Source organism: Streptomyces sp. NBC_00988 (assembly GCF_045162645.1).
GTDB lineage: Bacteria > Actinomycetota > Actinomycetes > Streptomycetales > Streptomycetaceae > Streptomyces.
On record NZ_CP108730.1, the window covers coordinates 3265270 to 3322114 of the forward strand.

49 protein-coding genes and 1 tRNA gene (1 of these 50 cut by a window edge) are annotated in these 56845 nt (G+C 70.3%); 29 read left to right on the forward strand and 21 right to left on the reverse strand.

Features of this window, described 5'->3' with window-relative positions:
• Window positions 1-164 precede the first annotated feature (164 nt).
• The 3 genes from OG496_RS14825 to metH form a co-directional block, all read right to left on the reverse strand.
• Window positions 165-1769: an ABC transporter substrate-binding protein gene (locus OG496_RS14825; RefSeq protein ID WP_405971176.1), complete on the reverse strand. Its 1605-nt coding sequence runs from the start codon at window positions 1767-1769 to the stop codon at window positions 165-167.
• A gap of 428 nt (window positions 1770-2197) precedes the next feature.
• Complete coding sequence (locus tag OG496_RS14830; RefSeq protein WP_405971177.1) at window positions 2198-2893, reverse strand: HAD family hydrolase; 696 nt, start codon at window positions 2891-2893, stop codon at window positions 2198-2200.
• 149 nt (window positions 2894-3042) lie between these two features.
• Window positions 3043-6558 carry a methionine synthase gene (metH, locus tag OG496_RS14835; protein ID WP_399397317.1) on the reverse strand — a complete coding sequence of 1172 codons (3516 nt, stop codon included), beginning with the start codon at window positions 6556-6558 and terminating at the stop codon, window positions 3043-3045.
• Between the two features lie 381 nt (window positions 6559-6939).
• On the opposite strand from metH, the gene OG496_RS14840 reads away from it, so the two are divergent.
• The 5 genes from OG496_RS14840 (at window position 6940) to OG496_RS14860 (ending at window position 12825) form a co-directional block, all read left to right on the forward strand.
• Window positions 6940-7713, forward strand: a complete 774-nt coding sequence (locus tag OG496_RS14840) for an IclR family transcriptional regulator (RefSeq protein WP_327405271.1) — start codon at window positions 6940-6942, stop codon at window positions 7711-7713.
• 413 nt (window positions 7714-8126) lie between these two features.
• The gene (locus OG496_RS14845; RefSeq protein ID WP_405971178.1) at window positions 8127-8906 is read left to right on the forward strand and encodes an MIP/aquaporin family protein; all 780 of its coding nucleotides are present in this window, start codon (window positions 8127-8129) and stop codon (window positions 8904-8906) included.
• 83 nt (window positions 8907-8989) lie between these two features.
• Window positions 8990-10528 carry a glycerol kinase GlpK gene (gene glpK / locus OG496_RS14850; protein WP_327405269.1) on the forward strand — a complete coding sequence of 513 codons (1539 nt, stop codon included), beginning with the start codon at window positions 8990-8992 and terminating at the stop codon, window positions 10526-10528.
• Window positions 10529-10537: 9 nt separating this feature from the next.
• Complete coding sequence (locus OG496_RS14855) at window positions 10538-12154, forward strand: FAD-dependent oxidoreductase (protein ID WP_405971179.1); 1617 nt, start codon at window positions 10538-10540, stop codon at window positions 12152-12154.
• A 110-nt stretch (window positions 12155-12264) separates the two neighbouring features.
• Entirely contained in the window at window positions 12265-12825 is a 561-nt protein-coding gene (locus tag OG496_RS14860) for an SMI1/KNR4 family protein (protein ID WP_328684361.1), read from the forward strand.
• Window positions 12826-12849: 24 nt separating this feature from the next.
• Here the strand turns inward: OG496_RS14860 and mtnK are convergent, their stop codons facing one another.
• Genes mtnK through OG496_RS14880 form a run of 4 tightly spaced genes read right to left on the reverse strand, consistent with a single transcriptional unit; the run spans window position 12850 to window position 17733 of the window.
• Window positions 12850-14010 carry an S-methyl-5-thioribose kinase gene (gene mtnK / locus OG496_RS14865; protein WP_405971180.1) on the reverse strand — a complete coding sequence of 387 codons (1161 nt, stop codon included), beginning with the start codon at window positions 14008-14010 and terminating at the stop codon, window positions 12850-12852.
• Between the two features lie 22 nt (window positions 14011-14032).
• Window positions 14033-15079: an ABC transporter permease gene (locus tag OG496_RS14870; protein WP_366495643.1), complete on the reverse strand. Its 1047-nt coding sequence runs from the start codon at window positions 15077-15079 to the stop codon at window positions 14033-14035.
• 25 nt (window positions 15080-15104) lie between these two features.
• Window positions 15105-16649 carry a sugar ABC transporter ATP-binding protein gene (locus tag OG496_RS14875; RefSeq protein ID WP_405971181.1) on the reverse strand — a complete coding sequence of 515 codons (1545 nt, stop codon included), beginning with the start codon at window positions 16647-16649 and terminating at the stop codon, window positions 15105-15107.
• Window positions 16636-17733 (reverse strand): substrate-binding domain-containing protein, encoded by a 1098-nt coding sequence (locus OG496_RS14880; RefSeq protein ID WP_405971182.1) that lies wholly within the window; start codon window positions 17731-17733, stop codon window positions 16636-16638. The genes OG496_RS14875 and OG496_RS14880 overlap by 14 nt, the downstream gene beginning before the upstream one ends.
• A gap of 582 nt (window positions 17734-18315) precedes the next feature.
• Between OG496_RS14880 and OG496_RS14885 the strand changes: the two genes are divergently transcribed.
• From OG496_RS14885 to mtnB, 3 genes are read left to right on the forward strand one after another with little or no spacing between them, the layout of a single operon-like run.
• Entirely contained in the window at window positions 18316-18915 is a 600-nt protein-coding gene (locus OG496_RS14885; protein WP_327405262.1) for a cupin, read from the forward strand.
• Window positions 18912-19637 (forward strand): acireductone synthase, encoded by a 726-nt coding sequence (mtnC, locus tag OG496_RS14890; protein ID WP_405971183.1) that lies wholly within the window; start codon window positions 18912-18914, stop codon window positions 19635-19637. The genes OG496_RS14885 and mtnC overlap by 4 nt, the downstream gene beginning before the upstream one ends.
• Window positions 19634-20242 carry a methylthioribulose 1-phosphate dehydratase gene (mtnB, locus tag OG496_RS14895; RefSeq protein ID WP_405971184.1) on the forward strand — a complete coding sequence of 203 codons (609 nt, stop codon included), beginning with the start codon at window positions 19634-19636 and terminating at the stop codon, window positions 20240-20242. Before mtnC ends, mtnB begins: the two co-directional genes overlap by 4 nt.
• 43 nt (window positions 20243-20285) lie before the next feature.
• Here the strand turns inward: mtnB and mtnA are convergent, their stop codons facing one another.
• Window positions 20286-21317, reverse strand: a complete 1032-nt coding sequence (gene mtnA / locus OG496_RS14900) for an S-methyl-5-thioribose-1-phosphate isomerase (protein ID WP_405971185.1) — start codon at window positions 21315-21317, stop codon at window positions 20286-20288.
• 309 nt (window positions 21318-21626) lie between these two features.
• Here mtnA and OG496_RS14905 point away from each other — a divergent pair, with 309 nt between their 5' ends.
• The 8 genes from OG496_RS14905 to OG496_RS14940 all read left to right on the forward strand — a co-directional run bounded on the left by OG496_RS14905 (window position 21627) and on the right by OG496_RS14940 (window position 30137).
• Window positions 21627-22679 (forward strand): BMP family ABC transporter substrate-binding protein, encoded by a 1053-nt coding sequence (locus OG496_RS14905; RefSeq protein ID WP_317770026.1) that lies wholly within the window; start codon window positions 21627-21629, stop codon window positions 22677-22679.
• The gene (locus tag OG496_RS14910; RefSeq protein WP_405971186.1) at window positions 22660-24183 is read left to right on the forward strand and encodes an ABC transporter ATP-binding protein; all 1524 of its coding nucleotides are present in this window, start codon (window positions 22660-22662) and stop codon (window positions 24181-24183) included. Before OG496_RS14905 ends, OG496_RS14910 begins: the two co-directional genes overlap by 20 nt.
• 1 nt (window position 24184) lies before the next feature.
• Window positions 24185-25252 carry an ABC transporter permease gene (locus tag OG496_RS14915; RefSeq protein ID WP_405971187.1) on the forward strand — a complete coding sequence of 356 codons (1068 nt, stop codon included), beginning with the start codon at window positions 24185-24187 and terminating at the stop codon, window positions 25250-25252.
• Window positions 25252-26124: an ABC transporter permease gene (locus OG496_RS14920; RefSeq protein WP_405971188.1), complete on the forward strand. Its 873-nt coding sequence runs from the start codon at window positions 25252-25254 to the stop codon at window positions 26122-26124. Before OG496_RS14915 ends, OG496_RS14920 begins: the two co-directional genes overlap by 1 nt.
• Window positions 26121-26879, forward strand: coding sequence for a nucleoside phosphorylase (locus OG496_RS14925; protein WP_366495653.1), 759 nt, complete (start codon window positions 26121-26123; stop codon window positions 26877-26879). The genes OG496_RS14920 and OG496_RS14925 overlap by 4 nt, the downstream gene beginning before the upstream one ends.
• A gap of 5 nt (window positions 26880-26884) precedes the next feature.
• Window positions 26885-28180, forward strand: a complete 1296-nt coding sequence (locus tag OG496_RS14930) for an amidohydrolase (RefSeq protein WP_405976628.1) — start codon at window positions 26885-26887, stop codon at window positions 28178-28180.
• An 85-nt stretch (window positions 28181-28265) separates the two neighbouring features.
• The gene (locus tag OG496_RS14935) at window positions 28266-28937 is read left to right on the forward strand and encodes a FadR/GntR family transcriptional regulator (protein WP_033283704.1); all 672 of its coding nucleotides are present in this window, start codon (window positions 28266-28268) and stop codon (window positions 28935-28937) included.
• Between the two features lie 198 nt (window positions 28938-29135).
• Window positions 29136-30137 (forward strand): PAC2 family protein, encoded by a 1002-nt coding sequence (locus OG496_RS14940; RefSeq protein ID WP_366495654.1) that lies wholly within the window; start codon window positions 29136-29138, stop codon window positions 30135-30137.
• A 78-nt stretch (window positions 30138-30215) separates the two neighbouring features.
• On the opposite strand, the gene mshC is transcribed toward OG496_RS14940, so the two are convergent.
• The 4 genes from mshC to OG496_RS14960 all read right to left on the reverse strand — a co-directional run bounded on the left by mshC (window position 30216) and on the right by OG496_RS14960 (window position 33674).
• Window positions 30216-31445, reverse strand: a complete 1230-nt coding sequence (gene mshC / locus OG496_RS14945) for a cysteine--1-D-myo-inosityl 2-amino-2-deoxy-alpha-D-glucopyranoside ligase (protein ID WP_366495655.1) — start codon at window positions 31443-31445, stop codon at window positions 30216-30218.
• Between the two features lie 94 nt (window positions 31446-31539).
• Window positions 31540-32358: an SCO1664 family protein gene (locus tag OG496_RS14950; protein WP_366495656.1), complete on the reverse strand. Its 819-nt coding sequence runs from the start codon at window positions 32356-32358 to the stop codon at window positions 31540-31542.
• Window positions 32322-32912: a DUF3090 domain-containing protein gene (locus OG496_RS14955; RefSeq protein ID WP_399397342.1), complete on the reverse strand. Its 591-nt coding sequence runs from the start codon at window positions 32910-32912 to the stop codon at window positions 32322-32324. Before OG496_RS14955 ends, OG496_RS14950 begins: the two co-directional genes overlap by 37 nt.
• Before the next feature lie 75 nt (window positions 32913-32987).
• A complete protein-coding gene (locus tag OG496_RS14960; RefSeq protein ID WP_399397344.1) occupies window positions 32988-33674 on the reverse strand; it encodes a histidine phosphatase family protein in 687 nt (228 codons plus the stop codon).
• A 62-nt stretch (window positions 33675-33736) separates the two neighbouring features.
• On the opposite strand from OG496_RS14960, the gene corA reads away from it, so the two are divergent.
• Window positions 33737-34735, forward strand: a complete 999-nt coding sequence (corA, locus tag OG496_RS14965; protein WP_405971189.1) for a magnesium/cobalt transporter CorA — start codon at window positions 33737-33739, stop codon at window positions 34733-34735.
• A gap of 3 nt (window positions 34736-34738) precedes the next feature.
• On the opposite strand, the gene OG496_RS14970 is transcribed toward corA, so the two are convergent.
• Together OG496_RS14970 and OG496_RS14975 are read right to left on the reverse strand one after the other, a co-directional pair.
• Entirely contained in the window at window positions 34739-35527 is a 789-nt protein-coding gene (locus OG496_RS14970) for a ferritin-like domain-containing protein (protein WP_405971190.1), read from the reverse strand.
• A gap of 236 nt (window positions 35528-35763) precedes the next feature.
• Complete coding sequence (locus OG496_RS14975) at window positions 35764-36819, reverse strand: LLM class F420-dependent oxidoreductase (protein ID WP_366499317.1); 1056 nt, start codon at window positions 36817-36819, stop codon at window positions 35764-35766.
• 186 nt (window positions 36820-37005) lie between these two features.
• On the opposite strand from OG496_RS14975, the gene OG496_RS14980 reads away from it, so the two are divergent.
• Both OG496_RS14980 and OG496_RS14985 read left to right on the forward strand, forming a co-directional pair.
• Window positions 37006-37989, forward strand: a complete 984-nt coding sequence (locus OG496_RS14980) for an aldo/keto reductase (RefSeq protein ID WP_366499316.1) — start codon at window positions 37006-37008, stop codon at window positions 37987-37989.
• Entirely contained in the window at window positions 37986-40289 is a 2304-nt protein-coding gene (locus OG496_RS14985) for a helix-hairpin-helix domain-containing protein (RefSeq protein ID WP_405971191.1), read from the forward strand. Before OG496_RS14980 ends, OG496_RS14985 begins: the two co-directional genes overlap by 4 nt.
• A 99-nt stretch (window positions 40290-40388) precedes the next feature.
• Here OG496_RS14985 and OG496_RS14990 read toward each other — a convergent pair whose 3' ends face one another.
• Window positions 40389-41111, reverse strand: a complete 723-nt coding sequence (locus tag OG496_RS14990; RefSeq protein ID WP_405971192.1) for a hypothetical protein — start codon at window positions 41109-41111, stop codon at window positions 40389-40391.
• 47 nt (window positions 41112-41158) lie between these two features.
• On the opposite strand from OG496_RS14990, the gene OG496_RS14995 reads away from it, so the two are divergent.
• Complete coding sequence (locus OG496_RS14995; protein ID WP_005485166.1) at window positions 41159-41347, forward strand: DUF5703 family protein; 189 nt, start codon at window positions 41159-41161, stop codon at window positions 41345-41347.
• Between the two features lie 89 nt (window positions 41348-41436).
• On the opposite strand, the gene OG496_RS15000 is transcribed toward OG496_RS14995, so the two are convergent.
• The 3 genes from OG496_RS15000 to OG496_RS15010 form a co-directional block, all read right to left on the reverse strand.
• The gene (locus OG496_RS15000) at window positions 41437-42519 is read right to left on the reverse strand and encodes a chaplin (RefSeq protein ID WP_405971193.1); all 1083 of its coding nucleotides are present in this window, start codon (window positions 42517-42519) and stop codon (window positions 41437-41439) included.
• 131 nt (window positions 42520-42650) lie between these two features.
• Window positions 42651-42884, reverse strand: a complete 234-nt coding sequence (gene chpH / locus OG496_RS15005; RefSeq protein ID WP_019059153.1) for a chaplin ChpH — start codon at window positions 42882-42884, stop codon at window positions 42651-42653.
• Window positions 42885-43082: 198 nt separating this feature from the next.
• Entirely contained in the window at window positions 43083-44408 is a 1326-nt protein-coding gene (locus OG496_RS15010) for a M20/M25/M40 family metallo-hydrolase (protein ID WP_405971194.1), read from the reverse strand.
• Between the two features lie 198 nt (window positions 44409-44606).
• On the opposite strand from OG496_RS15010, the gene OG496_RS15015 reads away from it, so the two are divergent.
• The 5 genes from OG496_RS15015 to OG496_RS15035 all read left to right on the forward strand — a co-directional run bounded on the left by OG496_RS15015 (window position 44607) and on the right by OG496_RS15035 (window position 51450).
• Window positions 44607-44691: transfer RNA gene (locus OG496_RS15015), tRNA-Leu, on the forward strand.
• 276 nt (window positions 44692-44967) lie between these two features.
• A complete protein-coding gene (locus tag OG496_RS15020) occupies window positions 44968-48831 on the forward strand; it encodes a Pls/PosA family non-ribosomal peptide synthetase (protein ID WP_405971195.1) in 3864 nt (1287 codons plus the stop codon).
• A gap of 80 nt (window positions 48832-48911) precedes the next feature.
• Entirely contained in the window at window positions 48912-50255 is a 1344-nt protein-coding gene (locus OG496_RS15025; RefSeq protein ID WP_405971196.1) for a M1 family metallopeptidase, read from the forward strand.
• A gap of 64 nt (window positions 50256-50319) precedes the next feature.
• Window positions 50320-51051, forward strand: a complete 732-nt coding sequence (locus tag OG496_RS15030) for a hypothetical protein (RefSeq protein ID WP_405971197.1) — start codon at window positions 50320-50322, stop codon at window positions 51049-51051.
• A gap of 18 nt (window positions 51052-51069) precedes the next feature.
• Window positions 51070-51450, forward strand: coding sequence for a YchJ family protein (locus OG496_RS15035; RefSeq protein WP_405971198.1), 381 nt, complete (start codon window positions 51070-51072; stop codon window positions 51448-51450).
• Window positions 51451-51464: 14 nt separating this feature from the next.
• On the opposite strand, the gene OG496_RS15040 is transcribed toward OG496_RS15035, so the two are convergent.
• Window positions 51465-52166: a FadR/GntR family transcriptional regulator gene (locus tag OG496_RS15040; protein WP_328684331.1), complete on the reverse strand. Its 702-nt coding sequence runs from the start codon at window positions 52164-52166 to the stop codon at window positions 51465-51467.
• A gap of 130 nt (window positions 52167-52296) precedes the next feature.
• On the opposite strand from OG496_RS15040, the gene OG496_RS15045 reads away from it, so the two are divergent.
• The 4 genes from OG496_RS15045 (at window position 52297) to OG496_RS15060 (ending at window position 56100) form a co-directional block, all read left to right on the forward strand.
• Window positions 52297-52815 (forward strand): gluconokinase, encoded by a 519-nt coding sequence (locus OG496_RS15045; RefSeq protein ID WP_405971199.1) that lies wholly within the window; start codon window positions 52297-52299, stop codon window positions 52813-52815.
• 75 nt (window positions 52816-52890) lie between these two features.
• Entirely contained in the window at window positions 52891-54288 is a 1398-nt protein-coding gene (locus tag OG496_RS15050; protein ID WP_405971200.1) for a gluconate:H+ symporter, read from the forward strand.
• A gap of 10 nt (window positions 54289-54298) precedes the next feature.
• Window positions 54299-55057, forward strand: a complete 759-nt coding sequence (locus OG496_RS15055) for an SDR family oxidoreductase (protein WP_405971201.1) — start codon at window positions 54299-54301, stop codon at window positions 55055-55057.
• Between the two features lie 17 nt (window positions 55058-55074).
• Window positions 55075-56100 carry an L-idonate 5-dehydrogenase gene (locus OG496_RS15060; protein ID WP_405971202.1) on the forward strand — a complete coding sequence of 342 codons (1026 nt, stop codon included), beginning with the start codon at window positions 55075-55077 and terminating at the stop codon, window positions 56098-56100.
• A 58-nt stretch (window positions 56101-56158) separates the two neighbouring features.
• Here OG496_RS15060 and OG496_RS15065 read toward each other — a convergent pair whose 3' ends face one another.
• Both OG496_RS15065 and OG496_RS15070 read right to left on the reverse strand, forming a co-directional pair.
• Entirely contained in the window at window positions 56159-56794 is a 636-nt protein-coding gene (locus tag OG496_RS15065; RefSeq protein ID WP_366499303.1) for a cytochrome b/b6 domain-containing protein, read from the reverse strand.
• Window positions 56778-56845 carry the 3' end of a molybdopterin-dependent oxidoreductase gene (locus tag OG496_RS15070; RefSeq protein ID WP_366499302.1) on the reverse strand. 676 nt of this gene lie beyond the right edge of the window, so 68 of the gene's 744 nt are visible here — the last part of the coding sequence; the start codon falls outside the window, past its right edge — the gene reads right to left on this strand; it ends in the stop codon at window positions 56778-56780. Before OG496_RS15070 ends, OG496_RS15065 begins: the two co-directional genes overlap by 17 nt.

Genomic DNA, 56845 nt, shown 5'->3' on the forward strand with positions numbered 1-56845 from the left:
TCCTGACAGGGGCGCCCTCTTCGTATGTGCGGGACCGGGTCGGCCCTCGGCGGGTTCCCGGAACCGGAACACCGCCAACAGGCCGGTGGCCAGTCCCGCCGTGTTCGGCAGGGCTGGCCACTGGTCTCTAGATCGTCACGCGTGGAACTGCGCGGTCGGGGCTGTCAGTTGCCCACGCCTCGGCCCAGCTCCCAGAGCTGGAGGGTCGAGGAGGAGTTGAGGACGTACGCCGTGCCCGTGACGTCGTCGCGAGCGGCGACGTACTGCTTGCCCTGCCACAGCGGGATCAGCGGGACGTCGGTGGCGACGATGTCCTGGATGGCCGTGAGGCTCTTGGACGCGGCGAGCCGGTCGGCCTCGCGACGCGACTCCGGGATCAGCGTGCTCCTGATCTTGGTGTTGGCGTACGGCGAGCCGAGGGTGTTGTCCTTGTCGAGGAAGGGCGCGAGGTAGTTGTCGGCGTCGGGGAAGTCCGGGAACCAGCCCATCCCGTAGACGTCGTACTTGCCCTTCTGCTCGGCCGGCCGGAACGTCGCCCAGGGGGTGCCCTTGATGCTGACGTCGAACAGGCCGCTGTCGTTGAGCTGCTTCTGGAGCTGCTCGAACTCTTCCTTGGTGGCCGAACCGTAGTGGTCGGTCGTGTAGTTCAGGGTCAGCTTCACCGGAGTGGTGATGTTGGCCCCCTCCATCATCAGCTTGGCCTTGGCGACGCTCGGGTCGCCGTACTTGTTGAAGAACGAGTTCGAGTGGCCCGTGATGGTCGCCGGGACCATGGAGTAGAGGGGCTCGGCCTCGGTGCCGTAGACCTTGGAGACGAGTTCGCCGCGGTCGATGATCTGGGCCATCGCCTCGCGTACGGCCTTCGTCTTCACGGTCGGGGCGTCGGTGTTGAAGCCCAGGTAGCGGATTTCGAGACCGGGCATCTCGACGAGGTCGACGTCGCCGTCCGTGTCGTCGCTGAGCTTCTGGATCTGCTCCGGCGACATGGTGCGCGTCATGACGTCGATGTCGCCCTTGCTGATCGCGCTGCCCATGGCATCGGCGTCGGCGAAGGAACGCATCTCGACCTTGTTGTTGTTCACCTTCAAGGCACCCTTGTAATTGGGGTTCTTGGTGAACGTGGCCGTGGTGATCGCGTCGTCCTTCTTGGACACCGAGAGGGTGTACGGGCCGGAGCCGTCGATGTCGAAGCCGTCGCGCAGCTTGTCCTTCTGGTAGTCGTCCGGATTCACGATGCCGGCGACGGGAGTGGACAGCTTGTACGGGAACGTGGCGTCGGCCGTCTTCAGGTGGAAGATGACCTCGCGGTCGCCCTGGGTCTCGACGGTGTCGACGGTCGACAACAGGGCGAACACGCCGCTGTCGGCCTTGATGCGCATCGCGCGGTCGATGGAGTACTTCACATCTTCCGCGGTGATCTTGTCGCCGTTGGCGAACTTCAGACCCTCGCGCAGGGTGCAGGCGTAGCGCTCGTTGCCGGTGTCGGTGAAGCCGCACTTCTCGGCGGCCTCGGGCACCGGGTCGCCCTCGCCCTTGGGCTGGATCATCAGGGTTTGGATGGTCTGGCGCAGGATGTTCCAGGTGCCGACGTCGTAGGCGTAGGCGGGGTCGAGCGGCGCCGGAGCGTCCTTCGTCGCCTCGAACCGGTCCGTGGTGCCGACGATTATCGCATCGTCGCTGGAACTCCCGCTGCCGGAGCCGCCACACGCGGCGAGCACCGGCGCGAGCAGGCCGACGACGGCCGACAGCACCAAAGTCTTGCGGTTCATGCGGGAGTTTCTCCAGAGCTGTTCGAGTCCGTGTAGCCGACATACATGGGGTGGTGATGTCGATCAACGGGGGTAAGGGCGATGTTCTCGCGTTGAGATTAGTCCGGACCCGCACGGGGGTTCACGGTCACCGTAGTTGAGTTCCCATCACGCAGCGGAACCGGCTGTGGACAGACCGAAAACCCGTCGAGGGAAGGATTAGTGCAGGCTTTCACCAATCGGGACACAAGGGTGCGTGATCGGCCTCAGAAATGGGGTGAACAGCACAGGGCGACGACGATGTCGACCCTCCCACACGTGGGGAACCTCACACGCTTCAACTCAGTTGGAGAGCAACGGAATTCGGCCGGTCGATCACGCCCGAATTCTTTTCCCTTTGGCCCCATTGGACTTTGCACGCTCGGTGAACGGCTGGCGCATTTCCGTCATCAGTCGGCCATCAGTCCGCGCAGAAATGCCAGGTCGACGACTTCCAGCGAGGTCACGACGGTGCGCCGGGCGGCCGGCGCGATGGGCGCCACGGACGGCACGGCCACCACCAGACAGCCCGCCGCCTCCGCCGCCGCGACACCGGTCGCGGTGTCCTCCACGACCGCACAGCGGGCCGGGTCGACGCCGAGTCCGGCGGCGGCGAGCAGATACGGGTCGGGGTACGGCTTGGTGCGCGTGACCTCGTCGCCGGCGACCGTCAGCGCGAAGTGCTGGGGGCCGAGCGCGGTCAGCACGCGGTCGATGATGCGCCGGTGCGAGGCGGAGACCAGGGCTGTGGGGATCTCGTACTCCGCCAGCTCGGCCAGGAGTCTGGCGGCGCCCGGCATCAGCGGCAGGCTCCGCCCGATGCGGTCCTCGAAGCCCGCGTTGAGCAGGACGGACAGCTCGGCGAGGGTGATGTCGGCGCCGGTGGCCTCGATAAGGAAGCCGGCGCTGCGGGTCATGGGGCCGCCGACCACGACATGGCGCCAGGAGTCGTCGAGGGTGTGTCCGAGGGCGGCGAAGACCTCGACCTCGACCTCCCACCAGAAGCCCTCGGTGTCCACCAGGGTGCCGTCCATGTCGAGGAGTACGGCCTGGAGTGCTGAGCCTTCGGCCGTACGGGTTCCGAGCGCGGGGACCGTGCTGGTCATCCTGGCGCACCTCCTTGAGGGACGATCAGGCCGGCCGCCCCTGATACCTACAAGGGCGACCGGCCTGCGGTGGACCGACCAGTGTACGACTTATCCGATCAGTGTGCTTGTTCGTTCCCTGCGCACACCCGATCGGCGTACTCGTCCGCTCAGCGCGCGTTGAAGTACTTCGCCTCCGGGTGGTGGATGACGATCGCGTCCGTGGACTGCTCCGGGTGCAGCTGGAACTCCTCCGACAGGTGCACGCCGATGCGCTCCGGCTCCAGCAGGGCGGCGATCTTCGCGCGGTCCTCCAGGTCGGGGCAGGCGCCGTAGCCGAGGGAGAAGCGGGCGCCGCGGTACTTGAGGGCGAACATGTCCTCGACGTCGGTGGGGTCCTCGCCGGCGAAGCCGAGTTCGGACCGCACGCGCGCGTGCCAGTACTCGGCGAGCGCCTCGGCCAACTGGACGGACAGGCCGTGCAGTTCGAGGTAGTCGCGGTAGGAGTTCGACTCGAAGAGCTTCGCGGTCTCCTCGCCGATGCGGTTGCCCATGGTGACGATCTGGAAGCCGACGACGTCGGTCTCGCCGGACTCCTCCGGGCGGAAGAAGTCGGCCAGACAGAGACGGCGGCCGCGGCGCTGGCGCGGGAAGGTGAAGCGGGTGCGCTCGTTGCCCTCGTCGTCCAGGACGATCAGGTCGTCGTCCTTGGACACGCAAGGGAAGTAGCCGTAGACGACGGCCGCTTCGAGGAGGTTGTCGGTCTGGAGCTTGTCCAGGAGGCCGCGCAGGCGGGGGCGGCCCTCGGTCTCGACCAGTTCCTCGTACGTCGGTCCGTCGCCCGCGCGGGCCTGCTTGAGGCCCCACTGGCCCTTGAAGAGGGCGCCCTCGTCCAGCCAGGACGCGTACTCCTTGAGCTGGATGCCCTTGATGACCCGGGTGCCGCGGAACGGCACCTCGGGGATCGGGTTGTCGACGGACACGTCGGAGCGGACGTGGCCCTCCTCGGGGCGCTCCTCGACCTCCACGGCCGCGCTCGCCCGCACCCGGCGCTGCTTGAGCTCGGGCAGCTTCGCGCCGGGCACGCCCCGCTTGACGCCGATCAGGGCGTCCATCAGGCGCAGGCCCTCGAACGCGTCGCGGGCGTAACGGACTTCGCCCTCGTAGATCTCGTGCAGGTCCTGCTCGACGTAGGCGCGGGTCAGCGCGGCGCCGCCCAGGATGACCGGGTAGTCGGCGGCCATCTTGCGCTGGTTGAGCTCCTGGAGGTTCTCCTTCATGATCACCGTGGACTTGACCAGGAGGCCCGACATGCCGATGACGTCGGCGCGGTGCTCCTCGGCGGCTTCGAGGATCGCGGAGACCGGCTGCTTGATGCCGAGGTTGACGACGTTGTAGCCGTTGTTGGACAGGATGATGTCGACGAGGTTCTTGCCGATGTCGTGGACGTCGCCGCGCACGGTGGCGAGCACGATGGTGCCCTTGCCCTCGGCGTCCGACTTCTCCATGTGCGGTTCGAGATAGGCGACCGCCGTCTTCATGACCTCGGCGGACTGGAGCACGAACGGCAGCTGCATCTGGCCGGAGCCGAACAGCTCGCCGACGACCTTCATGCCGTCCAGGAGCGTCGCGTTGACGATGTCCAGGGCGGGGCGGGTCTGCAACGCCTCGGCAAGGTCGGCCTCCAGGCCGTTCTTCTCGCCGTCGATGATCCGCCGCTTGAGCCGCTCGTCCAGCGGGAGGGCGGCCAGCTCCTCGGCACGGCCCGCCGTCCGGGACTTCGTGGTGGCGCCCTCGAAGAGGGCCATCAGCTTCTGGAGCGGGTCGTAGCCCTCGCGACGGCGGTCGTAGACGAGGTCGAGGGCCGTCTGTACCTCTTCCTCGGTGAAGCGGGCGATCGGGAGGATCTTCGAGGCGTGGACGATCGCCGAGTCGAGGCCCGCCTTGACGCATTCGTCGAGGAAGACGGAGTTGAGCAGGACGCGGGCGGCCGGGTTGAGGCCGAAGGAGATGTTGGAGAGGCCCAGCGTGGTCTGCACGTCGGGGTGGCGGCTCTTGAGGCGGCGGATCGCCTCGATGGTGGCGATGCCGTCGCCGCGGGACTCCTCCTGGCCGGTGCAGATGGTGAAGGTCAGGGTGTCGATGAGGATGTCCGACTCGTGGATGCCCCAGTTGCCGGTCAGGTCGTCGATCAGCCGCTCGGCGATGGCGACCTTGTGCTCCGGAGTGCGGGCCTGGCCCTCCTCGTCGATGGTCAGCGCGATGAGGGCGGCGCCGTGTTCCTGCGCCAGCCTGGTGACCTTCGCGAAGCGGGACTCGGGGCCGTCGCCGTCCTCGTAGTTGACGGAGTTGATGACCGCGCGGCCACCGATCTTCTCCAACCCGGCCCGGATGACCGGGACTTCGGTGGAGTCCAGGACGATCGGCAGGGTGGAGGCGGTGGCGAAGCGGCCGGCCAGTTCCTCCATGTCGGCGACGCCGTCGCGGCCGACGTAGTCCACGCAGAGGTCCAGCATGTGGGCGCCCTCGCGGATCTGGTCGCGGGCCATCTCCACGCAGTCGTCCCAGCGGCCGTCCAGCATGGCCTCGCGGAACTTCTTCGAGCCGTTGGCGTTGGTGCGCTCGCCGATCGCCATGTAGGCGGTGTCCTGGCGGAACGGGACCGTCTGGTAGAGGGAGGCGGCGCCGGGCTCGGGCTGGGGGTGGCGCTCGGTGGGCGAGGCCTCGCGGACCCGCTCGACGAGCTGGCGCAGGTGCTCGGGGGTCGTACCGCAGCAGCCGCCGACCAGGTTCAGGCCGTAGTCGTGGACGAAGTGCTGCTGGGCGTCCGCCAGGCCCTCGGGGTCGAGCGGGAAGTGGGCGCCGTCCTTGGTGAGGATGGGCAGACCGGCGTTCGGCATGCAGAGCAGCGGGGTGCGCGAGTGGCGGGCGAGATAGCGCAGGTGCTCGCTCATCTCGGCCGGGCCCGTCGAGCAGTTCAGGCCGATCATGTCGATGCCGAGGGGTTCGAGCGCGGTGAGCGCGGCGCCGATCTCGGAGCCCAGGAGCATGGTGCCGGTGGTCTCGAAGGCCATCGAGACGAGCAGGGGTACGTCGACGCCGGTCGCCTCCATGGCGCGGCGGGCGCCCAGGATCGACGACTTGGTCTGGAGGAGGTCCTGCGTGGTCTCCACGATCAGGGCGTCGGCGCCGCCGGCCAGCAGGCCCTCGGCGTTCGCCTGGAAGCCGTCGCGGAGGGTGGCGTAGCCGATGTGGCCGAGGGTGGGCAGCTTGGTGCCGGGGCCGATCGAGCCGAGGACCCAGCGCTGACGGCCGTCGCGGGCGGTGAACTCGTCGGCGGTCTCGCGGGCGATGCGGGCGCCGGCCTCGGAGAGTTCGTGGACGCGCTCGGGGATGTCGTACTCGGCCATCGCGGAGTGGTTCGCGCCGAAGGTGTTCGTCTCGACGCAGTCCACGCCGACGCCGAAGTACTCCTCGTGGACCGAGCGGACGATGTCCGGGCGGGTGATGTTCAGGATCTCGTTGCAGCCTTCGAGGTTCTCGAAGTCCTCAAGGGTGGGGTCCTGTGCCTGGAGCATGGTGCCCATGGCTCCGTCGGCGACCACCACGCGGGTGGCGAGTGCCTCTCGGAGCGCGGACACACGGGTCCGGCTGTCGGCAGAAGGGGTCAGTGGCGACGAGGCCATGAAGGGGCTCCCTGGAGTGCGACGGCTGTCGGCTTTGCGGCTTCCCCGGGAACCTCTCACGGAACTCCCCGGGGAGCGTGCACGTCGCCAGGGTAACGGGGTCGGGCCGAGGGATGCTCGAAGCGTCCATGGGGCGGACCGCGACGACGGGGAGACGGACCGGGGTGACGGGGGGCCGATGGGGGTGACGGGCGGGGCGACTGAGGTGACGGGCGGGGCAACGCCGTCTAGGTTCTCGCGACAAGTGACGCAACAGGAGACGTGACCGGAATCCGCCGACCATTAGCGGGAGGTCGGCATGGACCGGTAGTGTTCGACATTGCCGAACGGCGGCAGCGACGTCGCGCGTCGGCGGTCGAACGGGACGGAGGCAGTACGGCGATGGCACGGAACATCCAGTCGCTCGAACGGGCGGCCGCGATGCTGCGCCTGCTCGCGGGCGGCGAGCGACGGCTCGGCCTCTCGGACATCGCCTCGTCGCTCGGTCTCGCCAAGGGCACGGCCCACGGCATCCTGCGCACCCTCCAGCACGAGGGCTTCGTCGAGCAGGACGACGTCTCCGGGCGCTATCAGCTCGGCGCCGAACTGCTGCGCCTGGGCACCACGTACCTCGACGTCCACGAACTGCGGGCCCGCGCCCTGGTGTGGACGGACGACCTGGCCCGCTCCAGCGGCGAGAGCGTGCACCTGGGGGTGCTGCATCAGCACGGCGTCCTGATCGTGCACCACGTCTTCCGCCCCGACGACAGCCGGCAGGTCCTGGAGATCGGGGCCATGCAGCCGCTGCACTCCACGGCCCTGGGCAAGGTTCTGTCGGCCTACGACCCGGTCGCGCACAGCGAGGTCCTGGAGGCCGACCGCAAGCCCTTCACCGAGCGCACGGTGTCCGAGCTGGCCGACTTCGAGCACGTCCTGGACGTCACGCGCGCGCGTGGGTACGCGGCCGACGTCGAGGAGACCTGGGAGGGCGTCGCGTCCATCGCCGCCCCCATCCACGACCGGCGGCGCATGCCGGTCGGCGCGGTCGGCATCACGGGCGCCGTGGAGCGGCTGTGCCGGCCCGACGAGGACGGCGCGCTGCGCCCCGAGCTGATCGCCGCGGTACGGGACTGCGCCCGCGCGGTGTCGCGGGACCTGGGCGCCGGGCGGTTCTGACCAGCCCGGATCCAGCACGGGATCCTGTGCTGGAGCCACCCCGATTCACAGCGAAAAAGAACCGGAACGTCATGAGGACGTTCCGGTTCTAGTCGTACTCTGGATGACAAAGTCGGCCAAAACGCCAAATCACCACACACGGTGTCCATCTGATAGCCGTCCGCATCGATCGCGAGATCGATAGCCCACAGCAATCAATAACGATCGTGTTTTCGATAACAGCACTCTTGACGCGCCTGTAACCCCGGAGCAAGACTCCCGTCCATCGGTCGGCATTGTCGAACACCTACCGGCAATACGCGCTAGAGTGTGGCAACGCCAAAGGCCGATATCGCTCTCACCCCCGAGGGCGCACGAACCCCCGGCGGGACCCGGGGTTCGGCTTCCCTGGACGAAGGACAAAGGAGTCGCGGGTGTCCAGCTCCGACATCTTCATCGGCGAGACCATAGGTACCGCCGTACTCATCCTGCTGGGCGGTGGCGTCTGCGCCGCCGTCACGCTGAAGGCCTCCAAGGCCCGTAACGCCGGCTGGCTCGCCATCGCCTTCGGGTGGGGTTTCGCCGTCATGACGGCCGTGTACATCTCGGCACCGCTCTCCGGTGCCCACCTCAACCCGGCCGTGACGCTCGCACTCGCGATCAAGGACGGTGGCTGGGACAACGTCCCGATCTACTGGGCCGGGCAGCTGCTCGGCGCCATGATCGGCGCGACCCTGGTCTGGGTGGCCTACTACGGCCAGTTCCAGGCACACCTCACGGACAAGGAGATCGTCGGCGAGCCGGCGGCCAAGTCCGTGGAGGCGGAGGAGAAGGGCGCCGGACCTGTCCTGGGCATCTTCTCCACCGGTCCTGAGGTCCGCAACGTGGTGCAGAACCTCGCCACGGAGATCATCGGCACCGTCGTCCTGATCCTCGCCATCCTGACGCAGGGTCTGAACGACAAGGGCAACGGTCTCGGCACCCTGGGCGCCCTGATCACCGCGTTCGTGGTCGTCTCCATCGGTCTGTCGCTCGGCGGCCCGACCGGTTACGCCATCAACCCGGCCCGTGACCTGGGCCCGCGCATCGTGCACGCGCTCCTGCCGCTGCCGAACAAGGGCGGCTCCGACTGGAGCTACGCCTGGATCCCGGTCGTCGGTCCGCTGATCGGCGGCGCGATCGCTGCGGGTATCTACAACCTCGCCTTTGCTTAGAACCGGATGAGAACCGGAACTCCGAGCACTGAAGCAGCAGTAGAACCAGTCCTCATGACCACGGAACCCCTCAGGAGCACACAGTGACCGACGCGCACACCGCCGGACCGTTCATCGCGGCCATCGACCAGGGCACGACCTCCAGCCGTTGCATCGTCTTCGACCGGGACGGCCGTATCGTCTCCGTCGACCAGAAGGAGCACGAGCAGATCTTCCCGAAGCCGGGCTGGGTCGAGCACAACGCCACCGAGATCTGGACCAACGTCGAGGAGGTCGTCGCCTCCGCCATCGAGAAGGCCGGCATCACCCGCGACGACATCAAGGCCATCGGCATCACCAACCAGCGCGAGACGACTCTCCTCTGGGACAAGAACACCGGTGAGCCCGTCCACAACGCCATCGTCTGGCAGGACACCCGCACCGACGCACTCTGCAAGGAGCTGGGGCGCAACGTCGGCCAGGACCGCTTCCGCCGCGAGACGGGTCTCCCCCTCGCGTCGTACTTCGCAGGCCCCAAGGCCCGCTGGCTGCTCGACAACGTCGAGGGCCTGCGGGAGCGCGCCGAGGCGGGCGACATCCTCTTCGGCACCATGGACAGCTGGGTCATCTGGAACCTGACGGGCGGTGTGAACGGCGGCAAGCACTACACCGACGTCACCAACGCCTCCCGCACCATGCTGATGAACCTGCACACCCTGGAGTGGGACGAGAAGATCGCCGAGTCCATCGGCGTCCCGATGAACATGCTCCCGGAGATCCGCTCCTCCGCCGAGGTCTACGGCGAGGTCACCGGCGGCCGTCTCGGCGAGCTGCTCGGCGGCATCCCGGTCGCCTCCGCGCTCGGCGACCAGCAGGCGGCCCTGTTCGGCCAGACCTGTTTCGCCGAGGGCGAGGCCAAGTCCACGTACGGCACCGGCACGTTCATGCTGATGAACACCGGCGAGAAGATCATCAACTCCTACTCGGGCCTGCTGACCACGGTCGGCTACCGGATCGGCAATGACGCGCCGGTCTACGCCCTGGAGGGCTCGATCGCCGTCACCGGTTCGCTGGTGCAGTGGATGCGCGACCAGATGGGCCTCATCTCCACCGCCGCCGAGATCGAGACGCTCGCGCTCTCGGTCGAGGACAACGGCGGCGCCTACTTCGTGCCGGCCTTCTCCGGTCTGTTCGCCCCGTACTGGCGCTCCGACGCCCGCGGTGTGATCGCCGGCCTCACCCGGTACGTGACCAAGGCGCACCTCGCGCGTGCCGTCCTGGAGGCCACCGCCTGGCAGACCCGTGAGATCACGGACGCCATGACGAAGGACTCCGGCGTCGAGCTCGCCGCGCTCAAGGTCGACGGCGGCATGACCTCCAACAACCTGCTGATGCAGACGCTCTCGGACTTCGTCGACGCCCCCGTGGTGCGCCCGATGGTCGCCGAGACCACCTGCCTCGGCGCCGCCTACGCCGCCGGTCTCGCCGTCGGCTTCTGGACCAGCACCGACGACCTGCGTGCCAACTGGCGCCGGGCCGCCGAGTGGACCCCCAACATGGCCGCGGAGAAGCGCGACCGTGAGTACAAGAGCTGGCTCAAGGCCGTGGAGCGGACCATGGGCTGGCTCGACGACGAGGAGTAAGAACCCCACATGACCAGTCAGTCCACCCTGCAGTCCGTGCCTGCCCTCGGTACGCACCCGGCCTCCGGCTCGAACCCGAGCCGGGCCGAGACCCGGGAGCAGCTCTCCAAGGCGACGTACGACCTCCTCGTCATCGGCGGCGGCATCCTGGGCATCTCCACCGCCTGGCACGCCGCGCAGTCCGGGCTGCGGGTGGCCCTGGTCGACGCCGGCGACTTCGCCGGCGCCACCTCTTCCGCCTCCTCCAAGCTCCTCCACGGCGGTCTGCGCTATCTGCAGACCGGCGCGGTGAAGCTGGTGGCGGAGAACCACTTCGAACGCCGTGCGGTGTCCCGCCAGGTGGCTCCCCACCTGGCGAACCCGCTCACGTTCTACCTCCCCGTCTACAAGGGCGGTCCGCACGGTGCGGCGAAGCTCGGGGCGGGCGTCTTCGCCTACTCCGCGCTCTCCGCGTTCGGCGACGGCGTCGGCCACCTCCTGTCCCCCGCCAAGGCGGCGCAGGACGTGCCCGAGCTGCGCACCCAGAACCTCAAGGCCGTCGCCGTGTACGGCGACGACCAGATGAACGACGCCCGCATGGCGCTGATGACGGTCCGCGCGGCCGTCGAGGCGGGCGCGGTCGTCCTCAACCACGCCGAGGTGACCGGCCTGCGCTTCACCCAGGGCCGGGTGACCGGCGCGGAGCTGCGCGACGCCACCTCCGGCGACGAGTTCGGGGTGAGCGCCCGGCTGGTGCTCAACGCGACCGGCCCGTGGGTCGACCACCTGCGCAAGATGGAGGACCCGAACGCGGCCCCCTCCATCCGCCTGTCGAAGGGCGCGCACCTGGTCCTGAAGCGCACCTCCCCCTGGAAGGCCGCTCTCGCCACCCCCATCGACAAGTACCGCATCACCTTCGCCCTCCCCTGGGAGGACATGCTGCTCCTCGGCACGACCGACGAGGAGTACGAGGGCGACCCGGCGGACGTCTCGGTCACCGAGAAGGACATATCCCAGATCCTGGACGAGGCCGCGTTCTCGGTCCGCGACCAGCAGCTCTCCCGTGACCTGATCACGTACTCCTTCGCCGGTCTCCGCGTCCTGCCCGGCGGCCCCGGCAGCACGGCGAAGGCCAAGCGCGAGACCGTGGTGACCGAGGGCAAGGGCGGCATGCTGTCCGTCGCGGGCGGCAAGTGGACGACCTTCCGGCACATCGGCCGTACGGTCATGCAGAAGCTGGAGGCCCTCCCCGGCCGCCCGCTCGGCGAGGACTTCGAGCCGATCTCCTCCCTCCCGAAGAAGCTCCCGCTGCCGGGCGTCGCCAACCCGCGCGCGGTCGCCCACCGCCTCCTGGTCGACAACCCGGCGCCGGGCCCGCGCATGGCGGCCGACACGGCGAAGCACCTGGCCACGCACTACGGCTCCCTGGCCTTCGACATCGCCCGACTCGCCAACGAGAACCCGGAGTTGGGCCAGCGCGTCCACCCCGACGCCCCCGAGATCTGGGCCCAGGTCGTCTACGCCCGCGACCACGAGTGGGCGGAGACCCAGGACGACGTCCTCCGCCGCCGCACCACCCTGACGATCCGCGGCCTGGCCACCGACGAGGTGCGTGGCAAGGTGCAGGATCTGCTCGACAAGAAGTAGGCGCTACGGCTACGACGGCATTCGCTACGACGTGAAAGGGGCGGTTCCCTGCGGAGGGAGCCGCCCCTTTGGCGTGCCCGGTTGTCAGTGCCGGGTGTTTTCATGGGCGTATGAACAACGATCAAGCCTCCGCCGATGAACTCGCCGCGCTGCGGGCGGCGTTCGGCGTGGACGACGGCGGGGAGTCGGCGCTCGGCTGGGACGCGGTGCGCGCGTTCGAGGCGGAGCACGGGGTGGTGCTGCCGGAGCCGTACCGGACGTTCGTGGCGGAGATGTCGGACGGGTCGTTCCAAGGGCCGCCGGAGTACGGGCTGGTGGGGCTGGCCGAGCTGCCGGACGACTGGGGCGACGGCAAGGAGGACCGGGACCCGGGCAAGCCGTTCCCGCTCGCCGCAGGGTGGTTGTGGGAGGAGGACGACGGGCCCTACGAGGACCCCGACGCGGTCGTCGAGCAGGTCCTCAACCACGGCTCGATCGTGCTCGGGACCGACGGCTGCGCGATGAACTGGCACCTGGTCGTCACCGGCCCCCAGCGGGGGCACGTCTGGCACATCACCGATGTGGGCGCCATGCCGTTCGGCGCGGAGTTCGGGTTCACGACCTCCGCGCCGGGGTTCGCCGGCTGGGTGGCGCACTGGGCGGCGGGCAAGGAGTGGTTCGACGCGGAGTGACGCCTCCCGGCGAAGCGACATCCCTCAGACGAGCGCCCTGATGTGCTCCGGTGACGTCAGCTCCTCGCGCCGCACGATCAGTTCACGTCCCAGCAGCAACGTCCGCCGGGACGCCGGCGCCGGGTCCGGCAGGGTCGTCAGGTCGGTCAGGTGGGCGAAGCCGATGACGCGGCGGACGATCTCCGTGCCGGCGTAGCCGACCGAGTCGGTCCAGACGCGGGAGAGGAAGCGGTCGAGGTAGGTGTCGTCGAAGAAGATGTCGACGCGGGTCTGCCAGAGGCGGCGGAACTCGGTCTCGAACGCCGCCCAGGAGAGCCGGAGTTGGTCGGCATGGTCGGACAACGCGCCCAGCTCACGGGCACGTTCCTCCGACACCAGCACGTTGGCCCAGTACAGGCCGAGGTCGTAGCCGATCGGGCCGACGAAGGAGAACTCGGGGTCGAAGACCCGTACCACGGGGGCGCCTTCGCGCTCGCCGACCATGATGCTGCCGGTGTGCAGGTCGCCGTGGAGGAGGGCCTGGGCGCTGGTCATGAAGGTGTACCGGAGATCGGCGACCTCCGTGCGCAGGCGGGCGTCCGCACGGAAGGACGCGGCCAGGTCCGTCAACTCCGGTAGCCAGTGGTTGTGTTCGTGCTCGATGTACGGCTCGGAGAGCACGACGTCCTCGGTGATCTTGCACAGCTCGGGGCTCACCGAGGTCGCGATCAGTGCCTTGCGCTCGGCGGAGGCCATGCCGAAGTCACTGGTGGCGAAGGCGAGTTGGGCCACGAACTCGCCGATCCGCGCCGAGGTGTCCGGGCCGTAGGACGCGCCCTCGTTGAGGACCGTGCGCAGGACCTCCAGGTCGGACATGTCCTCCATGACGAGGGCGTAGTTGTCGGCGTCGTAGCCGTGGATCGCCGGGATCTTGTCGGGGGCGACCCGCGCGACCTGCTCGTACGCCCGGGCCTCGGCGTCGGCGCGCTCGGGGCTCATCGGCCAGGAGGGGCCGGCGACCCGCACCCAGGGCAGCGCCTGCTTGACGGCGAGGCTGTGGCTGCCGTCGGCGTTCGACGCGAGGAACACCCGGTTCATGTTGCCGTCGGAGACCTCACGGACGTGGATGTCGGTCACGTCCGCCCAGTGGCCGCGCTCGTGCAGGTAGGCCGGGATGTCGTCGGTCTCCAGGATGCGGTAGCCCATCGTACGAACTCCTCGAACTTCCTTATGCGGTGCGGCGCTTGGACAGGGTGAAGCTGAAGACCAGGGCGAGGATGAGGACCGCGCCCTCGACGACGTCCTGGGTGTAGTACGGCAGGCCCTTGATGGTGAGACCGGTGGTGATGATGCCGATCAGCACCGCGCCGAGGGCCGTGCCCCAGACGTTCGGGCGGCCCCGGCCGAGGACCGACGTGCCGACCAGCGCGACGGCGACCGCCTCCAGCAACTGCGACGTGCCGGCGGACACGTCACCCTGCCCGATGCGGGACGCCAGGATCAGGCCGCCGATGGAGGCGAGGACGCCGGAGAGGACGTAGGCGAGGGCCCGGTACGCGCCGACGCGGATGCCCGCCAGGCGGGAGGCCTCGGGGTTGGCGCCGATCGCGTACAGGATGCGGCCCCAGCGGGTGCGGGCCAGGAAGACCCATGCCACGACGGTCAGCGCGCCGAAGATCAGCACGGAGATCGGGATGCCGAGGAGGGTGCCGCGGTCGATGCGCAGGAAGCCGTCGGTGAACTTGCCGGGGGCGGTGCTGCCGTCGGACTCGGTCATGCCGGCGGAGATGGACTGGCCGTCGACCAGGATGAGTTTGGTGCCCTGGATGACGAACATGGTGCCGAGGGTGGCCAGCATGTCGGGGATCTTCATCACGACGATGAGCAGGGCGTTCAGCAGTCCGGCCAGCGCGCCCGCCGCGATCACGGCGAGGATCGCGACCGTGCCGACCTGGTTGTACGTCACCATCGTCTTCGCGGCGACGGTGACCCCGAGCCCGGCGACCGCGCCGACGGACATGTCCATCCCGCCGACGGCCATGGTGAGGGTGACGCCCAGACCGAGGATCGCGGCGACGGAGACGTACCGGAGGGTGTCGAGCATGGTCGCCGACTCGCGGAAGGAGCCCTCGCTCAGCGCGAAGTACAGGAACAGCGCGACCGTGACGAAGATGAACCCGTACTTGATGACGGCGTTCTGGACGAGCACGGCGGTGGAGACGGCGGGCGGGGCCAGTGCCTTCGGTGCGGCCTCGGAGCTCTGGGTGGTGGTCATCGGGTGCTTCCTGAAGGGGCCGGCATCACACGGACGCCGAGATGGTCTGGATCACGCGGTCGCGTTCCGCGTCTTCGCCGTACGCGTCGAGGTGGACCTCGCCTGCCGCCAGCACGACGACCCGGTCGGCGATCTCCAGCACCTCGTCCACATCGGCGGAGAGGACGAGGACGGCCGCACCCTCGGCGGCCAGCGCACGCGCCCTGCGGCCGATGTCGCGGCGGGCACCTATGTCCACGCCTCGGAACGGTTCGTCCAGGATGAGGACGCGGGGGGTCTCGGCGAGCCAGCGGCCGACGACGACCTTCTGCTGGTTGCCGCCGGAGAGCTCCTCCACCGTGCTGTGCTCGTCGCGGGCGATAACGCCGAGGGCATCGATCGTCTCGCGGCCCAGGGCGTCCTCCCTCGCCGTGTTCACCAACCCCGCCCGGGACAGGGACTTGAGGAACGGCAGCGAGATGTTCTGGGCCACCGACCAGCCGGGGACCAGTGCGTCGGCGTGCCGGTCCTCGGGGACGAGGTGGACGCCGGCGCGGATCGCCTCGGACGGGCGGCGGGGGGCGTACGGCTTGCCGTCGAGTTCGACCTTGCCGGTGGGGAAGGGCTCGGCGCCGAACAGACCCCGGGCCAGTTCCGTCTTGCCGGCGCCCAACAGGCCTACGACGCCGGTGACTTCGCCGGCGCGCAGGTCCAGGTCGAGGGGCGCGCGGCCCTCGAAGAGGTGGACGCCGTGCAGGGCGAGGACGACGTCCCCGTGCGCCCCGCTGCGCTGCGGGCGGGCGCTCGTCGCCTCGTGGGCCTGGGCGAGCATCGCGCGCAGGGCGCTGTCCCAGTCGAAGGGCTTGACCTGGTCGTCGGTGAGACCGCCGTCCCGCAGGACGACCAGGCGGTCGGCGAGCGCGTCGATCTCGCCGAGGCGGTGGGAGACGTAGAGGACCGCGATGCCGTCGTCGCGCATCTTCTCGACGAGGGCGAAGAGCCGCTCGGCCTCGGCGGCGGAGAGTGCCGAGGTCGGTTCGTCGAGGATGAGCAGCCGGGGGCGGGTGGCGAGGGCGCGGGCCAGGATGAGCAACTGGCGGTCGGAGATGCCCAGTTCGGTGACGTCGCGGCGCAACACGGCGTCGCTCCAGCCGAGTCCGAGCGCGGCCTGGATCTCGCGGGCGCGGGCCAGGACGCGGCGGCCGTTGAGGAACGGGTTGCCGCGGCGCTGGGCCAGCTCCTCGAAGACCAGGTTCTCGGCGACCGTGAGGCCGGGCACGATGCCCTCGCCGATCCGCTGGTGGACCGTCTGGATGCCCAACTGCCGGGCGGCCGACGGGGATCGGAGAGCTGCGGGTTCCCCTGCGACCCGCACCTCCCCGCCGTGGTCCGTGTGCACGCCCGACAGGATCTTGATCAGCGTGGACTTGCCCGCGCCGTTGGCGCCGAGCAGCGCGACCACGCTGCCCGGTGCGATGTCGAGCGAGACGGACGCCAGTACCGTCTTGCCGCCGAAGGCCATGCTGACGTCGCGGAGGCTGACCGCGGCGTCGACGGCCGTCACCTCAACTGCCTTGTCAGTGGGCGACATTGGGGATCCAGTCCGCGGTGCTCACCTTGGAGAGGTTCAGGGCGGGCAGGGCCGCGCGCAGCTGGTCCATGTTCGCGATCTTGTTCTTGCGCAGGAAGTCCTGGGTGATGGCGACGGCCGGGAAGTCGACGGAGGTCTTGTTCAACTGCCCTGCCAGTTCAAGGGCGGCCGTACGGACGACGGCCGCGCCGACCGCCGACGGGTCGGTGCCGGCGGTGGCGACCCACGGGCTGTTCGCGGCGGTCATGTTCTGGATGTCGGCGTTGGAGACGTCCGCGCCGAACACCTTCACCTTGCTCTGCAGCTTCTTGTTCTGCACGGCAAGGACGGTGCCCTTGGCCAGCTCGTCGTAGGGGGCGAACACGCCCGCCACGTCGGAGTGTTGGGTCAGCGCGGCGGACACCAGCGGCACGTTGTCCGTGGCCGTGGAGTCGGTGACCTTGCCGACCTTGAACTGCTGCTTCCAGCCGTTGGCGTCGACTGCGGTCTTCCAGACGGAGTTGCGCTTGTCGAGGGCCGCGTAGCCGGCCACGTTGACGTAACCGACCTTCGCGTTCTTGCCGACCGTCTTGGCCATCACGTCGAGGACGGCCTTCGCCATGCTCGCGTCGTCCTGCTCGGTGCTGACCACGGACTTGTTGGTCTGGTCGACGTCGTAGACGACGACCTTGATGCCCTTCTTCACGGCCTGGTCGATCTCGGGCTGGATCGTCGAGGGGAAGCCGTGGTCGACGATGATCGCCTGCGCGCCGGAGTTGATCGCCGAGGACAGGTCGGTGGCCTGCTTGGCGTTGTCGGCCTGCGCGTCGTACACCGTCAGGTCGATGCCGAGGGCCTTGGCCTGCGCCTTCGCGCCGTTGCCCCACTGCTCGAAGTAGTCGCCGGCCCCGCTCTGCCGCACGAGCGCCACCTTGACCGTGCCCTTGCTGAAGGGCGCCGGCTTCTTGCCCGTGGCGGCCGACGCCGAGGCGGCGGTGTCGTCGCTGCTCTTCGAGGCGTCCGTGGACTGCGAGCAGCCCGCCAGCAGAAGGGCGGAGACGGAGGCCAGCGAGAGCGCGGCGAGGGGGACGCGGGTACGGGACATAAGGGGCTCCAGGTGCGGGGTACTGCCGAGATGAGAGCGAGAGGGGAGAAGGACGGAGTGCTCACCCGGAGCAGGGGGCGAAAACGCGCCATCGCGCGAAGCGTGCGCCACCGCACGAGCGGCGGGACAGGCGGCGGACGGCCCGCGATGCGGGGCGTGCCGATGGCTCCGGGTGTGGTCAGCGACAGCTGGCTGTGGTCGACCGGAGCAAGTCCACGTACAGCCGCCGCACGAGCAGCAGCGTCTTCATAAGGAGATCATGAGAATGTTTTCGGCCATTGGTCAAAGGGATGGAAGCGGTTTCTCAACAGATGAGACAACGACTACGTCACACCCGGTCCGTTCACCGGCGGCGGTTACCATCACGGGACCGGCTCCCGACCCGGCACAGTGAGGCCCCGATGAAGACACCGCGCGTGACGACACCCCCCATGAGCTGCATGCGGTGCTGTCCCGACGTGCGCTGTCCGGGCTGACCGGCTGTCCGCCGCCGTCGCTCGCCGCCCCCCGGCTTCCCCTCCCCCACCCGTCCGGTGCTCGTCCCAGCATCCGGACATCCCTCCCACCTTTCGGAGTTGTTCCATGACGCTGCTCACCACCTGGGCCGAGTCCGGCCCCGAGACCCTCGTGCGCCGTACCGCCGACCCCGTCGAGATCGCCGCCGCCCTCGCCCCGATCGGTGTGCGCTTCGAGCAGTGGCCGATCCGCGAGGACGTCCCGGCCGACGCCGACAGCGACACCGTCTTCGCCGCCTACGGCCCGGAGATCGACAAGCTCAACGCCGAAGAGGGCTTCACCACCGTCGACGTCCTCGGCCTGCACCCCAGCGACGACCCGGAGTATCCGGCGAAGGCCGCGGGCGCCCGCGCGAAGTTCCTCCAGGAGCACACGCACGACGACGATGACGAGGTCCGCTTCTTCGTCTCCGGCTCGGGCATCTTCTACCTGCACGTCAACGGCGAAGTGAACGCCGTCTACTGCGAGAAGGGCGACCTGATCGGCGTCCCGCGCGGCACCACCCACTGGTTCGACATGGGCACCGAGCCGGCCTTCACCGCGATCCGCTTCTTCCACGAGGAGGACGGCTGGGTCGGCAACTTCACCGGCTCGACCATCGCCTCGCGCTTCCCCGACTACGACACGATCCACGCGGGCTTCCAGCAGGACAAGGCCGCCGCGTGACCTTGCAGTTCACCGTGGACGCCGTGGTGCTCGACATCGAGGGCACCACGAGCGCCACGGGTTTCGTCGTCGACGTGCTCTACCCGTACTCCCGCTCGCGCTTCGCCGCCCTGCTCACCGAGCGGGCCGACGACCCCGCCGTGGCCCGGGCGATCACGCAGGTCCGCGAGCTGACGGGCGACCCGCACGCCGACGCCGTACAGATCGAGAAGACGCTCAACACCTGGCTCGACGAGGACCGCAAGGCCACCCCCCTCAAGACCCTCCAGGGCATCATCTGGTCCGAGGGCTTCGCCCGCGGCGACCTCGTCTCGCACTTCTACGACGACGTCGTACCGGCCCTGCGCACCTGGCACACGGCGGGCCTGCGGCTCTACGTCTACTCGTCCGGCTCGGTGGCCGCGCAGCGCGCCTGGTTCACGTCCAGCCCGGAGGGCGACCTCCTGCCACTGGTCTCCGGTCTCTACGACACGGAGAACGCCGGCCCCAAGCAGGAGCCGGAGTCGTACCGTCGTATCGCGGACGCGACCGGCGTCGAGCCGTCCCGGCTGCTCTTCCTCTCCGACCGGCCCGGCGAGCTGGACGCGGCCGTGTCCGCGGGCTGGCACGCGGTGGGCGTACGGCGGCCGGGCGAACCGTATTTCGAGCAAGGCGTCGGCGACCACGCGCAGGCGGGGGCGTTCGACGAGATCGGCATCACCAGTTCAAGGAGCACCACGTGACCACCGAGATCAGTGACCTCGACCTGAAGGAGGCGGGGGCTCAACTCGCCGCCGAGTCCGCCCGGTTCGCCTCGTTCGGCTGGATGAGGGGGACCTCCGGGAACCTGTCCGTGGTGGTGGGCCGGGATCCGCTGCGGCTGGCGGTGACGGCAAGCGGGCACGACAAGGGTGAACTGACGCCTGCGGATGTGGTGTTGGTGGACGGGAACGGTGCGGCCGTCCGGGGTGGGAAGCCGTCCGCCGAGGCCGAACTGCACGCCCGCGTCGCCGCGTTGACCGGTGCGGGTGCGGTGGTGCACGTGCACACCGTGGCATCCGTTGCGATGGGGCGGCGTGAGCCGGGCGGGATCATCTTCAAGGACGTGGAGATGCTCAAGGGTGTGGGTCAGCCCGCGCACGATGTCGAGGTGACCCTGCCCGTCATCGCCAACAGCCAGGACATGAAGGTGCTGGGCGACCGCCTGGAGGCGGCCCGGGACCCTCGGATGCCGGCGGTGGTCGTGGCTGGGCACGGGTTGTATGTGTGGGGTGCGGATGCGTGGCAGGCGCGGCATCACACCGAAGTGGTGGAGTGGCTGCTGGAGTTGGAACTCACGCAGCGCTGATCCGAGAGTCGAAGGGACCCCTGTTTTCAGGGGTCCCTTTCTGCTACTTCAGCCGGTCACCGGGGAGTTCACCGGCCGATACCTCCAACACGCCCCGCTCCGTGACCAGTCCGGTCACCAAGCGGCCCGGGGTGACGTCGAAGGCGGGGTTGTGGCCGCGCGACTCCGCCGGAGCCGTTCGTACGCCCGCCCACTCCAACACCTCGGCCTCGCCGCGGAGTTCGATGTGGATGTCGTCGCCGGTCTCGGTGGAGAGGTCGACGGTGGTCGTCGGGGCCGCCACCAGGAACGGGATACCGGCGTCCGCGCAGGCCAGGGCCACGCCGACCGTGCCGACCTTGTTCGCGGTGTCGCCGTTGGCCGCGATGCGGTCGGCGCCGACGATGGCCGCGTCGACCTCGCCGCGCAGGATGGTGCCGGCGGCGGCGCCGTCGGCCTGGACGTAATGCGGGATGCCTTCCTGGACCAACTCCCAGGCGGTCAGGCGTGATCCCTGGAGCAGGGGGCGCGTCTCGTCGGCGTAGACGACCTCCACCAGCCCGCGCGCGTGCAGTTCGCGGATGACGCCGAGCGCGGTGCCCCAGCCGGCGGTCGCCAGCGCGCCCGTGTTGCAGTGCGTCAGGAGCCTCAACGGCCGCTCCACGCCCACCTTCTGGACCAGCCAGTCGGCGCCGAACGCGCCCATCGCGCGGTTGGCGGCGACGTCCTCGCGCTGGACGGCGGCGGCCTCCTCCAGCACCGCGTCGAGGCCCTCGTCGAAGCGGGTCATGACCCGGTCCACGCACACCATGAGGTTGACCGCGGTGGGGCGGGCCTCGCGGACGCGGGCGACAGCCGCGCGCGTCTCGGCCTCGGTCCAGCCCTTCCGCTCGCCCTCGACGATCGCGATCGCGACGCCGTACGCGCCCGCCGCCCCGATCGCGGGTGCGCCGCGCACCACGAGGCGCTGGATCGCGTCGACCAGAGTGTCCACATCGTGGACATCCACCGTCTCGTTGCGATGCGGGAGCAGGGTCTGGTCGATGAGCGCGAGTCCGGTTCCGGTCCAGTCGACCGCACGCAATTCCTGGGACATAACGGGACACTCCTGCTGTTCCGATGGTGTCGGACACCGTACATGACCTGGAAGAACCACAGTTCGAGACAGTCGAGCGGGTGTCTCAAAACGAATGTTAAAGTCCAGCACCCGCAGCCCGAAGGCCGAGACGAAGGAGGACGTGTGCTGCTGACCATGCGCCGTTTCCTCGATCACGGCCGCTGCGCGAGCGACTGCTGTCGACGCTGACCTGTCCCTCTCGCGTCCACCCCTCGTCTCCTCCCGTCTCACCATCTGGTCGCACGCGCTCCCGCCAGAGCGCGCCTTGCCGTACCCCGGAAGGTCCCCATGCTCCGCAGATCACGTCGTACGCTCCAGCTCGTCGCCGCCACCACGCTCATGGTCACCGCCGCCACCGCCTGCAACGCCGCCGCGAAGACCGACGCCTCGGACAGTGCGAGCGGCGGCAGCGGGAAGTCGTTCACGCTGGTCACGCCGGACGCTGTCGGGCAGAACGAGTTCCTGAAGCTCGCCGTCACCGGTGTGAAGGCCGCGGCTAAGACGCACGACGGCACGGAGAAGGTCTACGAGTCGACGGACACCGCGTCCCAGCAGCAGAACGTGCAGGCCGCCGTGGACGCGAGCCCGAGCGTGATCGTGCTGGTCGGTTTCGAGTTCGCGGACCTCGTGGCGCAGCAGGCGAAGGCGCACCCGAAGCAGCAGTTCCTGATGATCGACGCGTGCACGACGAAGACGTTCACGAACGTCACCTGCGCCGTGTTCCGTGAGCACGAGGGTGTCTATCTCGCGGGCGCCGAGGCCGGGTTGCTCAGCAAGAGCGGCAAGGTCGGCGCGGTGGACGTGCTCGACACTCCCCAATTCCGGCGCTACAGCGACCCGTTCGCGGCCGGTGCCAAGAAGGTCGCCGCCAAGACGTCCGCGTCGACGCGCTTCGTCGGCGGCCAGTCCCCGTTCGACGACTCGGCGCGCGCCAAGGAGCAGGCCAACTCCCTTCTCTCCAAGGGCACCGACCAGATCATGGCGGCCGCTGCGGCCGGCAACTACGGCGTCTTCGAGGCCGCGAAGGCCAAGGGCGCGTTCGCGTACGGCGTCGACGTCAACCAGTGCGTCTCCTCCCCCGGCACGGTCGTCGACAACGTGATCAAGAAGACGGACGTCGCCGTGGAGAAGGGCGTCGAGCAGGTCCTCGCGGGCAAGACGGGCACCTCCGTGTCGTACGGCCTGAAGGAGGGCGGCATCAGCCTGACCGGCCTTGAGGCGGGCGTCGACTCGTCGAAGTGCGTGATCGCCCAGCACAAGGACGTCCTCACGAAGGTGAAGGCGCTGCGCGACCAGATCGTCTCCGGAAAGCTCAAGGTCGATGACCCGGCCGCCAGTTGACCCGGCGGTCGAGCTCCGGGGAATCACCAAACGGTTCCCCGGCACGCTCGCCAACGACTCCGTCGACCTGACCGTCCACCGCGGCGAGATCCACGCCCTCATGGGCGAGAACGGCGCCGGCAAGTCCACCCTCATGTCGATCCTCTACGGCATGGAGCGCGCCGACGCCGGGTCCATCCGGATCGACGGGCGCGAGGTGTCGTTCGGCGACCCGAGCGCCGCGATGGCCGCCGGGCTCGGCATGGTCCACCAGAGTTTCAAGCTGTTCGACTCGCTGACGGTCGCCGAGAACGTCGTCTACGCCGCCGAGCCGCGCCGCTTCGGCCTGGTGGACCGGGCCGCCGCCCGCCGCCGGGTGCGTGAGCTGGCCGAGGAGCACGGGCTCGCCGTCGATCCGGACGCCCGGGTCGGCGAGCTGCCGGTCGGGCTGCGCCAGCGCGTGGAGATCCTGAAGCTGCTGCATCGCGGTGCCCGCACGCTGATCCTGGACGAGCCGACCGCCGTGCTCACCCCGGCCGAGGCGGACGCCCTGTTCGCGGTCCTCAAGTCGCTGGCTGCGCAGGGTCGTACGGTGATCCTTGTCACCCACAAGCTGCGCGAGGTCCTCGAAGGCAGCGACAACGTGACCGTGCTCCGGGACGGCCGGGTGGTCGCCCGCCTGGTCACCGCGGACACCTCCGCCGACGAGATCGCCGCCGCGATGACCGGCCGCGCGGTCGACCTGGACCGCGTGCACGCGCCCGGGGCACCCGGTGACGTGGTCCTGGACGTGAGAGACCTCACCACGGACGCCGTCCACGATATGGGACTCACCGTCCACGCCGGGGAGATCGTCGGTATCGCGGGCGTCGCGGGCAACGGCCAGAGCGAGCTGATCGAGGCCCTGGCCGGGCTACGGCCGGTCGCCTCCGGACAGGTGAGTCTCAAGGGGCGGGACATCACCCACGTCTCCGCCACCGAGCGCCGTGCGCAAGGCCTCGCCTACGTCCCCGAGGACCGGCACGCGGTCGGTACGGCACCGGCGGCGTCCGTCGCGGACAACCTCACGATGGGCCATCACCGAACATCCCTGTCCACCAAGGGACTTCTGCCGCCCGCGGCCGTACGCGCCCACGCCGGGCGGCTGATCGAGCGGTTCGGCATCAAGGCGGCCGCCCCCGAGGTGCCCGCCTCCGCACTGTCCGGCGGCAATCTGCAGAAGCTGCTGATCGGCCGCGAACTCGCCCACGAGGCACCGCTGTTGCTCGTCGAGCAGCCCACGCGCGGGGTCGACATCGGCGCCATCCAGAACATCCACGACCAGATCGTCGCCTACCGCGACGCCGGTCACGCCGTCCTCCTCGTCTCCGCCGAACTGAGCGAGATCCGGGGCCTCGCGGACCGGGTCCTGGTCATGTACGAGGGCCGGGTCACGGCGACGTACACGAAGGACGAGGCGGACGAACGGGCACTGGGACTCGCCATGGCGGGCGGAGCCGTAGTACCGACGGAGGCCGTCGACTGACATGACGCACACTCAGATACCGCGCATATCAGGGGTGTTGCGCTCCCCCATCACCTTCTCCGTGCTCGCGGGCCTGGTCATCGGCGCCCTGTTCCTCGTCGGCACCGGCGCGGACCCGTTCACGGCGTACGGCGCCGTCCTCACCGGCTCGCTCGGCGCCGACGGCATCGGCTCCACGCTGAGCACCGGCACCAGCGTGCTCGGCATGGCGCTCGCGCTGGCGATCCCGCTGCGCGCCGGGCTGATCAACCTCGGCGGCGACGGACAGATGGTCCTCGGCGGCATCACGGCGGCCGTGACCGGGCTGTACTCCCCGCTACCAGCGCCCCTGACCGTCGTACTGGCACTGCTCGCGGGCATGGCGGCCGGCGCCGCGTACGCCGCGCTGGCCGCCCTGTGCGAGAACCGCCTCGGTGTTCCCCTGCTGGTCAGCAGCCTGCTGCTGAGTTACCCGGCGGTCTCGCTCGCCTCCTACCTGGCGCGCTACCCGCTCAAGGAACCCGGCTCCAGCCTCCCGCAGACCCGGGCGATGCCGGACGGCGTGACGCTGCCCGCGTTCGGCGACTCGACGGTCACCATCGGGCTCATCCTCGTCGTCCTCGCGGCGGCCGCCTACTGGTTCACCGACAAGCGCACGGCTTTCGGCTACGAGATCCGCATGACCGGCCTCAACTCCCGCTTCGCCGCCTACGCGGGTGTCGAACGCCGGGGCCTGACCCTCAAGTTGATGTCCGTCTCCGGCGCGTTGGCCGGACTCGTGGGCGCCATAGGGGTGTTGAGCTTCCCGTACCGCTTCGTCGACGGCTCGCTCACCGCACCCGGCTACACCTGGACGGGACTTACAGCGGCCCTGCTCGCCACCGCGGCGCCGCTCGGCACGGTCATCGCCTCCTTCTTCTTCGCCGTCCTCTCGGTCGGCGGCCTGGCGATGGAGCGGACGACCGAGGTGCCGCGCGAACTGACACAGGTTCTCCAGGCCATCGTGATCGTCTTCCTGGCGGCCCGACTGCGCTTCCCGACGAAGTGGTTGAGATTCGGCAGGCGTACTCAGGAAAGCGAGGCCGTCTGATGTTCTTCGACTCCGATCTGCTGATGTCGGCGCTGCGCGCGCTGACCCCGATCCTGCTGGCCGCGCTCGGCGGTGCCCTGTGCGAGCGTGCGGGCGTCTTCAACATCGGCCTCGAAGGCATGATGCTGATGGGCTGCTTCACGTCGGTGGCCACGAGTTGGTTCACGGGCAGCGCCTGGCTCGGCGTCCTGGCGGCGGCTCTCGCGGCGTCCGCCTACTCCCTCATCCTGGCCGTCGGCGCGGTAACTCTGCGCGGGGACGCGGTGGTTCTCGGAATCGCCATGAATCTCCTGGCAGTTGGCCTGACCAGCTTCCTGCTGCGTACGGTCTTCGGTGTGCAGGGCACTTTCGACGATCCGTCACTCGCCGGGCTGCCGTTGGTCGGTGGCTTCACCCCGCTCGCGTATCTGGCGTTCGTCGCGGTCGCGGTGGCCGCGCTGATGCTGTCCCGGCATGTGTGGGGGCTGCGGCTGCGCGGGGTCGGCGAGGCGCCGGACGCGGCGGCCACGCTGGGAGTGAGTCCGGCGAAGTACAAGTACGCGGCCGTGCTGATCTCGGGTGTCCTGTGCGGGCTCGCGGGTGCCCAACTCGCGCTCGGCAACGTCACGTTGTTCTCCGAGAACATGACGGCCGGCCGGGGCTGGATCGCCGTCGTCGCGGTCATGCTCGGCCGCGCGGCACCCGTCGGTGTGCTGCTCGCCGCGCTGCTCTTCGGTCTCGCCGAGGCCGCCGGCTTCCGCCTCCAGGGCGTCGGCCTGCCCCAACAGGCCACCGACGCCGCGCCGTACGTCGTGACGCTCGTCGCCCTCTTCCTCTCGACGGCCCGCCGCCGTCGCCGTACCGCCAACTCCCCTTCCGGAGCCACCACATGACGCAGGACCTGCTGCCCATCACCCGCATACCGCGCACCGGACTTCCGGTGCACGCGGTCGTCGTCGGCGACCCGGCGCGCGCCGCCGCCGTCGCCGCGCTGCTCGACGGCGCCGAGGAGGTGTCGTACCACCGCGAATACCGTGTGTTCAGCGGGAGTTGGAAGGGCCTGCCGGTCACCGTCGCCTCGCACGGGGTGGGCGGGCCGGGCGCGATCCTGCTGTTCCAGGAACTGGCGGACGCGGGGGTCCGCACCTTCCTGCGCTTCGGCACGGCGGGCGCTATGAAGCCCGGCATCGGCGACGGCGACCTCGTCATCGCGGAGGCGGCCGTACGGGACGACGGCGTCACCCAGCAACTCCTCCCGCCGGAGTACCCGGCCGTCTCCTCCCCCGAGGCCGTCCTCGCGCTCCAGCGGGCCGCCCGCGAGGCCGACGCCCCGCACCACCGCGGCATCGTGTGGACCCGCGCGGCCTTCCAGCCCGGCCTCCTCCCCCTCTTCTCCTACGACGGCGCCGGGCTCGCGGCGATCGAGATGGAGCTGTCGGCGCTGCTGGTGACGGCCTCGCTGCGCGGTCTTGTCGCGGGCGGGGTGCTGGTCGTCGATGGCGCCAACGCCGATGAACTCGTCGACGAGGACGCCACCGGCGGGTACGACCCGCACCGGGAGGTCGTCGCGGCCGGTGTCGAGCGGGGTGCGGTCGTTTCCCTGGAGGCGCTCCGACTGCTCGCGGAGGCCGAGGAGTTGACGGCGTGAGCACCTTGAGCATCGACCTGTTGGTGCACGGCGGTGACGTCCTCACCGTCGACGAGGCCGGAACTGTCGTACGGGACGGGGCAGTTGCCGTCCACGAGGGTGAGATCGTCGCCGTAGGACCGGCCGAGGAGCTGACAACTCGGTTCACAGCGGCGGAGTCCATTGACGCCTCGGGCTGCCTCGTGCTGCCCGGGCTGATCAACACGCACACGCATCTCGCGATGACGCTGCTGCGCGGTCGCGCCGACGACGTCACTCTCCAGGGCTTCCTGGAGCGGGTCTTGAAGTGGGAGGCCGAGCTGCTGACGCCGAAGAACGTGGCGGCGGCGGTGCGGCTCGCGGTGGCCGAGAGCGTGCGGGCCGGGGTGACGTCGGCGCTCGACATGTACTGGTTCCACGAGGCGGCCGAGCAGGCGGCCCGCGAGACGGGCTGGCGACTGCACACCGGGCCCACCTTCATGGACGTACCGGAGCCGCCGGACCGTATCGCCTACGAGGACCGACTGGACTGGGCGCGAAGGGACTTGGCGGCCCGGAGCCCAGCACGCCCCGGTCTGCGCCCGGTCCTGTTCGCGCACTCGACCTACACTCTCGCCCCCGACCAGCTGGTCGACATCGCCGCCCTGGCACGGGAGTTCGGGGCGCTGCTGCACATCCACGCGGCGGAGAACCCGACCGAGGTCGCGACCGTCGAGGTCAAGTACGGCAAACGCCCTGTGGAGTTGCTCGACTCGCTCGGGCTGCTCGGTCCCGATCTGCTGCTCGCGCACGCCGTGGACCTGACCGGCCCGGAGATCGCGGCACTGGCCCGCACGGGCACCTCGGTGGCCCACTGTCCGGTGTCCAACCTGAAGTTGGGCTGCGGAATCGCGCCGGTGCCAAGGCTGTTGAGCGCGGGCGTCACCGTCGGCCTGGGCACGGACGGCGCCGTCAGCTCCAACACGCTGGACGTGCTGGGCGCCGTACGGCAGGCGGCTCTCGTCCACAAGGCGGGCGGCGACCCCACGGCGGTCGGCGCCGAACAGGCCGTACGGATGGCGACGATCGAAGGCGCGCGGGCGCTGGGCCTGGGTGATCACCTGGGTTCGCTGGAGACCGGGAAGCGGGCCGATCTCGTCGTGCTCGGCCTGGACTCGCCGCATCTGCGGCCGCTGCACGACCCGTGGTCGACGCTCGCGTACGCGGCGCACGGGGCGGACGTACGGGACACGGTCGTCGACGGACGGGTGCTGATGCGGAACCGGACACTCGCCACGCTGGACGAGGAAACCGTGCTCGCGGAGCTCGAAGCACTTGCCTGAGCTGTGGATTTCCCTCCCGTTCAGCCCACTGAACCCCCATAATGCACGTGATACATCGGATGTCTGAGCAACAGGGAGGCCGGCCATGGCAGTCACCGATGAGGCGATCGAGAAAATCAAGGGAATGATCGTCTCCGGCGCGCTGCGTCCCGGGGACCGGCTGCCCAAGGAGAGCGAACTCGCGGCCGAACTGGGCCTGTCCCGCAACTCCCTGCGGGAGGCCGTGCGCGCCCTGTCCCTGATCCGCATCCTGGACGTGCGGCAGGGCGACGGCACGTACGTCACGAGCCTCGATCCTCAACTCCTGCTGGAGGCGCTGAGTTTCGTCGTCGACTTCCACCGCGACGACACGGTCCTCGAATTCCTGGCCGTACGGCGGATTCTGGAGCCGGCGGCCACGGGGATGGCGGCGCTGCGGATCAGCGAGCAGCAACTGGACGCGCTCTCCGCCCAGTTGGACGCGCTGGGCGGCGCCCCCTCGGTGGAGGAACTGGTCGCGTGCGACCTGGAGTTCCATCGGGGCATCGTGCAGAGCTCCGGCAACTCGGTGCTCTGCTCGCTCCTCGACGGCCTGTCCGGGCCGACCACGCGGGCCCGGATCTGGCGCGGGCTGACCCAGGAGGACGCGGTCAGCCGGACGCTGCACGAGCACCGGGCGATCCTGGGCGCGCTGCGCGACCGGGACGCGGAGGCCGCACGCTCGTGGGCGACGGTCCACATCGCGAGCGTGGAGCAGTGGCTGCGTTCGACCCTGTGATCGAGTGATGCGCCTCATTGATCCATCGGAGGAGTGACCGGCCGGGACGGGTCCGCACAGGATCGCGATCTTGTGTGTCCGACCGTCCCGGACGGGGCAGGCATGGGTTCACTCCCCCGTGCAAGGGGGCTGCGGGCGCCCCCGTCGGACGCCGTAAGGTTGGGGCGTACGCGAGGGCAGATCGGAAGGAGGCGCTGGGTGATCGAGCTGGAGGGGGTTCCCGAGCTGATCGACCCAGTGATGGTGGCCGCGTTCGAGGGCTGGAACGACGCCGGCGACGCCGCCTCCACCGCGGTCGCGCACTTGGACAGGGAGTGGAAGGGCGAGGTGTTCGCGGCGCTGGACGCCGAGGACTACTACGACTTCCAGGTCAACCGGCCCACGGTGTGGATGGACGCCGGCGTGCGAAAGATCACATGGCCGACAACCCGCCTCTCGGTGGTCCGGGTCGGTGGCGAGAAGCCGCGCGATCTCGTACTCGTCCGAGGTATCGAACCGTCGATGCGCTGGCGCTCGTTCTGCAACGAACTGCTGGGCTTCGCGCACGAGTTGGGCGTGGAGCTGGTGGTGATCCTGGGCGCGCTGCTCGGTGACACCCCGCACACACGTCCGGTGCCGATCAGCGGGACCACGTCGGACTCGGACCTGGCGCAGCGGATGGACCTGGAGGAGACCAAGTACGAGGGTCCCACCGGGATCGTCGGCATCCTCCAGGAGGCGTGCACGCACGCGGGCGTACCGGCCGTGTCGCTGTGGGCGGCGGTGCCGCACTACGTGTCGCAGCCGCCCAACCCGAAGGCCACCCTGGCGCTGCTCAACCGCCTGGAGGACCTGATCGACGTCCGCATCCCGCTGGGCGAGTTGCCCGAGGACGCGCGCGCCTGGCAGGTCGGCGTGGACCAGCTGGCCGCCGAGGACAGCGAGGTCGCCGAGTACGTGCAGACGCTGGAGGAGGCCCGCGACACCGCGGAGCTGCCGGAGGCGTCGGGCGAGGCGATCGCACGTGAGTTCGAACGCTATCTGCGGAGGCGTGACGGCGGTGGCAACCCGACGCCCGGTGGTCACGCCACGGCGGACGGCAGCGACAGCGCGACGTATCTCCGCGACAACCCCGGTGGCCGTACGAAGCCGCAGAGACCGGCGAAGCCGGACACGGAGCCGGAGGCCGACGCGGACGACGAGGACTCCTCCGAGGAGTGAGTCCGCCGTTCGACAGCGCACAGAACAGGGGCGGTTCCTCCCACCCGGGAGGAACCGCCCCTGTTCTGTGCGCTGTCGCTACAGGGCCACGCCCAACAGGGCGTCCACGGCACGGGACACGACGCCGGGGGCACCCTCGTCGCTGCCGCCCCGGTCCCGCTGGAGAGCCGCCCAGCGGTCGACCGCGGCGAGCGCGGCCGGGGCGTCCAGGTCGTTCGCGAGGGCTTCGCGCATCTCCTCGACGAGCGTCACGGCGGAGGGGCCGTCGGGCCGTGAGACGGCGGCACGCCACCGCCCGAGCCGGGCGACCGCGTCCGCGAGCACCCCGTCGGTCCACTCCCAGTCGGAGCGGTAGTGGTGGGCGAGCAGGGCGAGCCGGATGGCGGCCGGGTCGACGCCCTCGCGGCGCAGCGCGGAGACGAAGACGAGGTTGCCCCGGGACTTCGACATCTTCTCGCCGTCGAGGCCGACCATGCCGGCGTGGACGTACGCCTTGGCCATGGGGAACTCGCCGGTCAGCACCTGGGCGTGCGAGGCGCCCATCTCGTGGTGCGGGAAGGCGAGGTCGGAGCCGCCGCCCTGCACGTCGAAGCCCATGCCGAGGTGGTCCAGGGCGATGGCCACGCACTCGATGTGCCAGCCGGGGCGCCCGCGGCCCAACGAGCCGCCGTCCCAGCTCGGTTCGCCCTCGCGGGCGGCCATCCAGAGCATCGGGTCGAGCGGGTTCTTCTTGCCCGGGCGGTCCGGGTCGCCGCCGCGCTCGGCGGACAGCAGCCGCATCGCGGCCGCGTCGAGGTTCGAGACCTTGCCGAAGTTGGGGTCGGACCCGACGGAGAAGTAGGTGTCGCCTTCGAGTTCGTAGGCGGCACCGGCGTCCCTGAGGCGCTCGACGAGCGGCACGATGCCGGGTATCGCCTCGACCGCGCCGATGTACTGCTTCGGGGGCAGCATGCGCAGCGCGGTCATGTCCTCGCGGAAGAGCGCGGTCTCCTTCTCGGCGAGGGCGACCCAGTCGACGCCGTCGCGCTCGGCGCGCTCCAGGAGCGGGTCGTCGACGTCGGTCACGTTCTGGACGTAGTGAACCTGCCGCTTGGTGTCGAGCCACACGCGCTGCACGAGGTCGAACGCGTTGTAGGTCGCCGCGTGCCCCATGTGGGTGGCGTCGTACGGCGTGATGCCGCACACGTAGATACGGGCGACGGGACCGGTGTCAGGGGTGACCAGACCGCCGGTCGCGGTGTCGTGGATCCGGAGGTCGCGGCCCTTGCCGGGAAGGGCGGGGACCTCAGAAGCGGGCCAGGCATACATGTCATGAGCGTAACCGGACAGATGTTTCGCATACGAACCGGACCAGGCCGGACGACCGGTAAGGCGCTCTTGCGCAACCTTGATCGCCGTGCTGCTACACGGGCGGCCACGGAATGGCCGGCCACTCCCCACTCGGCTCGGGATGCTTCCCGTCCGCGAGCAACGCGTCGACCCGCGCGCGCGTGGCGTCGAGTTCTACGTCGGTGATCAGCTCGGCGAGCTTCGTGGCGAGCCCGCCGCCGTCTCTCAGCGCCTCCCTGAGCGCCTGGAGGACGTCGACCGCCTCCGGAGTGAGCGGCTCGCCCGCCCAGCCCCACAGGAGGGTGCGCAGCTTGTTCTCGGCGTTGAAGGTGACACCGTGGTCGATACCGTAAAGGCGCCCCTCGTCGGCGGGCAGCAGATGACCGCCCTTGCGGTCGGCGTTGTTGATGACGGCGTCGAGGACGGCGAGCCGGCGCAGCCGCTCGTCGTCGGCGTGCACCAGGAGGGCCGTCTTCCCCTCGCCGACCTCGGCGAAGCCGATGGCCTTCCAGCCCGGCTCGGGCTCCTCGGCGTCGACCAGGGCGAGCAGTTCGGACTCGGGCGCCGTCTCGATCCACAGCTGGCACATGCCCTCGCCGTGCGGCCCGTCGCGCAGCACGGTGGTCGGCACGAGGCCCCAGCCGGTCGCCTCGGAGACCTCATAGGCGGCGACCTCGCGCTGGGCGAGATTGCCGTCGGGGAAGTCCCACAGAGGGCGCTCCCCGGCGACGGGTTTGTACACGCAGGACGCCTCGCGGCCCTCGTACGTCACGGAGCAGAACAGCACCGCGTTCGAGGCCTCGCGGATGCGTCCGCGTACTTTCAGCTCACCCTTGGCGAGCAGCTCGGCCGTGGTCACGCTCCGCGGCGGTATCCGTTCTGGCGCGGACATACGTGTCCTTCCGGGTCGAGCGGGAGGCTGCACAGCGGGCAGGGCGGACGGCCGGCGTTGACGACCTCCAGGGCCCGCTTGGCGAAGGCGCGGGCCTGGGCTCCGGTGAGGCGGACCCGCAGCATCGGGGGGCCGTTCTCCTCATCCTGGAGCAGGCGCTCCTCGGCCTCGGCGAGGTCCTCGTCGGTGTCGGCGTCGAGTTCGACGAGGGCCTGCGCCTCGACGATCATGCGCTGCTCCTCACCGTCCCAGGCGAGCGCCATGGTGCCGACGCGGAACTCCTCCTCGACGGGGGTCTCCAGCGGGCGGGTGTCGGAGATCTCGGTGGGGGTGACGGCCGGGACGGCCGCGCTGCCGCCACTGCGCCGTACGACCTCGTCCAGAAGCTCGTCCATGCGCTCGGCGAGCGCGGCGACCTGCGTCTTCTCCAGGGCCACGCTGGTCACCCGAGGACCGGAGGCGGCCTGGAGGAAGAACGTACGGCGCCCGGGCAGACCGACCGTGCCGGCTACGAAGCGGTCCGGCGGGTCGTAGAGGTACACCTGACGGGACACGTCCTGTCTCCATTGGAATCGACTGCTGACAAGTGCGGCGCTACTGCGACCGCTTCACCCTACTGCGGCCGACGATCACGGTGCGCCCGCGCCGCCCCCGACCGTGGCGTCGTCGCCCGGGGGCTCCTCGCGCGGCGCCAGGGAGGCGAGATCACCGGTTTCTCCGAGCCGTACGAGATAGGGCCTGAGACGGGTGTAACGGATCGCGGTGATGGAACACGGTTCTACGGAGATCCGCTGGAAGAGGTCCAGATGAAGTCCGAGTGCGTCCGCGACAAGGGACTTGATGATGTCGCCGTGCGAGCACATGAGGTAGACGGCGTGGGCGCCGTGATCGCGCTCCACGCGCGCGTTCCACTCGCGTACGGCCTCGGCCGCGCGGGTCTGCATCGCGCGCATCGACTCGCCGCCGGGGAACGCGGCGGCCGAGGGGTGCGACTGGACGACCTCCATCAGGGGCTCGTCCTGGAGTTCGGCGAGCTTGCGGCCGGACCAGTCGCCGTAGTGGCACTCCCCGATCCGCTCCTCGGTGTGCGGCCGCAGCTCGGGACGGGCGTCGAGGAGGGGCTGGAGGGTCTCCTGGCAGCGTTGCAGCGGGCTGGTGACGACCTCGGCGATCGGCAGCGCGGCGAGCCGTCCGGGGAGCGCGGCGGCCTGGGCGTTCCCGCGCTCGTCGAGGGCGACACCGGGCGTCCAGCCGGCGAGCACTCCCCCGGTGTTGGCGGTCGAACGTCCGTGCCGGACAAGGATCAACGTGGGCATGCCGCCAAGGGTAGGCGCACGCCCGGGTGCGGCTTCGGCCGGACGGCGGGAGAATACGCACCGTGATCGTCGACTACGCCATCTACCGTGACGGACGCCGGGCGGAGGGGCCCGGCGACTTCTCCGACGGCCTGGACCACTGCCGTCGCGTGGGTGACGCCTTCGTCTGGATCGGCCTCTACGAGCCCACGGAGAAGGAGTTCGACCGCGTCACCCAGGAGTTCGCCCTGCACCCGCTGGCCGTCGAGGACGCTCTGACCGCGCATCAACGCCCCAAGCTGGAGGTCTACGACGACTCGCTGTTCGTGGTCCTCAAGCCCGTGGGCTACGAGGCGGACAGCGACGTGGTCACCTCCGGCGAGGTCATGGTCTTCGTGGGCGACTCCTTCGTAGTGACCGTCCGGCACGGCGAGGAGGCCCCGCTGGCGGCCGTACGGCACCGGCTTGAGGAGGAGCCGGAGATGCTGCGGCACGGGCCCACGGCTGTGCTGTACTCGATCGCGGACGCCGTGGTCGACCACTACGTGGACGTGGCGGGCGAGTTGCAGACCGACCTGGAGGAGCTGGAGGCGGCGGTGTTCTCGCCGACCGGCGGCGGCTCGCGGACCACGGCGTCGCGGATCTACGACTTCAAGCGGCAGATCCTGGAGTTCCGCCGCGCCACCGGACCGCTCGCGCAGCCCCTGGCCCGGCTCGCGGGCGTCGGGCTCGCCGGGGACCGGGTGCCGTTCGTGAACGACAAGTCGCGGCCGTTCTTCCGTGACGTGAACGACCACCTGATGAAGGTCAACGAGTCCGTGGAGGGCCTGGACCGGCTGGTCTCGGACGTCCTGTCGGCGCATCTCGCGCAGACCGGCGTCCGGCAGAACGACGACATGCGGAAGATCTCCGGCTGGGCCGCCATGGCCGCGGTCCCCACGATGATCGCGGGGATCTACGGCATGAACTTCGACCACATGCCGGAGCTGCACTGGCTGTGGGGGTACCCGGCGGTGATCCTGCTGATGGCCGCCCTGGAGGTGCTGCTGTACCGGACGTTCAAGCGGCGCGGGTGGCTGTGACCCTCATGCGAACTCGGGTGCCGCGGTGGCCGGTCCGCCGAGGGCGTCGCGCCGTTCCGGCATCCTCAGGGACACCATCCGCCGCCAGCCGCCGAGCCGTTCGTACGCGTACACGGCGTGGATGCCCGCGGCGAGCGCGGCCGACTTGGCCCGCGGCCAGCCGAGGACGCGTCCCATGTGGGCCGTCACCGCGAGGCTGACGTCCCGGTAGATCCGGATCTCCGCCAACGCGCAATCCCGCAGCGTCCGTTGGATGGCACGGCCGTGTCCGGCGGCCGCGAAGCGCAGCAACTCCTCGTGGCAGTAGGCGAGGTGGTTGTCCTCGTCGTTCGAGATCATCCGTACCGCGCGGCCGAGGTCGGGGTGGTCGGCGAAGTGCCTGCGCAGCAGGTCCATCTGCTCGGAGGCGCGCTGTTCGGTGACCCGGCTGTGCGCGAGGTAGGTGACGACGTCCTGGACGGTCAGCGCCGTCTCGCCCTTGAGCTTCTCGTGCGCGAGACCGATGCCGTGCCGCTCCAGGAGCATCGTGTAGTCGGTGTCGGCGGGCACCCGGACGGGGGCGAGGCCGCGCTTCTTTAGAAGGGCGTTGAAAATGCGCCCGTGCTTGTCCTCGTCGGCGCCGTGCCGGCTGATCTTGGGGGCGAGGTCGCGTTCGGCCGACGGGACGAGCACGGCGATGCGCCCGTTCTCCCAGCCGCCCTGGGACTCGCCGCTGGCCGCGATGGAGCAGAACAGCCGGAACGACTCGTCGTTGTCGAGGATCTCCTGGAACAGGCTCTTGGCCGACAGCATCTGAACGCACCTCCATGCAGGATTCCGCCGCATTCCGCAAAGAACGAGTCAAATGCGACGTCAGAGGTGCTGCAACAGCAGTGTCGGACAACTCCGCCAAAAGGAGGACTACGGATGTCCCGTCGAGGGCGTAACCGCACGGGCCGCCACGCGTTGTTCCCCGTGACGGCCGTGGCGGGGAAGACCCCCCGAGCCCCCACCACGGCCGTAGAAAACTTCCGTACGGCAGAGCCGCGTCACGCGAGACCCGCGCGCTCCAGTGCCTCGGTTCCGGCGCGGAGGGCGGCGATCCGCTCCTCCAGGGTCCAGCCCGCCGGGGAGAGCGTCAGGGTGGTGACACCGGCCGCCGCGTACTCCTTCATCCGGTCCGCGATGCGGTCCACGGAACCTAGCAGCGCCGTCTTGTCGATCAGGTCGTGCGGGATGGCGGCCGCGGCGCCTTCCTTGTCGCCGGCCAGGTACTTGTCCTGGATCTCGGCGGCGGCCGCCTCGAAGCCCATGCGCTGGGCCAGCTTGTTGTAGAAGTTCTGCTGCCGACTGCCCATGCCGCCGACGTACAGCGCGGTGTACGGGCGGAAGGTGTCGGCGAGCTTCTCGACGTCCTTGTCCTCGCCGAAGGCGAGCGGGACCGTCGGGACGATGTCGAAGCCTTCGAGGGTCTTCCCCGCCTTCTCGCGCCCGGCCCGCAGGTGCCTGATGGCGGTGTCCTCCAGGTGCTCGGCGGACGGGAAGATGAGCAGCGCTCCGTCGGCGATCTCGCCGGTCTGCTCCAGGTTCTTCGGGCCGATCGCCGCGATGTAGAGCGGGATGTGCTCGCGCTCCGGGTGCACGGTCAGCTTGAGGGGCTTGCCCGGGCCGCCGGGCAGCGGCAGCGTCCAGTGCTCGCCGTCGTACGACAGGCGCTCGCGGGTCATCGCCTTCCGGACGATCTCGACGTACTCACGCGTGCGTGCCAGCGGCTTGTCGAACTTGACGCCGTACCAGCCCTCGGAGACCTGCGGGCCCGAGACGCCGATACCGAGGCGGAAGCGGCCGCCGGAGAGGGAGTCGAGGGTCGCGGCGGTCATCGCGGTCATCGCGGGCTGGCGGGCCGGGATCTGGAAGATGGCCGAGCCGACGTCGATGCGCTCGGTCTGCGCGGCGACCCAGGTGAGCACCGTGGCCGCGTCGGAGCCGTAGGCCTCGGCGGCCCAGCACACCGAGTAGCCGAGCCGGTCGGCCTCCTGCGCCACGGCGAGATTGTCGCCGTCCATTCCGGCACCCCAGTAGCCGAGGTTGATCCCGAGCTGCATGGCAGACCCCTTACCGATCAGTAACGTCGCTGTTGTGCCGACCCTAGCGCGCGGCGGTCCGGGCGGACAGGACGGGTGCCGGTGAGTGATCACGGAGCGTGCCGTGCGAGGGACTGTGGATCATCGTGGAAATCGGTTATCCACAGGCCACCACACCGCAGGTTCAGGCCAGTAATCTCGGCGTTCATGGAGCAGAGGCATCTCGGCCGTACCGGCCTTCGTGTGTCCCGGATCGGACTCGGCACCCTCACGTGGGGGCGCGACACCGACGAGCATGACGCCGCGGACCTCTTGAAGGCGTTCTGGGAGGCCGGCGGCACCCTCGTCGACACGGCGGACGTGTACGGCGACGGGGAGGCCGAGTACCTGCTCGGACAGCTCATAGAGGGGCTCGTGCCGCGCCGGGACCTGGTCATCTCGACGAAGGCGGGGAGCGTACCCGACCCCGACCGCCGCTTCGACGGCTCGCGCGGTCATCTGCTCGCCGCGCTGGACGCCTCGCTGGCCCGCCTCGGCACGGACTACGTCGACGTGTGGCACATCCACGGCTTCGACCCGTTCACCCCGCTGGAGGAGACGCTCCAGGCCCTGGACCTGGCGGTCAGCAGCGGGCGGGCGCGCTACGCGGGCGTCTCGAACTACTGCGGCTGGCAGCTGGCCAAGGCGGCGACCTGGCAGTTGGCGGCACCGGGCACGCGCACGCGGCTGGCGAGCACGCAGCTGGAGTACTCGCTGCTGCAGCGCGGCGTGGAGCGCGAGGTGCTGCCGGCCGCGCTCGACCTGGGCATCGGGCTGCTGCCCTCCTCGCCGCTCGGGCGCGGGGTCCTCACCGGCAAGTACCGGCACGCGACCCCGGCCGACTCGCGCGGCGCCTCGGAGCACATGGCGCCCTTCGTCGCGCCGTACCTCGACGACACGGCGACCCGCATCGTGGACGCGGTGACCATCGCCGCGGACGGGCTCGCCGTGACGCCCCTCCAGGTCGCCCTCGCCTGGGTCCGCGACCGGCCCGGGGTGGCCGCCCCGATCGTCGGCGCGCGCAACGCGCACCAGCTCACGGCCGCATTGTCAGTGGAGGCCCTTAGTCTTCCTGACGAGATCTGCCGAGCGCTCGACGATGTGTCGGCGCCTCTGCACCGCTATCCCGATCACGACTGGAGCACGCTGTGAGCACGGACCCGGAGACCACGGAGACCTCGCCGGCCGAGGACACGGGCACGGACGCCGGGGAGGGCGCCGAGGGCGCGGGGCAGGATGTGACCGCGGACGCCGAGGGAGGCGCCGAGGGCACGACTCCTGAGGGCACCGAGAGCACCGGTGAGGACCCGGCCGCAGAAGACACCGACGGCACCGACGGCACCGGTGAGGTCAAGGCCGAGGCCGCCGCTCCCGAACTGTCCGAGGCCGCCGCCGAGTTGCTGGCCCAGAAACTGGAGCGGGAGCGGATCGAGCGGCGGAAGGCGGAGAAGGCCGGGCCCATCGTGGCCGGGACCAAGCTCAGCGGTACGGCCGCCGATCTGCTCGCGGCGGTACGGGCCGTGGAGAGAGGCGAGAAGCCCGTGACCACCCCCCTCGCCAAGCCGGAACCCACCCCGCGCCGGCCCGCCGCCCCGGAAGCGGTGCGACAGCCACAGCCTGTCCCGACCGAGCCCGGCGCCCCCGCGACCGAGACCGTCGAGTCCGTACGGCTCGTGCTGGCCGAGGGCGGTGCGCCCGAGACGCTCGCGGCCCAGGTCGCGGCGGCGCTCGGCGAGGGCGGGGACGACCAACTCCGCGAGGACCCTTGGCAGTTGCTGCGGGTCCCGGGGGTACGGCCCGAGCAGGCCGACGGGTTCGCGCGGGCGCTGCTCGGTGCCGAGTACGCGCCGGACGACGAGCGGCGGGGACGCGCGGTCATCGGCTGGCTCCTGGAGCAGGCGGCTCTGGCCGGGCATACGGCCCTGGAGGCATCGGCGTTGACGGCCGCGCTGGCCAAGCAGGGCGTGCCCGACCCGGACGCGGCGACGCAGGACGCCATCGCCGAGGGTGAAGTGCTGGTCTTCCAGGACGCGTTGGACGAGCCCGCGGTCCCGGTGCAGCGCACGGACGACGCGTCCGACGAGGACACGGAGGCCGAGGAGCGTCCGGTCCGCGTGCTGATCGGCCTGGAGCGGTACGCGCTCGCCGAGGAGAGCCTCGCCGAGGGATTCGCCAAGCTGATCAACTCGGTGCCGAAGGAGGACGGTTCGGCGGCGGACTGGGAGCGGGCCGGTGCCGCCAAGGGGTCCACCGGCGAGCTGATCCGCGCGGTCGCGGGACACGGCCTGGTCCTCCACACCGGCGGGGAGGCGTCCCTGGAGGAACCGGCGGCACTGCTCCGCGCGGCGGCGGGTTTCGGGCTGCGCGCCTGGGCCGCCACCCACAGTCCGGTGGGCCGGGACCGGTTCGCCGCGTTGCTGGCAGGGTCGGCTGCGGGTACCGCGTCCGGCGAGCCGGAGGGCGGCGCGCCGGACAGCCCCGCCCCGGATGACGGCGCCCGTGCCGCCACCGTCGCCGGACTGCTGTCCGGTGCCGAAGGCCCTGGGCGGGACGCGGACGGTGCCCTGGACCTCGATCTGCTCGTCGTGCTCGACGCGCCTCAACTGGACGTCGAGACGGCGGCGTTGGTCAGTGAGTCGCTGCCGGACGGGGCTCGGCTGATGCTGGCCGGGGATCCGGCGGTGTTGTGGTCGGCGGGTGCCGGGCGGGTCTTCGCGGATCTGCTCGCGTCGAAGGCCTGCCCCCAGGTCGTCTCACGGCGGCCTGACCTCGGTCCCGTGGGCGAACTGGTCTCGGGCATCGGCATCGGTGAGCTGAACCAGGTGGAAGCCCCGGGCAAGGAAGTCGTGATCGTGCCGGTGCGGGACGCCGGTGAGGCCGTGCACCGGACCGTGCAGCTCGTCGCCGACTCGGTGCCGCGCGTGATCGGCGTCCCGGCCGAGCAGACGGTGGTGATCACGCCGGGCCACGGCGGCGCGGCCGGCACCCGTGCCCTCAACGTGGCACTGAAGGAGCGACTCAACCCCGGCCCCGGCCGCTTCGGCGGCTTCGACCCCGGCGACCGGATCGCCTACTCCCCCGCCCCGGGCCGTACGGTTCCCGGCCGGGTGGTGAACGCCGACGCCGAGGGGCTGCACCTGGCCTGCGCCGGCGGCCCCGTCGTCGTACCGAAGGAGCGGGTCGAGCAGTCCGTGCGGCACGGGTGGGCGCTGACCGCGCACCAGGCCGTGGGGGTGCGGTGGCCCGCGGTGGTCGTGGTGCTGCCCGGGGACGCGGCGCAGGCGCTCAACCGGCCGTGGGTGTACACGGCGTTCAGCCGGGCCGACCGTCATCTGTCCGTGGTGCACGGCGTGGACCAGGCGCTGCCCCGGGCCGTCGCCGAGGTCCCGGCCAAGCCGCGCACGACCCGGTTGCAGGTGCTGCTGCGGCCGCAGGTCCCGGCGGGGGTCTGAGCCCGGACGACACGGACGACGGACGGCGGCGGTCGCCGAGGGAGTCAGTCCCTCGGCGACCGCCGCCGTCTTTGTCGCAACAGCCGGGCGCGGTGCGGATCAGCGGTCCGCTTCCAGCGCCTCCAGGTCCTCGTCCTCGTCGAGATCGGCGTCCAGGTCGGGATCGAGTTCGTCCTCGGCCTCGTCCACCTCGTCGATGTCGTCGATCTCGTCGTTGATCTCGTCGTCGAAGACCGCGCTGACGTCGAAGCGGCACACCACCCGCTGCGGGTCGACGCCCTCGAAGGGGGCCTCCAGCCAGGCACCGGGTTCGGCCGTCTCGTCGGCGGCGGTCACCCACAGCGTGGAGTCGCCCTCCTCCAGCCCGAACTCCTTGGGCCGGGAGGCGATCTCGTCCGCCTCGAACTCGTCGAAGAGGATGCCGAGCGCACCGTGGATCGTGCCGGAGGCCTCCGTGCCCGTGCCGTCGCCGACCGCCGCCTCGACCCGCTGCGCCTGGGCCAGCAGCCGCTGCGGCTCCGCCACGGCGTAGTCCCGGCGGATCAACACGCTCACCGCGTTCGGCTCCTCGGGGCCGGTGTACGGCGGCAGGGAGTCGTCAGTACCGGGGATCTCGAAAGGCGTGACCTCGTCATAACGGTCGTAGAGCAGCTCGTCGTAGACCTCGGCGGCCGCGGCGAGCTGGTTGAACGCCTCGTAGACGGCCGGGTCGTCCTCCCCCGACCGGGCTTCGACCGCGGCCAGGTGGCGGTCGAGCGCGGTCTTGACCGCCTCGGCGGCGGCGCGTACCTCGGCAGCGGTGGGCTGCGCAGCATCAGACATAGTGCAGACGCTATCCGTACCGGGGCTCTGCCCGCACAATAGATGCGATGCCGGAATACGAATTTGTCGACGTGTACGTACCGCGCGGGGTCTCCCGCAAGGACGCCACACGTCTGCTGACGGACCATGCCGAGTACGGACACTGGGAATTGGACCGACTGAGCCTGCTGCGCGACGGCAGTCGCAGGGTGCGGCTGCGCCGGCGGATCATCCGCCAGGTGCGCGCCACGTGGTGAGCTGAGCCGGACGCAACGGAGCGGGCCCCGACGGTGCGGGGCCCCTCCGTTGCGCAGATCACATGTTCCGAGTCACATGTGCCCGGGAGTCACACCGAGGCCCGCGCCTTGCGGTACAGCACCGCGCCCGCGAGCAGCGCGCCCGCGCCGACCGGCAGGGCGAGGCCGAGCGGCAGTTCGCTGCCGGTGTGCGCGAGCTGGGCGCCGCCCGGGGTCTGGACCGCGGACTGCGCGCCGGGCTGGGTCACGTGCGCGGAACCGGTCGGTGCGTGAACGCCCTTGATCGGCGAGGTGCCCGGTGAGGTGGGGTGGGTGGGCGTGCCCGGGTGGCTCGGGGTCCCGGGGTGACCCGGCGTTCCGGGCGGGGTGGTCCCGTGACCGCCGCCCGGGGGCGTGCCGTGGTGGCCGCCGTGACCGGGAGGCGTGCCGTGGTGATGACCACCGCCCGGGTGGTGACCGTGATGGCCCTCGCCCGGAGGCGTCCCGTGGTGACCGCCGCCGTGATGACCGCCGCCGCCCGGAGGGGTCCCGTGGTCATGTCCGCCACCGTGATGTCCACCCCCGTGGTGCCCGCCACCCCCCGGAGGCGTCCCGTGGTCATGGCCGCCGCCGTTCCAACTCCCCCCGTTGGCACAGTCGTTGCCGGTGACGGCGTTGCCGATGCCGATGACGTCGATGCTGTTGCCGCAGACGTTCACCGGTACGTCGACGGGTACCTGGACGTGGTTGCCGGAGCCGACACCGGGCGAGTTCGAGGCGTGTCCGCCGGCGTGCGAGCCCCCTGAGCCGCCGTGCGCCCCCTGGCCGCCGGAACCGCCGTGTCCGCCCGACCCGCCGTAACCACCGGAGTCCCCGTACCCGCCGGTCGAGCCGTGGCCTCCCGGCGAACCGTGTCCGCCGCCGCTGCCGTGACCGCTTCCGCCGCCCCCACCCGGATTGGCGCACTTGTTGCCGACCGCCGGGTTGAGGATCCCCACCACGTTCACGGTGTTGCCGCAGACGTTGACCGGCACATGCACCGGTGCCTGCACGGTGTTGCCGGACAGTACGCCGGCCGATTCCGAACTGGAGCCCGCGGCGCCCGAGTCGGCGTGGGCGACACCGCCCGCGGCGGCGATCACCCCGGTCGCGGCCGCCACGGTCATCAAGCTCTTTCGAGTGACCTGTCGCATTGCTGAATTCCCCCCTGCCTTCAATCCTGACTGAATTCCTCGCGCGATTTCTCGCACAATGACCGTCGGCCCCGGAGCGCATGGCGCGCGCTCCGGGGCCGAGGATGTGGTCACCCCTCAGAGGGACGACGTCACTTGTTGACGCAGGTGTTGCCGAAGGCGGGGTTCAGCAGACCGATCACCGAGATCGTGTTGCCGCACACGTTCACCGGGACGTGCACGGGAACCTGGATGACGTTGCCGGAAACGACACCCGGGGAGTGCACAGCGGCACCCTGAGCGCCCGAGTCGGCGACGGCCAGACCCGCACCCGCGAGAACCAGGCCACCGGTGGCAGCCGCAGCGGCGACGACCTTCTTGATCATTATTCCTCCTTGTTGGCAAAAGCGATCTCGTGTTGCCGATCGCATCACCTGTAACGAGGAGGGAGTAATGGAGCTACGAGCTTATGAGCACATTCACCCGTCCCAGTGGCTTCCGTACGCGCGGTCGAATTCCGGCGTCAACCGACGTCGACCGGTGTTTCAGGACACGGTTTCAGGACCTGACCTCAGGACCCGACTTCAGGACGCGTCGATGAACCGGTCCAGCACCCGCACCCCGAACTTCAGCCCCTCCACCGGCACCCGCTCGTCGACCCCGTGGAACATGCCCGCGAAGTCCAGCTCCGGCGGCAGCTTGAGCGGCGCGAAGCCGAAGCCCCGGATGCCCAGGTCGTCGAAGGACTTGGCGTCCGTACCGCCGGAGAGCATGTACGGGATCGCCTTCGCGGTCGGGTCCTCGGCGAGCAGCGAGGACTGCATGGCCTCGACCAGTGGCCCGTCGAAGGTGGTCTCCAGGGCCTTGTCGGAGTGGACGCCCTCACGCTTCACGTTCGGCCCGAGAATCCGGTCGAGGTCGGCGAAGAACTCCTCCTTGTACCCGGGCAGGAACCGCCCGTCGACGTTCGCGGTGGCCTCGCCGGGGATGACGTTGACCTTGTAACCGGCGTTCAGCTGCGTCGGGTTGGCGGTGTTGCTCAGCGTCGCGCCGATGAGCTTGGCGATGCCGCCGAGCCGCTTGAGCGTGGCCTCCATGTCCTCGGGGTCGAGCGGGGTGCCGAGCGCGTCGCCGAGTTCGTCGAGGAAGGCGCGCGTCGTCTTGGTGACCCGCACCGGGAACTTGTGCCGGCCGATCCGGGCGACCGCCTCCGACAGCTCGGTGATCGCGTTGTCGCGGTGGATCATCGACCCGTGCCCGGCGGTGCCGGCCACGGTCAGCTTCATCCAGTGCATGCCCTTCTCGGCCGTCTGGATCAGATAGAGCCGCCGCTCCTCGCTCACCGTGAACGAGAACCCGCCGACCTCGCTGATGCCCTCGGTGACGCCCTCGAACAGCTCGCGGTGGTTGTCGACGAGGTGCCGCGCACCGTACGTGCCGCCCGCCTCCTCGTCGGCGAGGAACGCGAGCACGATGTCGCGCGGGGGCCTGCGCCCGCTGCGCAGCCGGTCGCGGACGACCGCCAGGGTCATCGCGTCCATGTCCTTCATGTCGACGGCGCCGCGCCCCCACACGCACCCGTCCGCGACCTCGCCGGAGAAGGGGTGGTGGGTCCAGTCCGCCGCGTTCGCCGGTACGACGTCCAGGTGGCCGTGGATGAGGAGCGCGGGCCGGGAGGGGTCCGTGCCCTCGATCCGGGCCACCGTGGACGCGCGTCCCGGGTGCGACTCGAAGATCTTGGGTTCGAGGCCCACCTCGGCGAGCTGCTCGGCGACGTACTCGGCCGCCTTGCGCTCCCCGGGGCCCGAGTGGTCGCCGTAGTTGCTGGTGTCGATCCGGATCAGCTCGCGGCAGAGGTCCACGACCTCGTCCTCGCCGGTGACGCCCCTGGCCGTGTCCGTGTCGCTCACGCTGCTTCCTCCCACTGTCACTGCTGGTGGTCCTCCCCCATCCTCTCTCCCCATCCCGCCGCACCCCAAGGGCGGTCCCGGCCCGTCACACGCCGTTCACGCGGGACGCGAGCGGGAACAGGGGGTGATCGGCCACCCCTGGAAGCCTGGTAATGTTTCCTTCGTCGCCGCGGGGAAACCACGCGCGACAAACACCTTGTCCGGGTGGCGGAATGGCAGACGCGCTAGCTTGAGGTGCTAGTGCCCTTTATCGGGCGTGGGGGTTCAAGTCCCCCCTCGGACACATCGCAGGCGAGGGCCGCGACCTCTGGGTCGCGGCCCTCGCCGCATTTGTGGGGGATGTCTCCTTCGGCCTGAAGATCACCAGGTCAGAGCGTTGTCGCACGCTCACGGAGCGCCTCCGTTCGGCCGCCCCGAGTGGCCGTCGGCAGGCCCGGAGCCTAGCGTCGTACTAAAATTTCCGGCTTGTTACGGAACGGAGCTGGAGCTGGACAACCCCAGGCATACCTGCGGGCCCGCCAGCACCCCGGATGTTTCCGGGTTCGAGACGCGAGGACCGATGGCAGCCATACACGAGAGCAGTGCTCTCGGGCTTGACGAAGAGATCCGCACACAGTTCGGCGATACGGCACGTTTTTCCGCGGCTCCGGCAGCCTCGGCCCGCACCCTTGTCGACATTCTCGACGCGTCGGTGCGGTCGTATCCCGACGAGCTCGCCCTGGACGACGGCACCGTCCGCCTCACCTACCGTGCGCTGGCCGTCGAGGTGGAGACCCTGCGCCGCACCCTGGCCGCGGCCGGTGTCGGCCTCGGTGACCGGGTCGGCGTGCGCGTCCCGTCCGGGACCAACGACCTCTACATCGCGATCCTCGCCGTACTCGCCGCCGGTGCCGCCTACGTCCCCGTCGACGCCGAGGACCCCGACGAGCGCGCCGAGCTGGTCTTCGGCGAGGCCGACGTCCGCGCCGTCATCGGCGCCGAGCACGCCCTGACCGTCCTCGGGCACAGTGACGTTCCGGCCGCCCGGCCCGGTGTCGAGCAGGACGCGTGGATCATCTTCACCTCCGGCTCCACCGGCAAGCCCAAGGGCGTCGCCGTCACGCACCGCAGCGCGGCGGCCTTCGTGGACGCCGAGGCCGCGCTGTTCCTCACCGAGGACCCCATCGGTCCGGGTGACAGGGTCATGGCGGGGCTGTCCGTCGCCTTCGACGCGTCCTGCGAGGAGATGTGGCTGGCCTGGCGCTACGGCGCCTGTCTGGTGCCGGTGCCGCGCTCGCAGGTGCGCAGCGGCGCCGACCTCGGCCCCTGGCTGGTCGAGCAGGACATCAGCGTCGTCTCGACCGTGCCGACCCTTGCCTCCCTCTGGGAGCCCGAAGCGCTGAACGACGTACGCCTGCTGATCTTCGGCGGTGAGGCCTGCCCGCCCGAGCTGGTGCAGCGGCTGGTCACCGAGGGCCGCGAGGTCTGGAACACGTACGGACCGACCGAGGCGACCGTCGTCGCCTGCGCCTCCCTGATGACCGGCGACGAGCCGATCCGTATCGGACTCCCCCTGAACGGCTGGGAGTTGGCCGTCGTCGACGAGGCCGGGGTGCCCGTACCGATGGGCGGCAGTGGGCAGTTGGTGATCGGCGGGGTCGGTCTCGCCCGCTATCTCGACCCCGAGAAGGACGCCGAGAAGTACGCGCCCCTCGAATCGCTCGGCTGGGAACGGGCGTACCGCAGTGGTGACTTGGTCAAGGCCGAGCCCGAGGGCCTGATCTTCCTGGGCCGGGCCGACGAGCAGATCAAGCTCGGCGGGCGCCGGATCGAACTCGGCGAGGTCGACGCGGCCCTCCAGGCACTCCCCGGAGTGGCCGGCGCAGCCGCCGCCGTACGCACCGCGCGCAGCGGCAACCAGCTCCTCGTCGGCTATGTCGTCACCCAGGAGGGCTGGGACCAGGCCGCCGCCGTCGAGAAGCTGCGGGCCGAACTGCCCGCCGCCCTCGTGCCGTTGATCGCGCCGGTCGAGGACCTCCCGACCCGCACCTCCGGCAAGGTCGACCGCAACGCGCTGCCCTGGCCGCTCGAAGGCCTGGAGACCGCCGGCGCCAAGGAGCAGCTCTACGGCACGGAGGCCTGGCTCGCCGAGCAGTGGACCGAGGTGCTCGGCATCCCCGTGGGCAGCGCGGCCGACGACTTCTTCGCGATCGGCGGAAGCAGCCTGGCCGCCGCGCAGTTGACGACGCGGCTGCGCACCCGTTACCCGAGCGCTGCCGTCCTCGACATCTACCAGCAGCCGACGCTGCGCAAGTTGGCCCGCCACCTCGAAGACTCGGCGCAGGGCGACGGCACCGCGCGCGTAATCGCCCCGGTGCCGACCCGCGCCAAGGTGGTCCAACTCCTCGCGCTGGTCCCCCTGTTCACCCTGGTCGGCCTCCGCTGGACGGTGGCACTGGCCGCGCTCGGCAATGTCCTGTCCGGCTACGCGTGGCTGCCGACCGCGTCCTGGTGGCTGGTCGGCGCCGGCGCGCTGCTGCTGTTCAGCCCTCCCGGGCGGCTCGCGCTCGCCGCGGGCGGTGCGCGGCTGCTGCTGCGTGGCGTGAAGCCGGGTCGCTACGACCGCGGTGGCAGCGTCCATCTGCGGCTGTGGGCGGCGGAGCGGCTGGCCGAGTTCAGCGGGGCGACCTCACTGACCGGCTCCTGGCTGGAGCGGTACGCACGTGCCCTCGGCGCCAAGATCGGCCCGGACGTCGATCTGCACTCCCTCCCGCCGGTCACCGGCATGCTCAAGATGGGCCGCGGTGCCGCGGTCGAGTCCGAGGTGGACCTGTCCGGCTACTGGCTGGACGGCGACCGCCTGGAGATCGGCCCGGTCAAGGTCGGCGCGCACGCCGTCGTCGGCACGCGCAGCATGCTGTTCCCCGGCGCCCGGGTGGGCAAGCGGGCCGAGGTGGCGCCGGGTTCGGCCGTCACCGGCACGGTCCCGACCGGCCAGCGCTGGGCGGGCGCGCCCGCGGTCAAGCTCGGCAAGGCCAAGCGCAACTGGCCCAAGGAGCGCCCGCAGCGGGGCACGTACTGGCGTGTGATGTACGGCATGACGGGCTTCGCGCTCACCATGCTGCCGGTGGTCTCCGGCGCCGTAGCGCTACTGGTGGCGAGCGCGTTCATCGCGCCCGGCGACGGTCTCGGCGAGGCCCTGCGGGGTGCGGCGGTCGCGCTGGTCCCGGCGACGCTGGCCTTCGGCCTGACGTACGCGCTGCTGATCCTGATCGGTGTACGGCTGCTCAGCCTGGGGCTGCGTGAGGGTACGCACCCGACGCACAGCCGGATCGGCTGGCAGGCGTGGACGGTCACGCAGTTGATGGACCTCTCCCGCGAGACCCTGTTCCCGCTGTACGCCGGGCTGGCCACGCCGGTGTGGCTGCGGCTGCTCGGGATGAAGATCGGGCGGGGCGCCGAGGTGTCGACCGTGCTCGCGCTGCCGAGCCTGACGACCGTCGGCGAGGGTGCGTTCCTGGCCGACGACACGTTGACCGCGCCGTACGAACTCGGCGGTGGCTGGGTGCACATCGGGCGGGCCGAGATCGGGCGGCGGGCGTTCCTGGGGAACTCCGGGATGACCGCGCCCGGGCGGAGCGTGCCGGACGGCGGGCTCGTCGGGGTGTTGTCGGCGACGCCGAAGAAGGCGAAGAAGGGCACGTCGTACCTGGGGCTGCCGCCGGTGAAGCTGCCGCGCAGCACGAGCGGTGGCGACCAGAGCCGGACGTACGACCCGCCGGCCAAGCTGCTGTGGGCGCGCGGTCTCGTGGAGCTGTGCCGGATCGTGCCGGTGTTCTGCTCGGCCGGTCTTGCCGTGCTGACGGTGGCCGCGCTGTGCGCGCTGGGGGTGTGGGCGCCGCTGCTGTCGGGGCTCGTGCTGCTGGCCGTCGGTGCGCTGGCCGGGCTGATCTCGATCGTGGCCAAGTGGACCCTCGTGGGTCGGCATCGCGGTGCCGAGCACCCGCTGTGGAGCGGTTACGTGTGGCGCAACGAGCTGGCGGACACCTTCGTCGAGGTCGTGGCCGTGCCGTGGCTGGCCGGTTCGGTGCCGGGTACTCCGGTGCTGACGGCCTGGCTGCGCGGGCTCGGGGCGCACATCGGCAAGGGTGTCTGGGTGGAGAGTTACTGGCTGCCGGAGACCGATCTGGTGACCCTGGAGGACGCGTCCACAGTGAACCGTGGTTGTGTGCTCCAGACCCACCTCTTCCACGACCGGATCTTGCGGACGGATACTGTGGTCCTCCGTGAGGGCGCGACGCTGGGTCCTGGCGGAATCGTCCTGCCCGGCAGCGTGGTCGGGGCCCGTACCACTCTGGGTCCCGCGTCGCTCGTGATGGCGGCGGAGTCCGTCCCGGACGACACCCGCTGGCTGGGCAATCCGATCGAGTCATGGCGATCCTGAACACAGGTCACGCGGCGTCGGCTTCGGAGGGCGGTGCACGGGTACGAGATACGAGCACAGCGCAGGGAGCAGACGCAGCAGTGACCGTTCAGCAGGCGGCGGGTCCGGACCCGTATTTCCCGGCAAACGGCGATGCCCGCTACCGGGTGCACCGCTATGAGCTCGCGCTGGACTACCGTCCCGGCCCCAACCGTCTCTCCGGCACGGCGCGCATCAACGCCATAGCGGGCCGTGCGCCGCTGCCCGAATTCCAGCTGAACCTGGGCGACTTCAAGATCAGCCGGATCCGGGTGGACGGCCGCCAGCCGCACTACACGCACCGCGGCGGCCGGTTGCGCGTCCGGCCCGCGAAGCCGCTGCGGGCCGGTGCCGCGTTCACCGTGGAGGTCCACTGGTCGGGCAACCCCAAGCCGGTCGCCAGCCCCTGGGGCGGCCTGGGCTGGGAGGAGCTGACCGACGGCGCGCTGGTGGCGAGCCAGCCGATCGGGGCGCCGTCCTGGTACCCGTGCAACGACCGGCCCGCCGACAAGGCCTCGTACCAGATCTCGATCACCACGCCGTCGGCGTACGCGGTGGTGGCGGGCGGCCGGCTCCTGACCCGAACTACCAAGGCTTCGACCACGACTTGGGTGTACGAGCAGTCGGCGCCGACGTCGAGTTATCTGGTCGGGTTGTCGATCGGGAAGTACCAGACGGTGTTGCTGGGAGACCCGGGTCTGGGTGGGGTCCCGCAGCATGGACACATCCCCTCCGACCTACTCCCGGAGTTCTCAAGGGACTTCGCGCGGCAGCCCGCGATGATGGAGCTGTTCCAGGAGCTGTTCGGGCCCTACCCGTTCGACGAGTACGCGGTCGTGGTGACGGAAGAGGAACTCGATGTCCCCGTCGAGGCACAGGGGTTGTCGCTGTTCGGCGCCAACCACGTTGACGGGGCCCGGGGTTCGGAACGGCTCGTCGCGCACGAGCTGGCCCACCAGTGGTTCGGCAACAGCGTCTCCATCGCCGACTGGCGCCACATCTGGCTGAACGAGGGCTTCGCCAAGTACGCGGAGTGGCTGTGGTCCGAGCGCTCGGGCGGCCGTACGGCCCATCAACACGCCGCCGCCGCGCACCGGTTGCTGTCCACCCTGCCGCAGGATCTGCGGCTTGCCGACCCCGGCCGCAAGTCCATGTTCGACGACCGGCTCTACGAACGCGGCGGGGTCACCGTGCACGCGGTGCGCTGCGCGCTGGGTGACATCGCGTTCTTCCGGATGCTGCGGGGGTGGGCGAACCAGCACCGGAACGGGACGGTGACCACCGCGACGTTCACGTCCCATGCGTCCCGGTTCACGTCCGAGCCGTTGGACCAGCTTTTCGACGCGTGGGTGTACCGGGGGGCGTTGCCGCCGATGCCTTCGGCGGAGACGGGGATCGCGGTCTGAGTTGTCGGCTCCGTTGCGAGTGGGGAACTGACGGAGTATCAAGTGACTTCACGGGGGTGAGGTCATGGCAGCCGCATGGGGCCGGGGGTTCGCGGAGACGGGTGAGTGGCTGGAGGTCTACGGGGAGACCGAGCCGCAATCCGTCCCGCTGGAGCAGATGTTCGCCACGGGACCGGACACCGCACGCCCTTTCACCGGGTATCTCTACGTGTGGTCGCTCGGGTACACGGGGGACGAAGCGCCGTCCGTGAAGGTCACGCTGCTGTTCCCGGCCATGAGCGGCTGGCGGGTGAAGGACGTCCAGGCCGTCGTGTACCACCTGCCGCCGGTGGAGGACGAGCGGGCATGGCGGAACACCCTGGCCAGGGACCTGCGGGCGGCCGGGCCCGCCCTGGAGGCCGCCGGCAAGCTCACGGCGGACCTGGTCGGCTTTCCCGAGATCAACGCGATGATGTCCGCCGCGGCCCACCTGAGGGCGCGCAGCGCACCGCAGATGCGGGACGAGGAGTGGTTCGTCAAGCGAGTGCACCGCAGCCCCGGCGGGATCCTGCACCAGGGAGTCGAGTGGACGCTCCCGGCGAACTTCGTGCGGCAGATCGGGACCCGGGTCACCGGCGCCCTCCTCGTGGAGTTCATCGGTGCCGCACCCGCGTACGAGGACACCGACCCCGCCGGCGGCGAGCCGCTGCCGCTCCTGGCCTGCGCGACGCTCACCCGCGACAAGGAGGTGAGGCTGCCCGAGGACGCCTACGTCCGGCTGCCGCTCCGCGTCACCCCCGAACGCCCGCGAACGTAGCCCCGGCACAATGTGCCCATGACCCCACGCACCAACTGCCCCTGCGGCCTCCCCCAGCCCTACGAAGAGTGCTGCGGCCGCTACCACTCAGGCCCCACAACCGCCCCCACCGCCGAGGCACTGATGCGCTCCCGCTACACCGCCTTCGTACGGCTGGACGCGCCCTACCTGCTGCGCACCTGGCACCCCCGGACACGGCCCGCCGAGCCCCTCGGTCTCGACCCAGGAATGCGGTGGACCGGGCTGGAGATCCTGGAGACGGGTGGCGGATCGGCGTTCCACTCCGCGGGGACCGTGACGTTCCGGGCGTCGTACAAGGGCGGCGCGATCCATGAGCGGAGCCGGTTCGAGCGGGTCGACGGGGCCTGGGTGTACCTCGACGGGGAGTTCCTGGACTAGGGCGACCAGGTCAACTACGGGGCCAGGATGTCCAGTTCCTGAAGCGCGCCCACCGTGATCTCGCGGGTCAGGGTTTCCGCGCGGAGCGCGTCGCCCTCGCGGACCGCTTCCGCGACCTGGACGTGGAGGGTGACGGCGGCCGGGTCGGGGTCCTCGAACATGACCTCGTGGTGGGTGCGGCCCGCCAGGACCTCGGTGACCACGTCGCCCAGGCGGGCGAACATCTCGTTGCCCGAGGCGGTGAGGATCACCCGGTGGAAGGCCACGTCGTGGACGAGGTAGGCCTCCAGTTTGTGGCCGCGCGAGTTGGCGACCATACCGATCGCGCACTCGGTGAGTTCCGCGCACTGCTCCGCCGTAGCGAATTTGGCAGCCAGGCCGGCCGCGATCGGCTCTACCGCTGAGCGCAGCACCGTGAGCGAGCGCAGTTGCTGCGGGCGGTCGGCGCCGGCCAGGCGCCAGCGGATGACCTGCGGGTCGTAGACGTTCCACTCGGCCTTGGGGCGGACCGTGACGCCCACCCGGCGGCGGGACTCGACCAGGTGCATGGATTCGAGGACGCGGACCGCCTCGCGCATCACGGAGCGGGAGACCTCGAAGTCCTTGGCGAGCTCGTCCGTGCGCAGGACACTGCCCGGCGGGTACTCGCCCGCGGTGATGGCGGGGCCGAGGGAGTCGAGTACGCGGCCGTGCAACCCGCGGCCCGGAGTGGTCATGCACTCAGCGTACGGGTCGCATCACGGAACCAAAAAGTCAGACTTATATGTCACAGACTCTTGAATTCGTCGTACCTAATCGGTTTCAGTGGGATCGACATCAGGTGTCGACGGAGACAGTGAGGCAGCGATGCGTACCCCCCATGTCGTTGTGGTCATGGGCGTAGCGGGCACCGGGAAGACCACCATCGGTCCCCTGCTCGCGGCCCGGCTCGGCGTTCCGTACGCCGAGGGCGACGACTTCCACCCGCAGGCCAACATCGCCAAGATGTCGGCCGGGCACCCGCTGACGGACGAGGACCGGTGGCCCTGGCTGGACGCCATCGGTTCCTGGGCGCACGGGCGCGCGGGGCTCGGCGGGGTCGTCAGCAGCTCGGCGCTGAAGCGGTCGTACCGCGACCGGCTGCGGGCCGCCGCTCCCGGCGTCGTCTTCGTGCACCTCACCGGTGACCGCGCGCTCATCGAGGACCGGATGGCGCACCGGCACGGGCACTTCATGCCGACCGCGCTGCTCGACTCGCAGTTCGCCACGCTCCAGCCGCTGGAGGCGGACGAGGCGGGTGTCGCCGTGGACGTCACCGGCAGCCCGGAGCAGATCGCCGAGCGGGCGACGGCCGCGCTCGCGCAAGTCCCCGAGTCGACCTCCTAGTACCTCAAGTACCGCCTAGTACCTCCTAAGTACCGCCTGTCACCCCCAACTCCCCGTATCCGCAAGGAAGTCACCGTGACCAGACTCAGCGTCGAGATGCTGGCAGCGGACCCCGTCGAGCCCATCACCTCGGCCGGCCACGCTCAGCTGGGCATCGCCGTACTGGCGGGCATCGCCGTCATCGTCCTGCTCATCACCAAGTTCAAGATGCACGCCTTCCTGGCGCTGACCATCGGCTCGCTCGCGCTCGGCGCGTTCGCCGGGGCACCGCTGGACAAGGCCATCACCAGCTTCACCACCGGGCTCGGTTCGACCGTCGCCGGTGTGGGTGTGCTGATCGCGCTGGGCGCGATCCTCGGCAAGCTGCTCGCCGACTCGGGCGGCGCGGACCAGATCGTCGACACGATCCTCGCGAAGGCGAGCCCCCGGTCGATGCCGTGGGCGATGGTCCTGATCGCCTCGGTGATCGGGCTGCCGCTGTTCTTCGAGGTCGGCATCGTGCTGCTGATCCCGGTCGTGCTGATGGTCGCCAAGCGCGGCAACTACTCGCTCATGCGGATCGGCATCCCGGCGCTCGCGGGCCTGTCGGTCATGCACGGCCTCATTCCGCCGCACCCCGGGCCGCTGGTCGCCGTCGACGCCGTCAAGGCCAACCTCGGTCTGACCCTCGCGCTGGGCGTGCTGGTCGCGATCCCGACCGTGATCATCGCGGGCCCGCTGTTCTCGAAGGTCGCGGTGCGCTGGGTGGACGTCCAGGCCCCTGAGCGGATGACCCCCGCCCGCCCGTCCGAGGACCTGGAGAACCGTCCGAGCTTCGGCGCGACTCTCTCCACGATCCTGCTGCCGGTCGTGCTGATGCTCTCCAAGGCACTGGTCGACATCATCGTCGACGACCCCGAGCACACCGTGCAGCGCATCTTCGACGTCATCGGCTCCCCGCTGATCGCGCTCCTCGCGGCCGTCATCGTCGGCATGTTCACGCTGGGCCGCCCGGCGGGCTTCACCAAGGAGCGGCTGTCCACGACCGTCGAGAAGGGCCTGATGCCGATCGCGGGCATCCTGCTCATCGTCGGCGCGGGCGGCGGTTTCAAGCAGACGCTGATCGACTCCGGTGTCGGCCAGATGATCCTGGACATCTCCAAGGACTGGTCGATCCCGGCGCTGCTGCTGGCCTGGCTGATCGCGGTGGCGATCCGGCTGGCGACCGGTTCGGCGACGGTGGCCACGATCTCGGCGGCCGGTCTGGTCGCCCCGCTGGCCGCCGACATGTCGAGCGCCCACACCGCCCTGCTGGTGCTGGCGATCGGCGCGGGCTCGCTCTTCTTCAGCCATGTCAACGACGCCGGGTTCTGGCTGGTGAAGGAGTACTTCGGTCTGAGTGTCGGCCAGACCCTCAAGACCTGGTCCGTCATGGAGACGATCATCTCGGTCGTCGCGGGCGGACTGGTCCTCCTCCTCTCGCTGATCATCTAGGGGTACGGGAATGAGTCATCCTCTTTTCGACATCAGTGGCCGTACGGCCCTGGTCACCGGTTCCAGCCGGGGCATCGGACTCGCCCTCGCCCAGGGCCTGTTGGAGGCCGGCTGCACGGTCGTCCTGAACGGACGGGACGGCGAACGCCTCACCAAGGCCGCCGCCGGACTGTCCGGTGACGTCCACACGGCCGCCTTCGACGTGACCGACGGTCCGTCAGTCGCGGCCGGGATAGCGGACGTTGAGGAGCGGGTCGGCCCGCTCGACATCCTGGTCAACAACGCGGGCATGCAACTGCGCGCCCCGCTCCTGGAGTTCACCGACTCCGACTGGCACCGCATCATCGACACCAACCTCACCAGCGCGTTCCTGGTCGGCCGCGAGGCGGCCCGCCGGATGACGGAACGGGGCCACGGAAAGATCATCAACATCTGCTCGCTGCAGAGCGAGGTGGTCCGCCCCGGCATCGCGCCGTACGCGGCCACCAAGGGCGCGTTGAAGATGCTCACCAAGGGCATGTGCGCGGACTGGGGCCCGAGCGGCGTGCAGGTCAACGGTCTCGGCCCCGGTTACATCGAGACCGAGCTGACCCAACCCCTCGTCCAGGACGAGGAGTTCAGCGCCTGGGTGCGCAAGCGGACCCCGGCCGGCCGCTGGGGCCGTACGGAGGACCTGGTGGGCGGGGTGCTGTTCCTGGCGTCGCCCGCGGCGGACTTCGTGAGCGGACAGATCCTTTACGTCGACGGCGGCATGACGAGCGTGCTGTAGAGAACGGGAGTCCAGACATGCTGGGTTGTGTGATTCATGGTCAGGACGACCTGAGGGTCGAGGAGTTGACGGTCCCGGAGCCCGGCCCCGGCCAGGCCCTGGTCGCCGTCCGCTACGGCGGCGTCTGCGGCTCCGACCTCCACTACTGGCGCCACGGCGGCGTCGGCGACTTCCACCTCAAGGAACCGATGCTGCTCGGCCACGAGGTGGTCGGCACGGTCGTCTCCTACGGCCCCGGGGCCACAGGTCCCGTCCCCGGTACGGCGGTTGCCGTGCACCCGGCCACGCCGTGCGGGGTGTGCCCCGAGTGCGTGGACGGTCGCCGGAACGTGTGCCGGGACACCGCGTATCTGGGCAGCGCGGCCCGTTTCCCGCACGTGCAGGGCGGTTTCGCGGCCCAAGTCACCGTCCCAGCCGAGCAGTTGAGGCCGGTTCCGGCGGGCCTGGAGCTGCGCCGGGCCGCCCTCGCCGAACCGCTCTCCGTCGCCCTGCACGCCGTACGGCGCACCGGGGACGTGACCGGACGCCATGTGCTGGTCACCGGCGCGGGCCCGATCGGCTGCCTGGTCGTCGCGGCGGCGAAGGCGGCCGGCGCGGCCCAGGTGACGGTAACGGACCTGCTCCCGGCGGCACTTCGGTACGCCACCGCGGCCGGCGCCGACACCGTCGTACGGGCCGATGACCTGGACGACCCCGGGTGGCCGTCCGAAGTGGACGTCGCCATCGAGGCGTCCGGAGTGGCGGCCGGGCTCGACACCTGTCTGCGGCTCGTGCGGCGGGGCGGGGTCGTCGTGCAGCTCGGGATGCTGCCGCCGGGGCAGAGTCCCTTCGCGGGGAACCTGGTCGTCAGCCGGGAGATCGAACTGCGCGGGGCGTTCCGCTTCGACACGGAGTTCAACGACGCGCTTCAACTCCTCGCCGTGGAGCCCGCGTTCGACGCTCTGGTCAGTGCGGTGGTACCGGTGCGGGAGGCGGAGTCGGCGTTCGCGCTGGCGGCCGACCGGAGCCGGTCGTGCAAGGTGCTGCTGGACTTCGGAGGCTGAGCAGGGCGACCGGCACGACGCCCAAGGCCTCAGCCACTCACTACAGCCAAGGCCTCAACTACGGCTTCCACAGCGGGTGTTCGCGTTTGGCCCAGTCCCTGCTCACCGAGCCCGTGCGCAGGCCCGCCCTGGCCTCCGGGTCGCCCAGCGCCATGCCGATGTGGCCGCCGAGGACGATGCCCATCGTCAGGGCGAGCCAGTCGTGGACGAAGGTCGCGCTGGTGCGCCACTGGATCGGGGTGAGGTGGGTGAACCACATCAGCAGGCCCGTGCCGAGCATCACCAGGGTCGCGCCGGCGATCCAGTTGGCGTAGATCTTCTGGCCGGCGTTGAACTTGCCCGCCGGGCGCGCCGATCGGCGTTTGTCGCGCATCAGGGCGCCGCGCAGCCAGACGCGGTCGTGCGGGCCGAAGCGGTTGAGGAAACCGAGGTTGACGCGGAAGCCGCGGGAGACCAGGCCGATCAGGACGGGCACGGGGAGGGCGAGTCCGGCGCACTCGTGGATGCGGACGACCAGGTCACGGCGGCCGACCAGTTCGGCGAACGCCGGGATGTACAGGCAGGCCGCCGTGAACACGCAGATGCCCATCAGCAGGGCCGTGGTCCGGTGCACCCAGCGTTCGGTGCGGCCGAAGCGGCGGACGCGGGCCGACGGCTCCGTCTGCGGGGCGTGGGCTTCAGCTCGTAGGGTCATCGTCGCGTCCGTTCGACTTGCCGACCCAGGCGTCGACGTCGTAGCCCCGAT

Excerpts from the sequence above, each read along its gene's own strand:
- OG496_RS14825 (WP_405971176.1), bottom strand. The coding sequence starts at position 1,769 with ATGAACCGCAAGACTTTGGTGCTGTCGGCCGTCGTCGGCCTGCTCGCG.
- OG496_RS14830 (WP_405971177.1), bottom strand. The coding sequence starts at position 2,893 with ATGACCAGCACGGTCCCCGCGCTCGGAACCCGTACGGCCGAAGGCTCA.
- metH (WP_399397317.1), bottom strand. The coding sequence starts at position 6,558 with ATGGCCTCGTCGCCACTGACCCCTTCTGCCGACAGCCGGACCCGTGTG.
- OG496_RS14840 (WP_327405271.1), top strand. The coding sequence starts at position 6,940 with ATGGCACGGAACATCCAGTCGCTCGAACGGGCGGCCGCGATGCTGCGC.
- OG496_RS14855 (WP_405971179.1), top strand. The coding sequence starts at position 10,538 with ATGACCAGTCAGTCCACCCTGCAGTCCGTGCCTGCCCTCGGTACGCAC.
- OG496_RS14860 (WP_328684361.1), top strand. The coding sequence starts at position 12,265 with ATGAACAACGATCAAGCCTCCGCCGATGAACTCGCCGCGCTGCGGGCG.
- mtnK (WP_405971180.1), bottom strand. The coding sequence starts at position 14,010 with ATGGGCTACCGCATCCTGGAGACCGACGACATCCCGGCCTACCTGCAC.
- OG496_RS14870 (WP_366495643.1), bottom strand. The coding sequence starts at position 15,079 with ATGACCACCACCCAGAGCTCCGAGGCCGCACCGAAGGCACTGGCCCCG.
- OG496_RS14875 (WP_405971181.1), bottom strand. The coding sequence starts at position 16,649 with ATGTCGCCCACTGACAAGGCAGTTGAGGTGACGGCCGTCGACGCCGCG.
- OG496_RS14880 (WP_405971182.1), bottom strand. The coding sequence starts at position 17,733 with ATGTCCCGTACCCGCGTCCCCCTCGCCGCGCTCTCGCTGGCCTCCGTC.
- OG496_RS14885 (WP_327405262.1), top strand. The coding sequence starts at position 18,316 with ATGACGCTGCTCACCACCTGGGCCGAGTCCGGCCCCGAGACCCTCGTG.
- mtnA (WP_405971185.1), bottom strand. The coding sequence starts at position 21,317 with ATGTCCCAGGAATTGCGTGCGGTCGACTGGACCGGAACCGGACTCGCG.
- OG496_RS14905 (WP_317770026.1), top strand. The coding sequence starts at position 21,627 with ATGCTCCGCAGATCACGTCGTACGCTCCAGCTCGTCGCCGCCACCACG.
- OG496_RS14910 (WP_405971186.1), top strand. The coding sequence starts at position 22,660 with ATGACCCGGCCGCCAGTTGACCCGGCGGTCGAGCTCCGGGGAATCACC.
- OG496_RS14915 (WP_405971187.1), top strand. The coding sequence starts at position 24,185 with ATGACGCACACTCAGATACCGCGCATATCAGGGGTGTTGCGCTCCCCC.
- OG496_RS14920 (WP_405971188.1), top strand. The coding sequence starts at position 25,252 with ATGTTCTTCGACTCCGATCTGCTGATGTCGGCGCTGCGCGCGCTGACC.
- OG496_RS14925 (WP_366495653.1), top strand. The coding sequence starts at position 26,121 with ATGACGCAGGACCTGCTGCCCATCACCCGCATACCGCGCACCGGACTT.
- OG496_RS14935 (WP_033283704.1), top strand. The coding sequence starts at position 28,266 with ATGGCAGTCACCGATGAGGCGATCGAGAAAATCAAGGGAATGATCGTC.
- mshC (WP_366495655.1), bottom strand. The coding sequence starts at position 31,445 with ATGTATGCCTGGCCCGCTTCTGAGGTCCCCGCCCTTCCCGGCAAGGGC.
- OG496_RS14950 (WP_366495656.1), bottom strand. The coding sequence starts at position 32,358 with ATGTCCGCGCCAGAACGGATACCGCCGCGGAGCGTGACCACGGCCGAG.
- OG496_RS14960 (WP_399397344.1), bottom strand. The coding sequence starts at position 33,674 with ATGCCCACGTTGATCCTTGTCCGGCACGGACGTTCGACCGCCAACACC.
- OG496_RS14970 (WP_405971190.1), bottom strand. The coding sequence starts at position 35,527 with ATGCTGTCGGCCAAGAGCCTGTTCCAGGAGATCCTCGACAACGACGAG.
- OG496_RS14975 (WP_366499317.1), bottom strand. The coding sequence starts at position 36,819 with ATGCAGCTCGGGATCAACCTCGGCTACTGGGGTGCCGGAATGGACGGC.
- OG496_RS14980 (WP_366499316.1), top strand. The coding sequence starts at position 37,006 with ATGGAGCAGAGGCATCTCGGCCGTACCGGCCTTCGTGTGTCCCGGATC.
- OG496_RS14990 (WP_405971192.1), bottom strand. The coding sequence starts at position 41,111 with ATGTCTGATGCTGCGCAGCCCACCGCTGCCGAGGTACGCGCCGCCGCC.
- OG496_RS14995 (WP_005485166.1), top strand. The coding sequence starts at position 41,159 with ATGCCGGAATACGAATTTGTCGACGTGTACGTACCGCGCGGGGTCTCC.
- OG496_RS15000 (WP_405971193.1), bottom strand. The coding sequence starts at position 42,519 with ATGCGACAGGTCACTCGAAAGAGCTTGATGACCGTGGCGGCCGCGACC.
- chpH (WP_019059153.1), bottom strand. The coding sequence starts at position 42,884 with ATGATCAAGAAGGTCGTCGCCGCTGCGGCTGCCACCGGTGGCCTGGTT.
- OG496_RS15020 (WP_405971195.1), top strand. The coding sequence starts at position 44,968 with ATGGCAGCCATACACGAGAGCAGTGCTCTCGGGCTTGACGAAGAGATC.
- OG496_RS15030 (WP_405971197.1), top strand. The coding sequence starts at position 50,320 with ATGGCAGCCGCATGGGGCCGGGGGTTCGCGGAGACGGGTGAGTGGCTG.
- OG496_RS15035 (WP_405971198.1), top strand. The coding sequence starts at position 51,070 with ATGACCCCACGCACCAACTGCCCCTGCGGCCTCCCCCAGCCCTACGAA.
- OG496_RS15040 (WP_328684331.1), bottom strand. The coding sequence starts at position 52,166 with ATGACCACTCCGGGCCGCGGGTTGCACGGCCGCGTACTCGACTCCCTC.
- OG496_RS15045 (WP_405971199.1), top strand. The coding sequence starts at position 52,297 with ATGCGTACCCCCCATGTCGTTGTGGTCATGGGCGTAGCGGGCACCGGG.
- OG496_RS15055 (WP_405971201.1), top strand. The coding sequence starts at position 54,299 with ATGAGTCATCCTCTTTTCGACATCAGTGGCCGTACGGCCCTGGTCACC.
- OG496_RS15060 (WP_405971202.1), top strand. The coding sequence starts at position 55,075 with ATGCTGGGTTGTGTGATTCATGGTCAGGACGACCTGAGGGTCGAGGAG.
- OG496_RS15065 (WP_366499303.1), bottom strand. The coding sequence starts at position 56,794 with ATGACCCTACGAGCTGAAGCCCACGCCCCGCAGACGGAGCCGTCGGCC.